We start from the raw sequence: 57,671 nt of genomic DNA on the forward strand, positions 1-57,671 counted from the left end.
CCAAAATACGGCTAAAATGGTTTTTAAATTGGTAGAATATCTTTTCTCCACAAATTCAGGGATGGTGTACAAGCCTTTTTCAATGAAAATTGGTAAGAAATATTTTCCTACAATGATTAAGGTTATTGCTGCCATCCACTCATAAGAGGCTATTGCCAAACCTGAGGCAAATCCTGAGCCTGACATTCCTATAAACTGTTCTGCTGAAATATTTGCTGCAATTAACGAAGCGCCAATGGCCCACCAAGGCAATGATTTACTTGCCAAGAAATAATCTTCTGCATTTTTTTGATGTCCTTTTTTGTCTCTAGAAACCCATAAGCCTACGCCTAAAATTAATACAGCATAGGCTATAAAAATGGCGTAATCTAAAAATTCGAAACTTGCTGTCATAGAATAATAATTAGTTTAGTTTGGTTGATAGTATACATTAAAAAAAATGCTACAAATTATTTAATATCTGTAAAACGTACTAAATATTTTTGTGTGCATTTTTTACAAAGAAAATAAAAATCAGGGTTTACAACCTAAATAAAGGATGTCAATAAGTATGCGAAAATGTTTCAATAAAAGAAATCTTCATTAAAGAGGCTATTTTTTAAATGCAATTTAATTTTTTGTACTCAATAATATATGGATCTTGTGAACCTGTTTCGTGCAACTATGAGTATTTATTGAAATGATTTTTAATCCCATAAATCTCTAACTATTTTATCATTCCATAAAAGTAAGAACCTCCTAAAATTGTGAAACAAAACCCAATTATCTTTTTTAAAAGAATTTTTAAAAATCATTTAATAAATTGCAAATACCATTGCGTTTTTCTCAATGATTTTGCTAAATGACACAATTTCTACTAGTTTATGAGACTTTTTTAAGGGGTCTTTTAATTGAAATAACCATTATTTTGTTCTTATAAATTTTAGGTGTAAAAACAAACAAGCCTAATTAAACTTTAATTATTAACTAAAATATTAAAATTATGAAAAAAGGATTACTCTTTTTAATGGTACTAATCATTTCTATTAGTACAAATGCGCAAATTACCAGTTCTGGAATTGGTTCTGATGGACTACCAGCAACTGGATCTACAGACTGGTCTAACACATTAAGTTGGGTTGGTGGGGTTATTCCTACGGATGCAGATGATGTAATTATTGCAGCTGGTCATACTGTAAGAGTAACCAATTCAGCTAGTTCGCCTGCGGTAGCTGGTAGTATTACCGTTAACCTAGGGGGTCAGCTATTTATTGATGTAGCCAGTGCTATTACTGTTTCAGGAGATTTAACAAATAATTCAAAAGCAAGTCCTATAGGAGTTCTTTTTAATGATAGCGTAGGCGCGATTCCTGGCTCTTTAATCGTAAATGGCTCTTACGTTGGAACTGATGGAGCTAGAAGGGTTCAATTCAGTATGAATCCTGATGTATCTGCTGCGAGTTTAAGATGGTTTTTAATGTCATCACCTTTAGTAGTAGATAGAATTACAAATGATTTCATGAATAGAACTCGAGTATTTCAACCAGGAAATGTTGATCCTAATCGTATTTCATTCGGTAATTATGATGACTCTCGAGTGGGTAATAAATATAATTATTATAGTACTAATGGAGGAGACAATGATGGTTTCTCTGCAGGATTAGATGCTGGAAAAGGGTATGCGATTGCAATTGAGGATGATGGGGATGCTGCTGCTAGAATACAAATGCGAGGAGAGTTAAATACTAGCGCTGTGTCTATAGCAATTTCAGACGCTGGAAATGGTTTTAACTTATTAGGGAATCCTTATGCTTCTTATTTAAGTGCTAATACAGATGGTGATGCCACCAATAATGTACTAGCTGTTAATTCAGCTATTTTAGCAGAAACTACACTTTGGTTTTACGATGGTGCAGCAGGGTCTTTTATAACACGTAATTTATCAGACACAAATTTTGATATTGCACCAATGCAAGGATTTTTTGTAAAAGCAACAACAGGTGGAGGAACTTTTAACTTTACGAAGGCAATGATGACTCATAATGTGAGCCCAATAACGTATTTTAAAAGCGCTTCAAATGCAAGATTTGAATTCGATTTAACCCTTACAAATGGAGAGGCAAGTTCAAAAGCATCTGTAAGATATATTGAGGGCACAACTACAGGTTGGGACAATGGATATGATAGTTCAACTTTTGGAGGCTATGCAGCTGGTAATTTAGAAATAGCAACACAATTGGTATCAAACAATACTGGTAAAAAATTAGCAATTCAATCGTTACCAAATTCAAATTATGAAGGCACTGTTATTCCTTTAAGTATTAGTGCAGTAGCAAACAAAGAGTTTACCATTACAGCGGATGTTAAAAATATTCCAGAAAATATTAAATTGTATTTAGAAGATAGAGTAGCTAAAACCTTTACACGTTTAGACGAGGAAAATGCAACTTTTAACTTCACACCAAGTGTAAGTTTAAGTGGCGAAGGTCGTTTTTATATTCACACAACTGCAGCTTCAGTTTTAAATATTGATTCAGAAACATTAACAAATGTATCAATCTTTAGTACCAATAAAAACACATTAAAAATAATTGGTTTACAAAACGGAAATACTTCTGTTAAGATTTTCAATATTTTAGGGAAACAAGTGGTGTCAACGTCATTTAAAAGCAATGGTTCAAAAGAAATTTTATTACCTAATTTAAATAGTGGAGTTTACATTGTAAAACTTGAAAATGAAGCAGGATCATTGAATAAGAAAATAATTTTAGAATAACCCAATTAACCAAAACGATAAGAGTCATGAAAAACAATATAAACAACACTCCAGAAGATATTACAAGAAAAGAAGCTTTAAAAAAGATAGGTAATTATAGTAAATATGCTGCTTTAACAGCAATTGGAACTTATTTGATTTTAAATCCTAAAAAAGCACAAGCTGCTTCACCTGAAGCTCCAGGAACAGGATTTTAATACAAATAATTAGTAAGGTGATACTAAAACTTTAGAACACTATTATTTAATAATTTAATAAAAAATGAGCTCAATTTAACTATTGGGCTCTTTTTTTTAAAATGGAATTTAAACATTTCGTTAGTTTAAATTAAAACTTCGTTACTTTTTTAAATAGCGTTGTTGTACTGTTTTTATTTGAATAAATTATTCAAATTATTAAAGAACAATGAAACAATAAAAAATTCATTTCCTCTATTACAAAAAAAATAAAAAATCACTCTAAAAAAAATAAGCTAAAATGATAATCCCCAAACACAATTTATTATTCTTTATCGTAATATTTTGCACACATTCGTTGTTTTCCCAGTTAGATGCAGTACCCATAAGATATTTTGGGGCTTGGGATAGAGGTGATGCTATTAATGATTATTCAGACCCCAAATATGACTATATTTTAGGCACAGAATTATCTGCACAATGGAATGAAATTCAACCCAATGCTCCAGGAGAATTTGATTTTAGTATGTTTCAAGATGGCATAGACAAGGCATTGCAATTTAATAAAATGATTAAAATAAGTATTGGAGTTGGTCCAGCAGCACCCTCTTGGATTTATGACAATGGTGTGCCACTTGTAGAAATAGACGTGTTTGACCCAATTAGACATGCAGGATTCGTAAACAATCCCTATTATTTAAATGAGCAATACATCGCATATTATTATGAACTTATCAAACAGTTTTCACTTTTTTTAAGAAATCAACCTCAAGAAAAATTTGATAGAATAGGTTTTGTACAAGTTAAAACAGGAACTACAGGAGATGAAGAACCTTATAAAGGCATTCCCAGAATTCCTGCATACGAAATCGACAACAATGATTGGATTGAATTTCGTCAAAATGCATTTATTGAATTTAAAAAACATTTTAATGATGTTCCAGACCGTAAAATTATTTTAAATTTTAATAGTATCGATGTAGATAAACAAGAATTACTAAATACTTGGGTTTTTACTCAAATCGATCCAAATGTTGGCTTTAGTATTAAAGGTGGTCCGTACAACAGAGGGCACCATTTAGAAGGTGAACCAGATTATAAAGCTCAATGGTATAAATATTTAGTAGACCCTAAAGAAATTTCTCTATTCTCGGCTTCGGAAATGGATCAATCTTGGCAGAAACCAGTATTTGCAATTAATACAGAACTGGGTTTCTATTGGTCCATACTTGGAGGACTTAATACTGGTGTTTCCTCTACCAATGTTACTAAAAGTGCCATTGATTATATCTATGACCACGACGAAATTAGAGTTATCTATAAAATGTACAACAAGTTTGCGCAACAAGTATATCCTAAAAAAGCAAGTGCTGTATTGTCTATTTTTCACGAAGGTTTAGATGCTTCTGACACAGCTAAATTCCCAGAAGAGACGTATGGACAAGCAGCCAGGGGAAATATAGCTAGATATAAAGCCATAGCAGAAGCTTATCTTGAAAAAGGAGCAAAAGTGGATGATACTTTAGCTTTAAATAATGGTCAAGTATATCAGCGTTTGCATCAAACTGGTTATAATGACGTAGGTTGGAATATTCAATCTGGCAATTACGAACGGTTTTTATATCAAATAAATCCAGAAGAAACATCAATAGGATTGTTTCGTGTTCGTGGTACAATTAACACAAATTCTTCAAAATACGATCGTTTTGCACGTTCATTTGAACATTCAGTGGATAGAAAAAAAGACACGATGTATTTTAAGTTTCATGACGATGTTTTTATAGAAACTTTACCAAAAAAATTAACATTTAAAGTTACTTGGTTAGATAGTATTGCAGGGTCTACTTGGGCTTTACAATATAAAGATATCACGGGACTGCAAAAACAACTTCAAAAAACAAGTATTGGCGATTGGCAGTGGAAAAGTGAAGAATTTGTGATCGAAGATTTAATGACAGGAGGTGTTGGGACCAATGGTGCAGATTTTATGTTGGTAAATACCGACGATTTGAATGATATTTTTCACGGAATAGAAATTGATATTGAAAGACAAGCTGTTGCTGCTAACCCTCAAATAAAATCGGCTTTAGATGGAGATTGGCATTTACCAGCAACTTGGATAGGTAATTTAGTGCCAACAACCACAGATGATATAATTATTGATCATGCAGTGAGAATTGACCGTAATTACAGTTTTGCAGCAAAAAATGTTACGATATCTGCAACAGGAAATTTAACAATACAGCCTCGAACTTTGTTAACTGTTGATGGAAACTTAGTAAATAATAATAGTATTACTTTTAATGCTAGTGGTAATAACCAAGAAATGGGCGCTATTAAAATTTTAGGCGCAGGAACGTTTACAGGAAACGATGTCACTGCAAATATTAGACCCATGGCTTTATCAACAGTCGCAGACAATTGGTTTTTAATTTCATCACCTTTAAAAGGCGCCTCAATTACTGATTTTATTGCGAATAGTCAAGTTATAAGAAAAAACGCAGCATTACAAAATTCCATAGGTTTTTACAATGACGCAAATGCACCTGGATCTAAATACACCTATTACACGGATGCTGATGCATTAGCAGCAGGAGATTTTATTGAAGGTAAAGGATATAGTGCTTTAATTGACCTTCCAGTTCCTGCAACAAATCACAGATTTAGATTTACGGGTCAAATAAATACAGATAATGTTTCAATTCCAATTTCTGATGCAGGTAATGGTTTTAATTTGGTAGGTAATCCTTATACTGCATTTTTATATGCAAATACAGATGGGAATGCTACCAACAATATTTTAACGGCAAACAGCTCAGTTTTAGAAGAAAATACACTTTGGTTTTATGACGCTGAATTCTCAAGTTTTGTAACAAAAAATTTAGGAGATACAGGTTTTGATATTGCACCAGCACAAGGCTTTTTTGTGAGAGCAAAAATTGGTGGAGGAACATCACAAAACTTTAATTTTACGGAAGCCATGCAATCTGATAAATTTAATGATGGTATTTTTTATAAAAGTGCTTCAAATAATCGATTTGAATTTGATTTAACCATTACAAATGGAGAAAAAAGTTCAAAAACTTCGGTAAGATATATTGATGGAACCACTACCAATTTTGACAATGGTTTTGATAGTTCGATTTTTGGCGCTTTTTCAGCAATTGATTTAAAAATAGCAACACAATTAGTAACAAACAATACAGGTAAAAATTTAGCAATTCAATCCTTGCCAACTACTAATTATGAAGGTACTGTTATTCCGTTAAATATAACTTCAGTGGCAAACAAAGAATTTACCATTAAAGCCAACGTTAAAAATTTACCAGAAAATATTTATGTGTATTTAGAAGATAGAGTTGCAAAAACAGTTACACGTTTAGACCAAGCAAATGCCTCTTTTAAAATGATACCTAGTGTAAATTTAAGTGGATCAGGTCGTTTTTATATCCATACAACTGCATCATCAGTTTTAAATATTGATTCAGAAACATTAACCAACGTATCTATTTTTAAAACTAGCAACAATACTTTAAAAATTATTGGTTTGCAAAATGGAGATACTTCAGTTAAGATTTTCAATATTTTAGGAAAACAAGTTTTAGCTACTTCATTTAATAGTTTGGATACTAATGAGATTAAAATCCCAAATTTAAGTAAAGGGGTATATTTTATCCAATTAACTAATAATGCTGGTAAACTAAATAAAAAAATTATTTTAGAGTAAATCATTTTTTTTGAAAGGCAAAAACACCAATTAAAACCATCAAAAAATACTTTTTTGATGGTTTTATTTTTTTAAATAATAAAAACTTAATACTCAATGATTTTGTATTGACACAATTTCGCCTAATGAATGACATTCATTACATAGATCATTAAATCCGTTTTTGTTTTAATTTGTATGAAATAAAACTATCCAATTTTCAATTCATATATGCAAGAAATAATGAATTATATAAAATACCGTTTTTTTATTCTCATACTAGTTTTGTCCATAAAATCGGTACATTCTCAAATTGAAGCAGTTCCTATAAATTATTATGGAACTTGGGACAGAGGAGAATCTATTAACGATTATTCTGACCCCAAATATGACTATATTTTAGGAATGGAAGTTGATGATACATGGGCAAACCTCCAGCCAAATGCTTCAATAGAACCTGATTTCAGTATTTTTCAGATAGCAATAGACAAAGCATTGCGATTTAATAAAATTGTAAAATTTAGTATTAATGTAGGGCCAGAATCGCCTATGTGGTTATACCAAAATGGAGTTCCGTTGGTTTTAGTAAACCCTAATTTACCCAAAAATAACCACTTGTCAAATGCTCCTTATTATTTAAACCAAAAATACCAAGATTACTATTTTGATTTTATTAGAAAGTTTTCACTTTTTTTAAGAAATCAACCACAAGAAAAATTTGATCGCATTGCATTTGTTCAAGTAAAAACAGGAGCTACAGGAGATGAAGAACCTTATAAAGGAGTTCCTTTTGATACAAACTACAATATTTCAGATACAGCTTGGCAAAATTTTAGGATTCTATCATTTAATAAATTTAAAGAATATTTTAATGATGTAGCAGACCGTAAAATTGTGTTAACCTTTAACAATGTAGATCCAGAGAAACAGAAGCGTGCTTATAATTGGGTAATAAATGATATAGATAGATCTATTGGTTTTGGAATTAAAGGTGGTGCTTATAATAGAGGACATCATTTGTCTGATGAAAAAACATTTAAAAAACAATGGGTTCCTTTTTTAGTAAATCCAAAAGATATAAAAATATTTTCAGCCTCAGAAATGGATCAATCTTGGACGAAAGATATTTTTAAAATTAATACAGAATTAGGTTTTTATTGGGCAATGCTTGGGGCTTTAAACACCGGATTGTCTTCATACAATGTAGCTAAAAGTGCTGTTATCTATGCATACGATCATGAAGAAATTAGAGATATTTATAAAATGTTCAACAAATTTTCTCAGCAGGTGTATCCAAAAACAGCCACTGCAGCATTAGCTGTTTTTCATGAAGGTTTAGATGCTGCAGATAAAGATAAATTCCCTGAAGATATTTATGGGAAAGCAAACCAAGGAAACGAAAGTCGTTATTTGGCAATATGTAACGATCCAATATACAAGAATAGAGGAGCAAAAATGGGCGATACATTTGCAGCTACAAAAGGACAGGTATTTCAACGGGAATCACAAGTTGCTTACAATGATGCAGGATGGGATATTGAGGATGGAAACTATGAGCGATTTTTAACACAGATTAATCCAAATGAAACATCTATCGGCTTGTTTCATGTTCGTGGAGAAATTAATACAAACTCATCCAAATACGATCGTTTTGCACGTTCTTTTGATGGTCCTGCTAAAAGCACTATGTATTTTAAGTTTGATGATGAGATGTTTATAGATGATGAACCAGAATCGTTAACTTTTAAAATTATTTGGTTAGATAAAACTGCGGGCTCAACCTGGTCTGTAAAGTATAAAAACAAACAGGGTCAAATAACCTCTGCTATTGATGTTGTTGGTACAGGATCTAACAATATAAATGGCGAATGGAAAGAAGTAAGTTTTGTAATAACTGACATGCTTGTAAATGCTAAAGGTGCTATGGGCTCTGATTTTACACTTGTAAATACAGACAATATTGATGATGTTTTTCATGGTATAGAAGTGGATATTCAAAGGAAAAAACAAGGATTAAGCGTGCATAATCATTCTTTAAAAGAATTTAATTTATTTCCAAATCCAACAAATGATATTATTTCATGGAATTCAAACTTAAAGTTTGATAAAATAAAAGTTATAAGTGTTACAGGAGCTATATTATTAGAAATAAATAACCCCAATACTAATTCCATCGATTTAAGGAATTTAAATAGTGGCATGTATTTCGTTCATTTCTTTCAAGAGAAAAATCAAAATAGTATCAAGAAAATTATAAAAATGTAACAGATATTATCTAAAATGAAAAAATTACATCTGTTTTTCATCTGGGGTATTATCTTACAAATTAATTGTCAAGAACAACCCAAAAACCAACCAAATATCATTTTAATGATGGCTGACGATTTGGGATATAACGATTTGTCTTGTTATAGAAATCAGCATAAAATAATTTCAGAAAATCCTCCAACAAGCCAAACACCTAATATTGATGATTTGGCAAAAAACGGAATGCAGTTTACCGATTTTTATAGTGGCGCAGCCGTTTGTTCTCCCTCAAGAGCAGCCCTATTAACAGGAAGAAATGCAACACGCTCAGGTATTTATAATTTTATACCTAACGAATCACCCATGCATTTAAAGTCCGAAGAAATCACCATTGCAGAAATGCTTAAGAATCATAATTACCAAACCGCTCATTTTGGAAAATGGCATTTGGCGTCAGAAAACAGGAAACATCCAGAACCTTTAGATCAAGGATTTGATAACGCTTTTTGGACCTATAGTAATGCTGAACCTTCTCATAAAAATCCCGTAAATTTCATCAAAAATAGAAATCCTCTAGGTAAATTAAACGGATATTCAAGTCATTTGGTCGTAAACGAAGCAATCAAATGGTTAGAGAAAAATAAAGCAAAATCAGCACCTTTTTTTATGAATGTTTGGTTTCACGAACCTCACTTAAAAGTAGCAGCTCCAGACAGTTTATCCATAAGACACAAATACAACAAAGACTATTATGGTTGTATCGAAAACATGGATGTTGCTGTGGGTAAATTAATGACTTATTTAAAAGCAAATGGCTTGCTAGAAAATACAATTATCATTTTTACATCAGACAATGGCTCTAAGTTTAAAGGATCAAACGATCCTTTAAGAGGTCAGAAAACCTTTCAATTTGAAGGCGGAATTCGGGTTCCGTTCATAGTACAATGGAAAGGGAATATTCCTGCTGGAAAAATCTCACAAGAAATAGGTCATTTTACAGATGTTTTACCAACCTTGGCGAGTTTAACAAAAACGCAATTACCAAAAGATATAATTATTGATGGAGAAAATATCGCTCATATTCTTCTTTCAAATTCTAAGGATAAGCAACGAAAAGAACCCCTCTTTTTTTACCGTTATTTTAATGATCCAATTTGTATGGTGCGATTAGAAGACGTCGTTTTATTAGGATATTATCAAAAACCAAAAGAAAGAGTAGCTAAATATGATGAAAGAGAAGAAGCTCTTTTTAAACCTAAAGAAGGCGAGCATAAAGGTGCACAATGGGCTTTTCAGATAGAACATATGAACGCTATAAAAAACCAAGAACTGCTATATTTTGAAATGTATAACGTAAAAAATGATGTTGGCCAGTTTACCAATATCATCAAAAATCATACAAAGTTATTTGAAAAGATGAAAAAAATAATGCTCAAAAAACGTATTGAAATGATTACAGAAGGAGGCAATTGGTTTGAAAATGAATAGCATAAAACAACGCAATAAATGATCCGTTTATTAAACCTTTTATACTCGTGTTTGTCAGACATAAATTAGAAATTAAGCTGAAGAAAATTTAAAAAGTAAAATTGTTGCTCATTTTAAAAAAAAATGAACAAACGAGCCAAATTAACATATTAAATGACACTTTTAAAATAAGCACATTCATAACTTATAGCATTTCTTTTTAAATATATAAATAAGAACATTTTCACAAATCTATTTAAGAACTCATGATTAAAAAATCAACAATAAAAGTAATAGCTTTTCTATCAATTTTTACATTAGAAACATTTTCTCAAAACAGTATTGCCGAAAATTATCCACAAATTATTGATTTGTCATTTACACCAACTAAACCAACCAGTCCAGAAAAATATAGTGCCTCCCTTTTTTCAGATGCTGGTTCATGGATTGGATTTACAAATCCAGATGCTAATAATTGGGTAAATGGGTTTTGTGGTCCTTATACTATTGACGACCGCAGCTGGATAAGCAAATCTATAGCAGAAGTTAGTGTTGAGAAAAATGGACGAGAAGTAAAATCAGAACAGTTTAAAAAGGATAGTGTTTCTTATTCCCCAGGCTTGTTATACATAAGTAGCAAATCTGAGAATATTAAAATAGAACAACAACTTACCTTTATAGATAAAAATCACACTATTTTACAATTAAATTCAGATGCTGTAAAATGGAATATTCATTCCACTATTTGGTTGACAAATGCAATTGTTAAACAGAATAAAAACAGCCTTGTTGTACAATTGGTCAATGGCGAACTAATAGTACTTAAATTTCCAAAAAGCTTCAATGTAACCGTTAATGATAAAAGCTATTCTGCAAAAAGTAAAAAGACTTCAGATAGTGAATACATACTGATTTCTTTTTATAACAATCAAAAAGAATATGATTTAAATGTAAATAAAGCGAAAACCATTCTTAAAAACCCTGCTATTGGCATCCGTAAAACAAAAGAGCGTTGGAATGATTATTTGTCAAAGGCACTGCGTAATAATATGCCTCCACTTTATAGTAAAATTGCTGTAAAAAGTGTCGTTACCCTAATTTCAAATTGGCGTGCTGCAAAAGGTGATTTGCTTCACGATGGGGTTATTCCTTCGCATGCCAATATTCGTTTTAATGGATTTTGGGCTTGGGATTCTTGGAAGCATGCAGCAGCACTTGCTCATTTTGCACCTCAATTAGCAAAAGAACAAGTAAGAGCTATGTTTGATTATCAAGCAGAAAATGGCGTAGTACCCGATTGTGTTTTTCCTAATAAAAACAGAAATAATTTCAGAAACACCAAAGCTCCTTTGGCATCGTGGGCTGTCATGGAAATTTATTATGAAACAAAAGACATAGAATTTTTAAAAGAATTATTCCCCAAATTGGTAAAATACAATCGCTGGTGGTATGATAATAGAGATCATGATAAAAACGGAATTTGTGAATACGGCTCTGCAAACGGCTTAACAAAAAATGGACGATTTGAAAGTGGTATGGACAATGCCGTTCGCTTTGATAGTATTGATATAGTGCAGAATGGACCCAATGCTTGGAGTCTAAATCAAGAATCGGTTGATTTAAATGCTTTTCTATTCCTTGAAAATAAGATTCTAAAACAAATGGCAACTATAGTAAACAGTACCTTTAACGACCCTTTTGATGCCAAGAAAATAGATGATTATTTTTATGATACTAAAAATGAGTTTTATTATGATAAAAAATTAAATGGCGATTTTATACGTGTTGAAGGGACGGAAGCTTTTATCCCTTTGTGGACAAAATTGGCAACGAAGGAAAGAGCAGAAGGCGCCATCAAAATGGTTCAAAAGCCACATAAATTTTCTACTTACATTCCGTTTCCTACAGTCAGTGCAGACCATCCAGAGTTTGGGTATGACAAATACTGGCGTGGTCCCGTTTGGATAGACCAAGTTTATTTTGGAATTGCAGGTATTCGAAAATATGGTTATACCGAAATGGCTGATAACTATACCAATCAAATCTTTACCCGATTGGAAGGTTTAGGTGATAACCAACCTATAAACGAAAACTACGATCCACATACTGGTAAACGACTTAAAGCTTCAAATTTTAGTTGGTCTGCAGCTCACTTACTTATGATGTATTGGGAGTATGGAAAATAGTATCGATTGATATTTAGATGATGTTAATATTTTGAATTTGTTGTTTTTTCAGTTACTAACAAATTTGCTTAAATTTTTAAATAAATACCTTAAATAAATGAAAAAAATAGTTTATAATTTAATATTTATTTCGGTTTTTTCAACAATGGCAATGTATGCTCAGGTTGGAAAAAAACAAGCTCAACCTAATCCTGAAACGATTCGAGAGAGAATATCCATTAACAACGATTGGCTATTCCAAAAAGATGATCCCGCTGAGGTCGCTGGTTCATTGGATTATTCGAAAATTCGTGATTGGGTATTACCTTCTAGTGCTGCTTTCTTAAAGAATCCGTCGGTCTTACCCAAACGACCAGAAGGCAATCTTGGTAATAAGGTGCCATACACCCATGTTAGCTTTGATGACTCGGCTTGGCGTAAACTAAATCTGCCTCACGATTGGGCGATTGAGGGTCCCTTCGAGCAGGAATATAGAGGGAGAACAGGCAAACTGAAATACTCCGGAGCTGTTTGGTATCGTAAGCACATTAACATACCTGCGTCAGACGCAGGTCGACATATTTATCTGGATATAGATGGCGCTATGTCTTATGCAACAGTTTGGTGTAATGGCAAGTTCGTTGGTGGTTGGCCTTACGGCTACTCGTCTTTCCGTCTCGATTTAACTCCTTATGTTAAGCTAGGTAGTGATAACGTGCTGTCCATCCGATTAGACAACCCAGATAATAATTCTCGCTGGTATCCTGGTGCAGGCATCTACCGCAACGTATGGTTGGTAAAAACCAATCCTGTACACATCGGGCAGTGGGGAACTTTTATCACAACTCCGAAAGTTTCAACCGAGGAAGCTACAGTAGCCGTGCAGGTCACAGTAGACAATAAAGGCACCAAGCCGACTCAAGCTCTCATTAAAACCCAATTACTGTTTGCAGATAAGTTGGTAAAAGAACTCCCAATACGCAAGTTGGACATACCTTCAAGCGGTTCGGCGGTGCTTGTAACAGATATCGCCGTTACTAAACCACAACTATGGGACACTACTACACCTAATCTTTATACTGCAGTTACTACAGTTGATGTAGGTGGCGTGGTGGTGGATAAATATGAAACAGTATTCGGTATTCGTTCTATTGCTTTTACGCCAGACAATGGCTTTCTATTGAACGGCAATCGTGTGCAAATCAATGGTGTTTGTAATCATCACGACCTCGGCGCTCTAGGTACGGCTTTTAACACCCGTGCCGCAGAGCGTCAGCTAGAAATCTTAAAAGAAATGGGTGTAAACGCACTGCGCACTGCCCACAATCCTCCCGCACCAGAACTTCTTGAACTTTGCGATGCCATGGGTATCTTGGTGATGAACGAGGCCTATGATAGCTGGAAAGGGTCTAAGGTTAAAAATGGATATAGCGAACTGTTTGATGACTGGCATGAACAGGACCTAAGAGCTTTATTGCGCCGTGACCGTAACAATCCTTCTGTAATTATGTGGAGTATGGGTAATGAGGTAAAGGAACTTACAGACTCAGTCGTAGGACCTGCTATAGGGGCTCGCCTAACTGCAATTGCCCATGATGAAGATCCTACTAGACCTACAACCTTAGGGTCTAATAAACCCGAGGCAAGCTATAATGGAATTCAAAAATCAGTGGATGTAATGGGGCAGAATTATCAAAGAGGAGACTATGCTGAATTCCGCATTAAAAACCCAACAATACCATTGGTGGCTAGTGAAACTACTTCGGCCGTTAGTTCGCGCGGCGAATATTTTTTTCAGACTAAGGAACAGTTTGCCGCCCAAAATGCCGCAAACAACAAAGATGGCAAACGTGGTGGTAAAAAGCCAGCCATAACCCAGTCGTTCGAAGTAGTTAGTAGCGTTAAGACTGATGGTAGAGCTAATTTTCAAATAAGTTCCTACGACCTTTATGGGCCAGCTTGGGTGATACTCCCGGATGATGAGTTCGCCACACTAGAAAAGAACCCCCACGTTGCTGGACAATTCGTTTGGACTGGCTTCGACTATATTGGTGAACCTACGCCTTATAATGCCGACTCTAGCAATCTACTCAACTTCACCGATCCTAAAGAAAGGTCTAAAATGGAAAAAGAAATGAAGGAACTAAGTAAAATCAAGGTTCCCTCGCGTAGCTCTTATTTTGGTATCGTAGACTTAGCAGGTTTCAAGAAAGACCGTTTTTATCTCTACCAAGCCCACTGGCGCCCCGATTTTCCTATGGCTCATCTGCTACCACATTGGAGTTGGCCAGAGCGTGAAGGTCAGTTGGTGCCGGTGCATCTGTACACCACAGGCGACGAGGCAGAGCTTTTTCTTAATGGTAAATCCCTAGGACGCAAAAAAAAGAAACAATACGAATACCGTCTTCGCTGGGATAATGTTACGTATACCCCAGGAGAGCTTAAAGCAGTGGCATACAAAAACGGTAAGCCATGGGCAAGCGAGATAATAAAAACAGCTGGTCCAGCGACCGCTTTGGTTTTAGAGGCAGACCGTTCTTTAATAGAGAGCGATAAAAAAGATTTGTCTTTTGTTACCGTGACCATTAGCGATAAGAATGGAATTCTCGTGCCAAGATCAAAAAATTTAGTGTCGTTCACAGTCAGTGGTCCAGGAGAAATTGTTGCGACCGACAACGGTGATGCTACTAGTCATTCCTCGTTTCAGTCACCGAACATTAAGGCATACAACGGTCTGGCTCTCGCGATTATCCGTGCCACTGGACCAGGTAAAATCATTGTGACCGCTAAGGCAGAAGGTCTGGTAGATGCAAAAGTAGAAATCATAGGTCAATAAGTATAGAGCAAAAAAAATAAACGATAATGAAGCGAATTTAAAATTTAATAGGATAGCGAATCAACTATAGCAATTAGCCAAGGAGAAAACAATTTTGCCTTTAAATTTAAATAGTGACATATTAAAATTTGCTTCTGATATAGCAACAATTACAAAAGGCAAGCTTAAGGAGTAAAGAATCTTGTAAATTAAATAAATTGTGAAATGAATATAAAAGCCAATTTTTTTTTAAGTGTATTTTTATTAAATATACTGTGCCTATGTAGTGATGCTTATGCACAGGTTAAGAAACGACCAAATATCATTTTAATTATGGCTGATGATATTGGTTATGAGACCACTAATATAAATGGTGGTGTTGATTATCAAACTCCTCAGTTAGATAATATGGCAAAAAACGGAATCCGGTTTACCAATTGTTTTAGTCAGCCTTTGTGTACCCCATCACGTGTAAAAATAATGACAGGCAGATACAATTCCGATAATTATGTAGATTTTGAATATTTGCCATATGAAGAAACCACCTTTGGGAATATTCTAAAAAATGCAGGTTATAAAACTATGATTGCTGGTAAGTGGCAACTAAATGGTCAGCAAATTGGTGCAGAAACTGCCAATGATATTACAACACCTTCACATTTTGGTTTTGATGAATATTGTTTATGGCAACTAGTAGGAAAGGGAAGCCGTTATGCAAAACCTGAAATCACTCAAAATGGACAAAAGTTAAAAACAACTATCGATGATTATGGGCCAGATATATTTAGTAGTTATATACTAAACTTTATAGATAAAAATAAAGACGAACCGTTTTTTGTTTATTATCCAATGGTGTTAACTCATAGCCCTTTTACACCTACGCCTAAATCTAAAGCATGGGCTGACCACAAAATGAGGCTTAAAGAGGGTAAAAATAAAAAGGAAGCTTTTCAAGATATGGTATCGTATACAGATGATATTGTAGGGAGAATTCGCCAAAAATTAAAAGACTTAAAAATTGATGATAACACCATTGTAATTTGGACAGGAGACAATGGAACTGCAAAATCGATAACATCTTCCTTTGAAGGTGAAAATTATAAGGGAGGAAAAGGAAGTTTAAAAAATAATGGTACACACGTAAGTTTAATTTGCGAATTTCCTAATGGAGGCATGAAAAATGTAGTATCTGATAATTTGATAGAATTTAGCGATTTTGTTCCAACCTTATGTGATTTTGCAATGCAACCAATTCCTCAAAACGTAGTTGGAAAAAGTTTTGCAGGTTTTTTGAGTAAAGATTACAAAGCAACACCAAGAGAAAATATTTTTGTACACTATTATGCGCGTATCAATCAAGTAGAATCATCTTATGGAACTTTTACACGTAATAAGAATTATAAATATTATTGGGATGGAAGATTTTATGATATGGTGAAAGATAAATGGGAAAATAAACCACTAAATCTAAAAAAATTAAATACTCAAGAGTTGATAAATTATAATGAATTAAAAGCAGCATTAGACTCCAAAAAGATTTGGGACTTTTCTAAAGTAGAGGCATTAAATAAAACCGATGGTAAAAAATCCTCTAATTCATCAAAAAAGAAAAAGGATGAATAATTGGAATTATTTGCTTTTTTATTGATTGACAAGAAAATGAATTTATTTTTTTAATTGAAACAAATTAGCATAATTAATGAGACTTTTTCAATCATTAAAAATCAAATTATAGCAGTTAATTTGATGCTATATTGGAAGTATTAGTATTGCTATTAGACAGCTTTTATTACTTGAATATAAATTTTAATATTTGGTAAAAATAATGAATAAGAAGCTAATTTTTTTAGAAGTTAAACCTTTTTATTTTTTAAATGTCTTACCATCATAACAATTAAATAAATATTAATAATGAAAAAAATAATTTTCGTAGCTTTATTTGTAGCTGCAAGTTTAAGTGGATTTGCTCAAGATTCTAAAAAAGGTGGAGTAGATAAAATGTTGCAAAAAATGACAACAGAATTGTCTTTAACAGCTGATCAACAAGAAAAATTAAAACCAATTCTCGAGGAGCAAATGGTTCTTAAAAAAGACTCTAAAGAGAATCCGGACAACGCATATGCTAACAAGGAAAAGTTAAAAGAGATTACAAAAAAAATTAAAAGTATTTTAACTCCTGTACAATTAGAATTGCAAAAATCAACATTGAAAAAATTTAAAGAAGAAGGCAATAAAAAAAATAACGAATAATAAGAATCTTAATTGTAAAAAAAACTTCTGGTTATCCAGAAGTTTTTTTATTTGTACAGCATCTTATAATTAAAAATTTTAGCTAATTTCAAATTGAAACAAATTAACACTATGAATGGAACTTTTTCCATGGGTGTTTCTACTATTAAGTTTATAAATTTGAAAATATTAACTTTTTAAAATTCAAGTATGAATAAGTATTTTATTATTATGTTTTCATCATTATTACTAGTTGTTTCATCAATAAACGCACAAGAAAATAAATCTAAAGAGCCAGATATTACTGCTGAGCTTGAGAAAATGACAACAGATTTAGATTTAACAAAAAACGAAATAGCGAGTGTTAAAATATTTTTAGAAAAGCAACTTGCAGAAAGAAAACAGTTTAGGAAAGATAACGACAAAAATAGCGATGATTTTAAAGCAAAAATGAAAGAATTGCAGCTAAAACAAAGCGATGAATTGAAGGCTATTTTAGGTGACGAAAAATTTGATAAATATCAACAAATAAAAAATGAAGAAAGAAAAAACAAAAACAAATCTGAGTAGTTTTTTCTTGTTTTCATAAAAATTAGTGGGTAAATATGATAAACATTTATTCACTTTTTTTTTATAAATATTTTTTAACCTTCATTAATTGGAAGCTTTTTTTTACCATACAGATAATTGAAAAGTTTTAACATGTGAGACAAATTAGCATTATAAATGAAATTATTAATTAAGCTCATTTTATTAGTAATTTGTTTTCTTTGAATTTATTATTACAACAATCAAACACAAAAATTTATCTATACATTATGATAAAAGAAAGAATGAATTCAGTTACAGTATCATTAGTTTTTATGTTGCTAGTTTCTGTAAATATGGTTGCTTTTCAACAACCTCAAAATAAAAATTTAAAAAGCAATAATAAGAGCTTGATAAACAAAAATCAAGCAAAAATTTACGCGGCACCTAAGGGAATAGATTCAAGTAGCGATTTTAGTGTAACTGTAAATGGTAAAGAAGCCTTTGTTTTCTTTGTAGCGGAAAATAAATTCAGAAAAAATTACTTGCCTGGAGCAGACATTACGCCTTTAGAAAAAGGTGAAAAACAAAAAAAAGCAGCCCGAGAATCCTGGGTTTCTTATGAGGCAAATGAAAAAGTAATTATAAAAATTTCTCAGTTTGCAGATAGTCTCCCACTAAAAAACATATTACTTATTGACCAAAAAGGCAATTCAACAGAACATAAAATTGATAATAAATCAATTTTGTTTGAAGCATCCGTTGGGAATAAATATGTATTAATACTTAATAATGATTTTTCACGACGCTTAACCATTTTCGCTGAATTACCCGAACAAGACACACCAGATATAAATGGTGCTGATACCTTTTTGATTCAGTCAAGTACCTTAAGAGAAGAGTATGAAAATACGTCAAAAAAAACACTCTATTTTTCGCCAGGATTGCATGAAATGGGTGATGGTTTTCCATTAAAGCCAGGAGTTCAAATTTATTTAGCTCCTGGTGCGTATGTTAGAGGATTTTTTACCTGTCCACCAAATGAAAATACAGTTGGTGCTTCAGACATAAAAATTTTTGGTAGGGGAATTCTTTCGGGTGAAAATAACCAAATAACAGAGGGACCAAACAATAACTTTCTACCTCGCCCAATTCGTTTTTGGAGCAATTCAATTTATTTAGGGGGTTTTAATCGAGAACCAGCGGATAATCAAATTGTAAAAGGGATTACCATTATTTACCCTTCTCAACAACCAATTATGGGTAATGGTACGAATACGCTCATAGAAAACGTTAAAGTTATTAATTTTGAAAAAGGATTTGGAGGTATTGTTGTTGGATCTCAATCAATGGTAAAAGATTGTTATGTATCAACAGATATAAAAGTATTCTCAACGTTTGGTTCAAATACAAAATTTATAGACAATATGATTGTTGGTTTTGAAGCAATGGATGCCCCTTTTTATATTGGTGATCGAATACTGGATAATCTTAAAAATATTTCTGTAGAAAACTTAACCGTTATTGGCGATTTTAAAAGTCTACTTTCAATAAATCAAGCTCATTTTGGGAATCTAAGTAATTTTAATTTTAAAAATATCAAAGCCATTTACAGTGGAAAAAAATCAAAAGCATCAATTTTAAATTTGGGTGTTGCTTTTTCTCCTTATAGAAGAGGAGAATATCAGGGTAGTATTAGTGAAATATCTGTTAGTGATATTCAAATTACCACCTTAAATACAATTTCATCTTTTTCCATTAATGCATTTGGTTTTAGCGAGAAAGCTGCAGTTCGTAATGTGAACCTAAAAGGTGTTTCGGTTAATGGTGAACCTGCAAAAATCCTCAAACAAATTGAACAGTATGCATTCAATATTACAATTGATGGTAAAACTATTTTAGAAGGTAAATTGCCAATAGCAGAAGATCCTAAACGAGATTTTCCTCAAGTTACTGCTGTTGCTAATCCAGCAAATACGTATCCTAGAAAAGATGAAGATGGTGACCAATTTGGGAGGCTTATTGCCCATCAAATTGCTTACCCTACAGAAAAGCAAAAAGCAGACCCAAAATACCCAAAAACATTATCAGCGGCATTAGGTAATGTTGCTACAGGAGCAAGTTTAAAAGGCATAAAAACTATTATTACACCTAAAGGTGATTTTTTACAGACCTATGCCGAGGTAAATGATACTCGTATGTATGCATTGCATTCTCCTGATTATGAGGTAAGCGTATCCCAAAAAAGTAGTGGTACACAGCTATTAAAAGTACCAGTTTATGAAAACATAGGGACCTTGATGAGTTCTGGAAACCGTTTGGTAAATCCACCTCCAATGCTAACGGAGCATTTTGCCAACTTCACACATCGTGGAGAGGTTGAAGTGACTGTAAAAATGAAAGAAAGAGCACCTGATGTTAAAGATGCATTGATTATGCCATCTCAATTAAACATCAAGCCAATATACTCACAAGACAGACGAAGTTTTACTTTTACATTGCCTTCACCACAATATTTGGCAATTATTGTGAATGGCGATTGGATTCGTCCACTATTTGTTTTTGGAAATCCTCCAGAAGATGCTGTGCCTGATCCAACAGATCCTGCTGTTTTAACCATATATACAAACGATGATTTTAAGACATTAGAAAACCGTAAGAAACTTGCAAAATATAGGGTGATTAATTTTGCGCCTGGGTATCATGATATTGGTTTTTTCTTTCCTGTTTTTAGCGATCAAACAATTTACATACCAGGAGATGCTTATGTGGCAGGAACAATTCTTGGTGTAGACCGTGATAAAGTTGCAAAAATAGATTATGGCACAAAATTAATTACTCATAACAAAGAGATCTTTAATTATCAAGCATTTAAACAAGGGTATCAGAAAAAAGAAGACTACGTTTATGTGGAGGCATCAAATAAAGGAAAAAGTACCATGCTTGGCGCTATAAAGAATTTCACCATTCGTGGTCGTGGAATACTTTCAGGTGAGCAGATGGACTGGTTCAAAGGACAAGAGGATGTCCCTGGCTATATTATTCAAGTTGATAGAAGTGGAAAAAATGGAATACTAGAGGGCTTAACTTTTACAGGCAGGCATTTTCATTCTGCAAATTTCTTTGGCTCTCCTGCCCTTTTGAAAAATGTAAAAACTTTATATGGGTTTCATGGCAATACTGATGCTTCTCAGTGGGGTATGGTTCGTAGAAACTTATTCAGTATTCAACAAGATGATGGTACTTATATTAAAACTGGTTTAGATATTGATGGCTGGTTTGCTTGGCAGCAAAATAATGCCAACGTTTTTTGTTTTACACGAGCTATGCCAAAGGATGGAGGAACATTAGGTCATTCACTTATTAGAAATGTAACCGTTATTGATGGACGTTATGGGCAATATGGTGTAAGTAATTTAGCTTCTGAGCAATACAACCCAATGCGGGGTGGGTTTTGGCTTGGCATAAATCATGATAAAAACTTCAATAATTTTGGATATATGGCAGACATTGTAATGCAAAACATTACTTTTGAAACCATTGTTAATCCCTTATTTCAGTTCGCGCCAATGACAGGGTCACGTTTCAGTAAAATGATTGGTGTACAAGATATTACCTTCGATAATATTCAAGTACCTATGGGGCAAAACTGGAAGAGTATTTTTGGTGTTCGCCCAGAAACTCCAGATGATTTTATGCGTGGGATTGTAATTAAGGATTTGATTATCGGTGGAAAAAAGGTTTTAAATCTCGAAGATTTTGCAAGAACAAGAAGTAATGGACACAATTTAGACGTAAAAATCAAATAACTTTTTTATTGAAAAGATCAATTAATTGAAATTTAAAAATCATACAACGTAATTTTCAAGTTATTTAGTGAGCAAATATTTAATATTTGCTCACTTTTTTTTTATCTATCGAAAGGAACTATTTTTTTTGAGAAGTGAGACATTTTAGCCAAATAGTTGAAACTTTTCATACTTATAAAAATTTTATTTAAGTTATAAATTTGAATTATAAATTAAATATAGTTTATAACCACAATATAAATAAAATGAAAAAAATAAAATCGAATATAGCTTTCCTTAGTTTAATTTTTATATTATTTCTTCCCTTTGGGAGTTCAGCACAACCTCCTCAATGGGTGCTTGATAAGTATGAACCTCACAATTATCTTTATACTTATAAATCAGAAGCTAAAGAACTCGCTTATAGATTAATGCGTCCCATTAATTTTGAAGAAAGCAAAAAATATCCTGTTATTATTACTTTACACGGTGGTACAGCATTTAGAACGCCAAATCAAACTGCTAGGTATAATATTTATAGCTTACAAGAGTATAATGAACAATTAGCGGATGATGCCATTAGAACAGAATATCCTACTTATGTTATTGCACCACAAGGAAAATCAGATCAATTTTGGATCAGAGAAGATTTGGCTGGACTTCAAGAAATCATAGCAACTTTACCATCGGTAGATTTAAATAGGATTTATATTTTGGGATCTTCTGCTGGGGGTAATGGAGTGCACGATTTTATAAGTACTGATCCCGAATATTTTGCAGCTGCAATTTCAGCTGCTTCAAATCCCGATGTTATTAATCCTGACAAAAGAGCCAATCTTATCAACTTTAATCTTTGGCACATGGTTGGGGAAGGTGATGTAGATCGAAATAGGTATTCTGGAAGTGTTGCTTTTTTTAATGATATGAAATCAAGAAACGCAAAAATGAAATTTACCACATTTTGGAAAATTGGTCATAGTATAGGTGGTTCAATTATTGGAAGTGAGCAAATCTATAGTACCTATAGAAACGGTTTTAAAACGGAACTTGCTGGAACCAATTCAGATCCTGAGGGGGACACTTTAAAATGGATGTTTTCCAAAAGCAATGAACAGAGTTTAGGTCTTAATAATAATTTACTTGAGATAAACATTTACCCAAATCCAACAAATTCAATAATTAACTGGAGCAACTCATTAAGTTTAGATCAAGTAATTGTATCTAATTTAATTGGAAAAATTCTTTTAAGAGTAAATAAACCAACACAAAATAGTATTGATTTAACTTCTTTTTCAAATGGTATTTACATGGTAAAAATGATAAAAGGGGATCGTCTAACAGTGAAAAAGATTATAAAAAAATAATTTTAAAAGATAGTGTCTTTTTTTAAAATCCATTTCCCTTTTTGAAATGGATTTTTTTATTCTAAGGCCTTCAGTTTTTATTTAAAAAGTATTTTTCTTATTTACCAATACATTTTTGTCACCAAGTTTATATTAACTTGTCTTATGAAACATTTTTTAGATGTTTGTTTCTTTCCTTAAAATTTGTAAAAACTCTTTCTTATAAACGATAAATAAAAAATAAGTACTGATCTTATTCATTATTATCAAAAAAACTCATTTTGAAACAAAACCGCCTTATAAATGACACTTTTTCAGTTACCCAAATCGAAATATTTTGGGTTATTTTACAGAAAGTTAAATCAATTTAAATTTATATATCATGAAAAGAATAATTACTTTATTATTGGTAGCAATACCTTTTTTTACATTCGCACAAGGTCCTTGGGAATTTAACACCGCATCTGATACAGAGGGCTGGGTAGGTGCTACTACACAAGTAAATGGGAATGATGGCGGAAGCACAGTTGTCTCACAATCTGGAACCTCCTTAATATTAACAACCACCAATGGTAATCCAGGAAAAAATCCTAATATCAATAATCCATCAGCGGGTATTAGTTTAGCATCCAATAATCGCCTTGAGATTAATTTAAAAAATAACAGTGGCGCTACTTGGATAAGATTTCACGTTTCTATAGATGGTGGCGCACTTAATAATGGCATTGTTCCTGGTATTGCAATTACGGCTTCTGATGCTAGCTTTCAAACTTATGTGGTTGATCTCAGTAAAGTTGCTTCTACCTCAACAATTACTCAAATTTATTTAGAATTTAAAAAGGATAATACTCCCAATAATACTAATGGAGCTAATTACAACCCATCAGCTGACGAAACTATTGAGATTGATTATATTAAACCATTTAGCTTTGTTGCACCAACAAAAAACTCATTTACTTTTGATGCTGATGTAGATGGTTTTACTACTTTATTAAGAGCTACAGCGGTTCAAACAACAGAATCAACAAGAGGTACTTTGCAAATGACAGCAGTTAGTGCTAATACGGGTGATTCTAAAGTTGCCTTGAATTCTAATACGTTTAAGGTTGATGGTACAACAAACAAATATGCACACATCACTTTAAAAAACAGTTCTACAAATACTAGGTTTGTTTTATCTGCTGGCGGTTCAAGTTATGTACCGTTTCAAACTTATACAATAAATGATGCTGATTATACTACCTATGATTTTGATTTGAGCACTGCTACAGGTAATTTACAACCAGAGTTAGCTTTTGGAGTTCAAACTACTTGGACAGGGACTAGTACCTATGCCATCGATGATATCGTTATTTTTCAGAATTCTAACTACAAAAATTTAACTGGTGTAAATACTGCAGACAATCCAAAAAATGATCCTACGAATTGGATAATAGACGGTGCTGAAGGTGCGCTTTTAGATATTACAAACTCAATTTATATTGATTCAATTGTTTTTGATACAGATCCAGGTGCTATTGTACTTAGTACAACTTCGGTTAAAAACGATTTTTATTTTACTGTGTATCCAAATCCAGCAAAAGACTTTATAGTAATTGATTCTCCTAAAGGAATTAATAAAGTTTCTGTATACACTGTATTAGGAAAACTAATTAAAACCGAACAAGTAACATCAATAAAACACAATCTTGATACATCTTCATTTGCAACAGGAGTGTATTTAGTAAGAGTAGAAAATATAAACGGAGTAGCTACTAAAAGAATTATAAAAAACTAGTACAAGTAAACAAAAAATTAAGTGCCTCTATTTTTAATGAACATATAAAATTGAGGCACTTTAATTAAAAAAAAAGAAATACAAAAATCGGTAAAATTAAAATGACATCAATGATTAGAATTAAAGCAGTAACCTTAGTGTTATTCACAATGTTTTGGTTAGGAATGAAGGCACAGCAGCCTACTGTAAAATTTCAAAATAATAGTGCTGAATATGCTATTTCTTGGGAAAATAAGGTGGCACAAATAAACAACTTAACTCCAGAAATAAAAATAAACGGAAAGTGGGTTTCTGCTAAAAACTTCAAAAGTATCAAATGGGAAGAAAAACAAGGAACTCGTTTAAGTGAAGAAAATAATTATAATGGAGAGGTAACCTATGTATTTTTAATTTGCGAAGGCCATCCCACAATTTCCAATTTTACAATTCAATTTGAAATCGTAAAAGGTCGTCCTTATTTAGTGATGAATTCAACTTTAGAAGCATCTAAAGGATTTAAACTTGGTGGCATACGATTATTTAATTCATCAAAAGAAAATATAGTTTTACCTGGGCAAAGCAAAGATTGGGTGATTTTTAATGAAAATGCTGCTGCGCCTCATGTAGGAGCAATCATGTACCCGTATCAATTAAGTACAAAAAAAATAAACCAAGGCTCATTTTCAAAAGCCGATACAGGAGTTTGGTTAAGTATGTTAATCAATGATTCTAAAAATCAAGCATTTACATTTGCAAGTATTGCTGGCGAATTGTGGCCAAATAACTTTAAGTGGGAGTTGCCTGTAAAAGATGACTTCAATAAATTAAAATTATCTGCTAGAAGTGGTGCAATTTATGAAAAAGAAGAAATTTATGTTCCAGAAGGAAAACAAATCATTACAGATGCTTTTTTAGTAGGATTTTGGGATAATCAAAGACCAACTCAAACTTTATTAGAAACGGGTGTAATTATGGGACAAAATGTACGTAAAGGAAAACCGATGCGTATGCCTGAACCAGGCTGGAGCTCTTGGCATTCGTATGCTAGAGATATATCTGAAGAAAAAATTAAAAGTGCCACAGATTTCATTGCTGAAAACTTAAAAGAATATGGATGGAACATGGTGCAGATTGATGGTGGATGGTGGACACAACCAGGAGAATACACAGTAAATAAAGACTTCCCAAATGGTATGCGTAAAGTATCTAATTATGCAGCTGAAAAAAATGTAAATTATGGACTACATATTAGTCCTTTAAGAATAAATCCAGAAGATAAAGTACTAAAGCAAAATCCCGATTGGATTTTAAAATCATACTCAAAAAAAACCATTGATATTAATGATGATGAGATGGTAACAACTATTGGTGCAGAATATGTAGATACAAGTCACCCAAGTGTTGCGCCATTTTTAACAGGGAGATATCAACAAATGGTAGAGGGGTACAATCCTTCATTTATGAAATGGGACCATCATTATGGTGCCCTGGAAGAAGGAAAACGTGTAGATTCTACAATGACTTTTTTACAATCTCATAATAAAACAATACGTGCAATTAGAAGTGCTTTACCAGATGATTTAATTGTAACAAGAAGTATGGGGTATTTATTTGGCGCTTTAGAAAGTTATGATGCAGTTCGTATTGGAAACGATATCAATCACCCAGGAATAAAATCAGAACAAGAACCTTATGCAAATTTAACATACGGAAAAACATTAGGAACTATAGAAGATGATTTAGTTGGGAAAGGTTTAATAAGATTTGCTCGTCAAGTTGCGCAAAACTACTATGTACATAAAAATATTGCTATTTGCGATCCAGATGCATTTTTTGTAAATCCGTTGTATACAGTTGATGAAGCAAAAGCTCACATGACACTGCAAGCAATAATGGGTGGACTTTTCTTTGTGGGTGATCGATTAGAAACCTTGCCAGAAGACCGTTTAGAATTGTTGAAAAACAGAGAAATAATGGCGGTTAATAAATTAGGTGTGCATGCAATGCCACTAGATTTATTTTCAGGGGTTGATATTCCTACAGTTTGGAAATTAGAAACAGAAGATCGTTTGATTATTACAATTTTTAACTGGTTGGATACTGAAGTAACTAAAACCTACAACTATAAATCTGATTTTGAACTTGATAGTAAAGGTTATAAGTTAACAGATTTGTGGACAAAAGGATTAGTGCCTACTCGTAAAGATGGTATCACACTTAAACAAGCTCCGCATTCAGTTAAAATTATGGAGTTCAAAAAATAAGATAAATTCAAGCAATTTTAGATGATTTTTTTACCCCTAAAATTGCTTAGTTTATTGTTCTATAATTTAACAACGGAGTAATTTATTTGTCTGTAAGAAAAGGAATTTCAAGCACTTCAAAATTTAAATATTTTTATTTAAATTAATTTTTTAGCTCATAATTATTAAAAATACATCTAAAAACTACGTGTATGAAGATTTTAAAAACAATACTTTTTTATCTCTCTTTTTTTAGTTTTTTTTCAGTTTTGTCTCAAAATAAAGAGGTAATAAATCAAAAAAACAAACCAAATATTTTATTGATTTTATCTGACGATCATAGTTATCCTCATTTAGGAAGTTATGGTGATGCAAATGTTTTAAAATATCAAATTACACCTAATTTAGATGCTTTTGCAAAAGAAGGAATGCGTTTTGATAGAGCGTATACTTCTGCTCCACAATGCGCCCCATCAAGAATTTCTATGTTTACAGGTTCTAGTCCAGTAAGTATTGATGTGTCTAGATTTGGTGAACCAGCAAGAAAAGAAGTAGACTTTTTTACAGACATTTTAAAAGCAAATGGATATTGGGTTGGTTTGGATGGCAGAAATCATCATTTAGATGGTGCTTTAGAAGGCAAAAATAACAGGATAGATGAAATTCTAAAAATGGGAGGAATGAAAAATCTAGACGAACGTTTTGATCATGTAGCTAAAAACAACACAAAAAAAGACAACCTTTTTAAAGTTCCACAAAGGATACATTCAATTTTAGACGAGGTTCCTCAAAACAAACCCTTTTTCCTTTATTTCGGATTCAATCAACCTCATAGAATGTTCGATGACGATTTTGAAGAAATAAATCCCAACGATTTGGTTTTACCACCCGATTTTCCAGACTTACCAGAAATTAGAAAAGATTATGCTCGCTATCTTTCAGAAGTACGAGATATGGACAAAGGTTTTGGTTTAATTATGGAAGTATTGAAAAAAAGAGGGATTGATAAAAACACCATCGTTATTTTTATGGGCGATAATGGTGAAGCTCTTTTAAGAGGAAAAGGAACGCTTGCAGGAAGAGGAATCCACGTACCATTGCTAGTTCGTTGGCCCAATCAAATAAAAGAAAACACAGTTACATCAGCCTTAGTAAGTGGTGAAGATATTGCACCTACAATACTAGATATCGTTGGTTTAAAGTTCACGAAAGATATTACAGGAATCAGTTTCTTAAATACTCTAAAAGATTATGAAAGCGAAACTCGTAGTTATGTGTTTGCAGAAAGAGGTTTTCATGCGGGTCCATTAACCAGAACAGACGGATTAGACTTATCAAGATCTGTAACCTCAAAAAAATTCCACTTTGTGTATAATGCCCTACCTAAACAAGAGTTTGCACAAGTGGATATGGTAAAAACGTTTGCTTGGGAAGATTTAGTGAACTCCTACAAATCGAATAAACTAAAAGAATTGCATAACAGATTATATTTTTACAATGAACGACCTGTTTTTGAATTATATGATTTAGAAAATGATCCCTATGAGTTAGTTAATTTATATGGAGACAAAAAATACAAAGAAATAGAAGAAACTCTGAGAAACGAAATGGAAAAAAAAATGCTTCTAGATCATGATTTTCTTCCTCTCCCCTCTGATGTAATTCAATACAATAAGAAAAAAAACAAAGGAGATGAATAAGTATTGTAAGTATGCTTGTTTATGTTTGGGAGTGATTTTATATACTTTAAAATCACACTCACAATCCTTGCCAATATCAAGTTATGGCACATGGGATAGAGGAGGTAAAATTACCGATTTTTCAGATCCAAAAGTTGATTTTGTGAAGGGTATTGAGGCGACAGCAAAATGGGAAGATATTGAACTTGTGAAGGGGACTTTTGATTTTTCTTCTTTTCAGACATCAATAGACAAAGCCTATGATAACAATGTATTAATTCGATTTAGTGTAGAGGTAGGACCAGATTCACCACTTTGGATGTATGATGACGATACAAATCCCAACAACAATCCATATCCTCAAATCCAAAAAGTGACAACAAGTGGAGGAAATGATAAAGACGGATGGCCTTTTTATCCAGAATATCTAAGCCAAACGTATCAAGATTACTTATGGATATTTTTAAATCAATTTTCCGATTTTCTAAGAAGTCAACCTCAAGAAAAATTTAATTTAATCGCATTTGTTCAGGTCAAAACCGGTTGTACTGGGGACGAAGTTCCTTATAAAGGAAATGTTGATAATCCTATTTATGATATATCGGATAAAAAATGGTTCGACTTTCGATTAAAAATGTTTCAGAAATACAAAGAGTTTTTCAATGATGTAAATGATAGGAAAATTGTATTGTCATTTAATGATATAGACCCAGGAGACCCCAATGAAGAATACGCTTGGACTTGGATTACAACTCAAATTGACCCTGCAATTGGTTTTGGAATAAAAGGAGGTGCATTTAATAGAGGCCATCATTTATCAGCGGAAAAAAATTATAAGGAATCTCTTTACAAGTATTTAGTGAATCCTAAATTGCCAATAAAAACATTTTCTGCATCCGAAATGGATGGCACTACACAGAGTGAGTATTTTCAAATCTGTGAAGATATGAGTTATTATTGGGCAGCGCTTGGAGGTATCAATGTAGGCTTATCAACCACTAATTTAAACCGTGTTGCCATGGATTATGCGATAAACAGTCCAATTGGTACAGAAACCTTTAGAATGTTCACCAGATATGCACAACAGGTGTATCCTGAAACTGCTACCACTGCTTTTTCTATATTTCATGATGGCTTAAATTCTGCGGATAAAGTTCGATTTCCTGAGAGTAAATTCGGAAAAAGTACTATGGACAATCAAGATCGTTATGTAGCAATATGTAATGACCCAATATATAAAAACAGAGGTGCACGAATGGATGACGTATTTGCTGCTACTAAAGGGCAAGTGTATCAACGTGCTAGTCAAACAGGATTAAACGACGCTGGTTGGAATATAGCTGAGGGAAATATAGAACGTTTTTTTACGCAAATTAATCCGAATGAAACATCCATTGGATTATTTAGAGTTCGCGGAGAAATTACCTCAACATCCTCAAAATACGATCGTTTTGCACGTTCCTTTGAAAATGCAAATGGCAAAAATACCATGTATTTTAAGTTTGATGAGGAGGTATTTTTAAATTCAACCCCAAAATCATTACACTTCAAAATTATTTGGTTAGACAAAACTGCGGGTTCAAAATGGTCATTTCGATATAAATCCCCAACAGGTTTAAAAGATGCTATTCAAGTTACAGGGATTGGAGATAATACTTGGAAAGAGGTAAATTTCACCATTACAGATGCAGTAGTTGATCGTTCTGGAGTATTTGGTTCCGATTTTATCCTTGTAAATACAGATACTATTGATGACATTTTTAATGGTATTGAAGTAGGTATTGAAAGAGCAAGTTTGTCAGTAAGCTCAAATGATGCTATTCCAATTGATTTTGTTTCTTTTTTTAATCAAAATGAATTCAATGTTACTATGAACTTTAATACAAATTCAAAAGCCAATATTAAACTATATACGATTAACGGAAGTCTTATAATTTCAGAAGATATCGAATTAAAAACAGGAAATACTATTTTTTCTAAAACCTTGGCAGTAGCTTCAGGAATTTATATTGCAGTAGTAACAACAGAGGGTAAAACAGGATCACAAAAACTAATAAAAAATTAAAGATCTTTTCGATCTTAAGAAAGAACAAATCATTAAAAATCTTAAAAATGAAAATTCAATCAATAAAGTATGTTTTTTTTGGAATGGCATTATTTTTTGCCCCAAAAGCAGTAAAAGCTCAAAAAGTAGCCGTACCAATTAGTGCTTATGGCGTTTGGGATCGTGGAGGAGGAATTGACGACTATTCAGACCCCAAAGCAGATTTTGTAATGGGTATTGAAGTTTCTGCAAAATGGTCTGATGTTCAGCCAAAAGGGGCAAATAAGTTTGATTTTTCAATATTTCAAAAGGTTTTAGACCAAGCAGCCAAATACAAGAAAATTGTAAAAATGAGTATTGATGTAGGTCCCTACTCTCCTCTTTGGATTTATGAAAATGGCGTTCCACTAGTAAAAGTAACAAGTGATAAGCCTGAAAAACATGCCGAAAAATTTGTAAACTATCCTTTTTATATCAATGAGGCTCATAAAACATATTATTTTGAGTTGATTAAACAATTTTCGTTGTTTTTAAGAAATCAACCTCAAAACAAATTTGATTGTATTGCTTTTGTTCAAGTAAAAACAGGGGCTACTGGTGATGAATCACCTTATAAAGGAAAACCTGATAATGCGGATTATAAAATCACAAATGAGCAATGGGAAAATTTTCGTATTGAATCATTTACGCAATTCAAAAAATATTTTAATGACGTACCTGACCATCAGATTGTTTTGATTTTTAACGGTGTAGATGAGAAAAAACAACCCGAAGTAAGAGATTGGGTAATGAATACTATTGATCCTAGTATTGGTTTTGGGATTAAAGGAGGTGCATATAACAGAGGACATCATCTATCTGATGAAAAATCATTTAAAAAACAATGGACGCCCTATTTAGTGAATCCAAAAGGGATGAAATTGTTCTCGGCATCAGAAATGGACGCTTCTTGGGGTAAGCCTATTTTTAATATTAACAAAGAAATTGGTTTTTATTGGGCTGCGTTGAGTGGAATGAATACAGGGATTTCTTCTACCAACATGCAAAAAAATGCGGTAAAATATGGATATGAGCATAAAGAGATTAGTGATATTTTTAGAATGACTAATAAATATTACCAACAAGTATATCCTAAAACAGCAACAGCTGCAGTTTCTATATTTCATGAAGGTTTAAATTCAGCGGATACCAAAAAATTCCCTGAGGATAAATATGGAAAAGCAAATAGAGGTAACCTAGAACGCTATACAAACATTTGTAAAGCATATGAAGCTAGAGGTGCTAAAATGGATGATTTAAAAAATGTAACGGAAGGTCAAGTAAATCAGCGTGCCTGGCAAAAAGGATATAATGATGCTGGTTGGGATATTGAAGATGGAAATTACGAACGATTTTTAATGCAAATCAATCCTGATGAAACCTCTATTGGATTGTTTAGAGTTCGTGGTAAAATTGATAAAAAATCATCTAAATACGATCGTTTTGCGCGTTCATTTGAAAATGCGACTGATAAAAATACCATGTATTTTAAATTTGATGATGAGATGTTTGCTGATTCAAAACCTAAAAGTTTAAAATTTAACATTACTTGGCTCGATAAAAATGCAGGCTCAACTTGGGCATTAAAATACCACAATGGAAAATTATTAAAAACAGCTATTGAGGTAAAAGGAAAAGGTGACAACCAATGGAAAACTGTTGTTATTGATATAGCTGATATGGAATTAAATCACAAAGGAGAGATGGGCTCAGATTTTATCTTGGTCAATACAGATAAAGTAGATGATATTTTTAATGGAATTGAAGTGGATATAAAAAGATAAAATGAAGTTTTTAAAAATATACGGTTGTTTAATTTGTTGTGGCATTTTACTAACTTCTTGCAGTAATAGTAAGAAAAGTAGTGAGTTAATAAACTTCTTAAAATCCGAAGATTTTCAAAAAACGGTGAATGGCCAACCTGTTGATTTATATTTTCTGAAAAATAAAACGATGCAAGTAGCAATCACCAATTATGGGGGAAGAATTGTAAGCATTTTAACACCTGATAAAAATGGTGAATTAGCAGATATTGTTGTTGGTTTTAAAAGTATTGATGACTATTTGAATGCTAAGGCACCTTTTCACGGCGCTTTAATAGGGCGTGTGGCAAATCGAATTGCAGAAGGTAAGTTTTCTATAAATGAAAGGGAATACAACTTACCAATTAACAACGGAGCCAATCATTTACATGGAGGTCCAAAAGGATTTCACAATCAAGTTTGGGAGGTAAAAAAAGCAAACGATGCGGAACTAGTATTACACTATGTATCTGTGGATGGCGAAATGGGCTATCCAGGCAATTTGAGTGTCGAGGTAACCTATGCGTTAAATGCTAAAAATGAATTGTCAATTTTTTACAAAGCAGAAACAGATCAAAGTACACCTTTTAACCCAACAAATCATGCTTTTTTTAATTTAGCCGGTTCAGGTAGTGAAAACATATACAATCATGAGCTTTTAATTAACGCGAATTTATTTACAGCGTTAGATTCAGTAAATCTTCCTGCAAAAAAAATGAGCGTAAAAAACACACCATTTGATTTTACTTCACTTAAAAAAATAGGAAAAGATATTGATTCAAATGAAACAAATCAACAACTAAAAAGAGGAAATGGTTATGACCATAATTTTATTCTAAATAAAAGAAAAACGAATGAATTAAACTTGGCAGCTACTGTAATCGAGTCAACAAGCGAAAGAAAAATGGAGGTGTTAACCACAGCCCCTTGCGTTCAGTTTTTTACTGGAAATTTTTTTAATGGTTCAGATATTGATAAAAATGGGAAACCTATAAATTACAGAGCATCTTTTGCTCTAGAAACGCAACAGTACCCAAATGCTCCTAATTTGAAGGATGTGCTCTCAATAATTATAAACCCAGGTAAAACATACAATTCAAAAACAATGTACAGATTTTCAGTGTTGAACCAACATTATTAAGGAATGAAAACAAACAAAAGGAACACGATTATTTGTATTGGGAACGAAATCAAAGTCAAGCAATTAGAAAAGCCGATATGAAAACAACTATCTTTATAACAAGGCATACTTGAGAAAATCTATTGAAATTTACAACCTTTTAATCAATCCAAATGAAACAAATAATCTAGCAGATTCTCACATTGAATTAAAGAAAGATAATTATAAAAAATAGTATAAGAAAGAAATTTAATTATTTAAAAACAAACAAATGAAGTTAGTAAAATCAGCAATTACCTTAATAATATTAATCATATTTAGTAGCTGTGCTCAAAAGAAAACGGAAGCATTTAAAAAACAACCCAATATTGTAATCATTTATTTGGATGATTTAGGGTATGGAGACCTAAGTTCTTATGGAGCTACTGAACTTAGCACTCCAAATATTGATGCTTTAGCAAATGGAGGAGTACGTTTTACAAACGGATATGCAACATCTGCAACCTGCACACCAAGTAGATATGGTTTGCTAACGGGTGTGTATCCTTGGCGAAATAAAGACGCCAAAATATTGCCAGGAACTGCGCCTTTATTAATCGGGACAGATCAAATGACCATTGCAACAATGCTAAAAAAAGAGGGTTATCAAACAGGAGCCGTTGGCAAATGGCACTTGGGTTTAGGAACAGGAATTGTTGATTGGAATAAAGAAGTAACACCAGGGCCAAATCAGGTGGGTTTTGAGTATTCGTATATTATGGCTGCAACACAAGACCGAGTGCCAACTGTGTATATTGACAATGGTTTTGTGGATGGATTGGATCCAAATGATCCTATTGAAGTTAATTACGATCAAAACTTTGAAGGTCAACCAACAGGAAAAGACAATCCTGAATTATTGCGAATGAAATGGCATCATGGTCATAATAGTTCCATAGTAAATGGCATTCCAAGAATTGGTTATATGAAAGGTGGTGAATCTGCAAAATGGACAGATGAAGATATGGCAGATCATTTTCTGAAGAAAGCACAAACCTATGTAAAAAATCATAAAGAAAAACCGTTCTTTTTGTATTACGCAATGCAACAGCCTCACGTTCCAAGAACTCCACACAAACGATTTATAGGTGCAACCAAGTTAGGCCCAAGAGGTGATGTAATTGCAGAGGCAGATTGGGCTATTGGACAATTTATGAAAACATTAAAAGAAGAAGGAATTTTAGAAAATACACTTGTAATATTCACCAGTGATAACGGCCCAGTTTTAAATGATGGTTATTATGATGATGCTATTGAAAAATTAGGAAATCACAAACCAAGTGGTCCTCTGCGTGGTGGAAAATACAGCTTATTTGAAGCAGGAGTTCGTGTACCATTTATTACCTATTGGAAAGGAAAAATTAAAGCAACAACTTCGGATGCTTTGGTGTGTCAATTAGATTTATTAAATTCTATTGCTGCACTTGTTGGAAGTAAAGATTCTGCTAAAGATAGTCAAAACTTGTTGGCAACTTTTATGGGAGAAACCAAATCAGGTAGAGAGGAGTTGGTAATTGAAGCTACTACAAGAACCGCTTTCAGAAAAGGAGATTGGTTACTGATTCCTCCATACAAAGGAAATGCAATTTTATCAGAAGTAAATATAGAAATAGGAAATTCGGATGTTTTTCAGTTGTATAATTTGAAAGATGATGTAGGGCAACAAAATAATTTAGCAGCGTCAAAACCAATATTGTTGCAAGAATTGATAAAATCCTTTGAAGCTATTAGAGGATTGGATTATAAAAATGTAGAAAAAGTAGAACTAAAATAAAAACAACTATTTATGAAGTCAAACATTAAAATTAAAAGCATCCTAAGTATTGGTACTTTATGTATCCTATTTTCGTGCAGTGCTCAAATAAAAAAAGAGGTTGAAACGAAAGCTAAAATAGCAAAACAACCCAACATCATATATATTTTAGCCGATGATTTGGGGTATGCAGATCTTTCTGTTTATGGCCAACAAAAAATAAATACACCCAATATTGATCAATTAGCAAAAAATGGGATGTTATTTACGCAACATTATGCTGGGTCAGCTGTGTGTGCTCCATCAAGATCGTCTTTAATGAGTGGTCAGCATACAGGGAAAACGTCTATTAGAAATAATTCTAAAGCACCTAATGTTGATGAAGGTCAACCACCAATGAGTGCAGAAACAATTACAGTTGCAGAAATACTTAAAAGTAAAGGCTATGCAACAGGCGCTTTTGGAAAATGGGGTTTAGGATATGTTGGCTCAGAAGGTGATCCAAACAACCAGGGATTTGATGAGTTTTTTGGCTATAATTGTCAAACTTATGCACATCGTTTTTATCCAACTCATTTATGGCAGAATAGAGAAAAGTTCATTTTAAAAGGGAATGATTGGAAAAATAAAGTAACCTATTCTGCAGATGTAATCCATGAAAAAGCACTGGGTTTTTTAGAAAAAAATAAAAACAATCCGTTTTTCTTATATTATCCATCAACATTACCGCATGCAGAATTAGTTGTGCCAGAAGATAAACTTTTTAAACAACAAAAAGAAAAATTTGGTAAAGAGGTTCCTTATGTAGGGAAAAAAAATGACAAAGGATTAGATTATGATGATAACCTTGTAATTAAAGAATATGCTACCCAAAAAAATCCTCATGCAGCTTATGCAGCAATGGTTTTACGATTGGATAGACATGTTGGAGAAATTATGGCTAAAGTGAAAGAATTAGGGCTAGAAGAAAATACGATTATTGTTTTTTCTAGTGATAATGGACCTCATGCTGAAGGCGGTGGAGATCCAGAATTTTTTAATAGTAATGGCATTTTTAAAGGAATTAAAAGAGATTTATATGAAGGTGGAATTCGTGAGCCAATGATTGTTCAATGGCCATCAGTTGTAAAAGCGGGTTCTACAACAAATCATGTTTCTGCTTTTTGGGATGTTCTAGCAACGGTTGCTGATATTGTGAATGTTCATGCACCAAAAGAAAGTCAAGGTATTTCATTTTTACCAACCTTATTGGGAAAACCACAAAAAGAGCACGAATATTTGTATTGGGAGTTTCATGAAAAAAAGGGAAGGCAAGCTGTTAGAACAGGAGATTGGAAAGGAGTACGTTTAGAAATGACAAACAATCCAAATGCACCCATTGAATTGTATGATTTAAGTATTGACCCTGGAGAAAAAAACAATATTGCAGCGAAATATCCTGAAATTGTAAAAAAGATTGATCGATACATGAAAGAAGCGCATCAAGAAAGTGACAGATACAAATTTGAATTTGAAATAAAAAAATAAGTTAGTTCAGTTCCCCCAAATTTTTTATTTAGTTAATTCGGTTTCTTTTCGTTGTTTCTCTTAGCATTTGATAGAAATAATAGAAAATAGAAACCGAATTTTTTTTTAAATATAGCTGTTTTACGTATAAAACTATTAGTATTTACTTTTAATAAATTTTAATATAATTGCGTAAGCTAAAAAAACATAAAGGTTATTCTCCCTTTTTGTTTTGAGATTTGTACTCTGTTGGAGAAATTTTATAGTAGGATTTAAACCACTTAGAAAAATATTGCGGATTAGAATGCCCAACAGCATAACCAATTTCTGAAATATTAAAATCTGATTCTTTTAAAAGATGCGTTGCTTTTTTTAATCGTACAGAATCAATAAATTGTTTCCCTGTTGTACCTGTTAAGATTTTAATTTTTCTAAAAAAGGTTGAACGACTCATGGCAAATGCATCAGCAATATTGTTAATGTTTAAGTTGTCTTCTTCAATATGTTCATTCACATATTTTAAAAGCTCATCAATAAATTCTTTATCTTTTGAATTGGTTGTAATATCAGTTGAATCAGTATATTCATTGGTTAAAAATAAATTTTTAAGTTTATTTCTAGACTCAATAATATTTTTAATTGTTAAACTTAAGAGTTTAATATTAAAAGGTTTAGGTATAAAATAATCAGCACCAGATTCAACACCATGCAACTGACTTTCCATATCGCCCATTGCAGTTAGTAAAATTATTGGAATGTGAGAGGTGTTGATATCATTTTTAAGGGTTTCACACAATTCAATTCCGTCTATTTCAGGCATTACAATATCACTAATTATTATATCAGGTTGCAACTCGTTGGCTATTTTAATACCACTTGCACCATTTTCAGCAGTAAATACATTATAGTTATCAGAAAAGAAACTGCTGATGCTAAGGAGCAATTCTGTATTATCATCAACATAAAGAATTGTTGGTTTAGATGAGTTTGAGGTTTTTTTATCATCATCTAGAGTAGTATTCTCTGCTGTTTCTTCTTCATCAAATTCAGTAGTATTTAAAACGCTTGGTAAATTGGTTTCCCATAATGCTCTATCCACTTTTTCTTCGGCAGAATATACGTTTTCATCTAAAGGTAAATTTAGCGTAAAAACGGAGCCTTTATCTAATTCACTTGCCACTGTAATATTACCTTTATGCAACTCAACCAACGATTTAGTGAGCGATAAACCAATACCAAACCCACTTACATACCTGTCAATATTACTACCCTTATTATAAAAACGATTAAATATTTTGGGTACGTGTTTTTTATCAATTCCAATTCCAGTATCAATGACTTTAACTTCTAAAAACTGATTGTTTTTTGAGGGTTGTATTTGAATATCAATGGTGCCACCTTCGTTCGTATATTTAATTGCATTTGAAATTAAGTTATAAATGATTTTTTCGAGTGCATTTTTATCAAACCAAAGGTATAATTCATCTGTATGTGTTGAAATTGAAAGTTTGATTCCTTTCTTTTTGGACAAACCATTAAAAGCAATTTTAGCACTTTTAAAAAACTGAATTACTTCGTCATATTGTACTTTTAAATTATAGTTTCCTGTTTCCATTTTACGTATGGCTAACAACTCGTTGGTGAGTTCTAAAATTCGGTGTACATTTTTGTCAATTGTTTTTGCTTCTTTTTCTTGTTGATGGTTTAATTTAAAATTTGAAAGAAGTTTTTCTATAGAACATAAAATAAGCGTTAAAGGCGTTCTAATTTCATGAGAAATGTTAATGAAGAACTCTATTTTAGATTCATTAACTTTCTCCATTTGCTCATGATATTGATTTTTTAAAAGTTCTTTATTTTTTCGTTGAAGGCGTTTTTTTGTAATTGTAGAAATTACATAGATAAATGAAAAAATAACAATCAAATAAATAAGGTAGGCAGGAAAAGTCATCCAAAAAGAAGGCTGAATTTTTAAATTTATAGAGCTACTTTTAGAAATCCAAGCGCCATCTTCATCAGATGTTTTTACTTCAAAAAGATAATTTCCTTTTGGTAAATTTGAGTACTCTGCAGTGTATTTATCTGTTTCAGTAGTGTTCCATTTTGTATCAAAACCTTTTAGTCGGTATAAATATTTTTGTTTTTTAGGATTGATGAAATTGGGTGAAATAAAATTAAACTTTATATTATTTTCAATATGAGATAAGGTAAGACTTCCTATAGAATCTTTAATAAGTCGTCTGTTATTTACATTTAAACCATTTATAATGATGTCTTTGATATCTACAGGCTCTGTAACTCCTTCATAAACAATGTAATCAGAAGAAAACGCGGTAATTCCTTTAACACCACCAAAATAAAAAACACCACTAGCATCTACATATGAAGCGTGTTCAGAAAATTCAAAGCCTTGAATACCATCATTAATGTCATAATTAATGATCTCATAGGTTTGTTTATTAAACTTTATCAAACCTCTGTTGGTACCTATCCATAAATTTTGTTGTGTGTCACTTTTTACAGATTGAATTAAATTACTTGGAAAACCATTATTTGTAGTAAATTTTTTTATTTCGGAAATGTCACCTTTAGGTAATAATTTAATATTAATAAGACCATCTCTAGACCCGATCCAAAGTTGATTTGTTACATCAATTAAAATATCACAGATGTATTCAAATGTTTCAGTTGAACTAAATGAGCTATTTATGGCATAAAACTCTTTGATCGAAAAATCGTTATTTAAAACAGCTTTAATAAGTCCACTTGATTGACTCCCAATCCAAAGAATATTATGAATATCATCATATTTAACAACACGAATTGTTTTTAAAGCATTCACTTTAATGGGAATCTCGTCATTATAATTAATGACATTCGTAATTTTAAAATCGTTAGTAAGAGTAAAACTTATAAAACTTTCTCTTGTTCCAATCCAATAATTATTCTTTGCGTGAGCGATTGAAAAAACAACATCTTGCATTTCATTATCAATAATTAATTTTTGGGTTTCAAAGTTGTTTTTATCAAAAGTTACCAAATACATTCCATCAGAAGTTCCTACCAATAAATGCGAATCATCAATTTCAGAGATTGCAAAAATAGATTTATTAGTAAGTAACGATTTTACGACCTTTTGATTTGTAATGTCATATATATAAAGACCTTCAAATAACGTACCTATCCAAAGTCGGCCAAATATGTCTTTTGAAATTGAACGTGTATTGTTAATAATAGAAGAATTGGAAGGCTCTTTAATTTGATAGTTTTTAAATTTTAAACCCGAATTGTTTTGATAAAAAACACCATTTCCTAAAGATCCAATCCATAAAGTATGATCACGTGATTTGTAAATACTTTTAATTTTTTTGCTATATAAATCAATAGAATTTATTTTAATATTTGAAAAATCCTCTTTCTCGAGTTTATTTTTCTCTATAAGAATAGCACCATCACTTCTTGAGGTAACAACAAGATTGTTGTCTTGGTCTTGTATTATATTTGTAATTCTTGAGAAGTTTACTGTAGTATTATTTTTAGGATATACTTTATTGATGGTATAATTTCCTTTTTGTTCTTTTAAGTGGTATAAACCATTGTTATCTGTCCCTACCCATAAATTGCGAAAATTATCCTCAAAAAAAGAGGTAATTACAATATTCTTTGAATCTTCAATTCTAATTTCATCAATAATGATTAATTGGTTATTTATAATTTTTGAAACGAAAACCATGTTATTAGTTGTTAGCCAATAACTATCATTATTATCTTTTTTAAAAATTTTTAAAGACTGAGAACTAAATGATGTTTTAATTTTATAAAGATCTATGTTTTTACAAATAGATTTTGCAATTTTTTCGGTAAAAAGCTTTTTCCCAGGATCAATAACCCAAAGACCTTGTGAGCTTGTTAGCATCACTTTTCCATCAATAAGTTTCATGGATTCTATACTATGACTGTAAATACTATTTTTAGAGTCGTATTTACTCATGTTAAAAAATTCCTCTGTAATTGGGTTAAAAACCGAAATACCTTGTGGAGTTCCCACCCAAATATTACCAGAGTTGTCTTGAATAATTAAATTTATAGTATTGCTACAAAGATCTTTAAAAGAATTTCCACCATAAAACGACTGAATAGTTATGCCGTTAAAGCGGTTAAGACCATAATGAGTTCCAAACCACATATAGCCATCTTTGTCCTGAAATATAGCAGTAACTCCATTTTGAGATAGTCCTTGCTTATTGTCAATATTCTTAACATTGATAATTTCTTCTTGTCCGTAAAAGAGAGAAGAAGAAATAAGTAAAAATAAAGCAACTAAAATTCGAATCATTAAATGGTTGTTATTGAAGTTTTAAAAAAAAAATTAGATTTTACAGAAAGCCATAATAAAATACGAATATATTATATTATAGCTTTTACTCAATATAATAATTTAATAAGAAAATTATTAATTCAAAGTTTCTGCAATGTTTACAATTTCTGAATTTTTAGTATAAGATTTATTGTGTAAAGATTTTCGCAATACATCAAAATCTCCGCCTTCAATCTTTAGGATAATTGAGCTTCGTTTTTGTAAGTTGATATTTAGTTTTCCTTTAGTAAAGGTATATTCTTTTTGTGAATCAGGGTTTAATATTTTTGATTTGCCAAATCCATCAAGTAAAAATTGTTGTTGTTTATCATCCCAATTAAATAATGCCAAATATACACCATCAATATTTTCAGCAAGCATAATATTAAAATTATCATCTTTTGTCATTGCATGATCCCACAAATCAAGAGGAATAAAACGTCTTGCTGTGTTGTATTTAAAGGCGTTTGTAATTAACTTTTTTCGCTCATCCCTTAAAGTAATTAAATTATCACTACTAATTTTTATACCTCCAAAAAGTGATATATAATTACTCCACATTTCGGCTTCGTTTAAAGTGGTAGTGCCTCCAAATTTTGTTTTTCCCCAAGCACGCTCTGGCTCTTCATCTTTACTATTTCTTACAACTAAATAGTCAGCATCATTTTGAACAACAGTATGGTTTAAATAAAAATTACCAGCGTTTTGAAAAGAGGTTGCTTTGTAATAATCAAAAGTTGGACTAATATCTTGGCCCGTTCTTAAACCATCTACAATACCGAGTGTGGGCCCAAAAATTGAAGAACAAGCAAGGAAGAAATCTTCATCAATACCTTCACGCATGGCTTTCAATCCAGCACGAGTTCTCTCAACACTGGTCATATTATTATTGAAAGATAAGATTTTGGTAACTGGCTTTGTGTTAATTTTATTGTTGACACCATGCTCTTCAAGAATACTCTCTAAAAGCCCATAACGCATAAAATCAATTTTAAAATAGCTGAAACCCCATTCTGTACGGATGGTTTTTAAAACGTTTTTCATATAAGCACAAACAGCAGGGTTGGAGTAATCAAAATAAATATATTCCATAAAAGTATCTCCTTTGTCTATGGAATAGCAGATTACTTCACCATCTTGATCTTTCAAAAACCAATCAGGATTTGATTTATATAGATCTGATTTTATGTCAGCTCTAAAACCATCCAAATGAATGCCTGCCCTATATCCTTTTGATTTTGCATACTCTGCGATCGCTTTCATACCACCTTGTAAATTATCGCGAACACTTAAATAATCACCTCTATTTGTCCACCAACCACCATCTATTTGAATGATATTTGCGTCTTTCGCATCTAAAGTAAGTTGATCAATATTTTTAATAACATCTTTTGTGTCAAATACTCGTCCATAATAATCCCATGTAGACCATCCTTTTAATTGCAAAGGCTCTTTGGGTTCTATGTCATGTTCTTTTGCAATTTCTTCCCCATATTTGAACAATAAATCTTGCCAAGAGCTATTAGAATCTAAAAGTATTTTTTCAAATTCAATGGTTTCTCCTGGTTTTAAGGGTTTTCCCTCACCATTTGCTTTTACGATAATTCCTTTTTTAAGGTCGTAAAAAAGATAGGGTAAGAAAGTATTCCATGTTAGGATTCCTGTGAATGAATATTGATTTTTTCCAAGTTCCAACATTTGGTAAGTATCACTCTTACTAAGCTGATCTGTTACAATTGTTTGACTGATAGGAGTTCTTCCCATGCAAGTTCCTCCAAAGATAAGTTTGGTATTATTTGAAACTCCTTTAGGAGGGCTAATAACAACACTTACAGAGTCAAGATAATCTGTATTATCACCCTTATTAGTGAATGAAATTTGCAAATATTTTTGCCCATTATAGTCATTCGTAATTTCTACTTTTGAAGAAATATTGTTTTTTTTTGTGAACAAAGTAACATCAATTTGTTCTTCTTTTTTGCTGGTGCAGTTTTGAAGGATGAACAATAATAATGACAGTAAAATTAAATTTCTTAAAAAATGCGACATGCTTTTAAACTTTTATCAAATTTCGGGAGTAAATTATTTTTTTATAGGTTGATAAAGTTTCAATAATTATGCTGTTTTGTTTCAATTGAAATCAAAACACAAGAATTAATAAATAACACATACCAAAACAATATTTCAAAACAAAAACATTTTTAGTTTATAAGAAATGATGTGTGTAAATTGAAACATAATAATAACTTGCTTATTTTATGGTTTTTTAGAGAACATTGTAAACAAATTCAAAACAGGCTTTATAAAAAAATAGAGGATTTTAATTTTTTTAGGCATTAAATTAAGTGTTGACACATTTTAGCAGGGTATTTGAAACTTATTCAACATCTATAATATAAACTAAACTGTAAATTTGTTTGGATAAACATTATTTAAGAACACTATTGAGGCTATTTTCTTAAAAGTATCATAAGTACTATGCGGTAAATGGATAATAAATGTTTAAAAAATCATGTCAAATGAATGTTTGTTTTCACAATTCTTAATAATACATTAAAAAATTAAAACGATTAAATATGCTTAAAAAACCTTTTGTTATTTTTTATCTTTTCATTTGGATAACTTCTTGTACTGCCCAAAAAACAGTTTATAATAATCCACCTTTGGTTTTAACAGAGAATGAATTATCTGATGGATTAGGATCTTTCAAAACTGATGATTTACCTAGTGTAACACCAAAAATTGGACTTTCATTAATTGATGATGCAACACCTATTATGGCTAAAATGTTTAAGATAGCATTAAACGATATTGAGCAAAATATAGTGAAAAACGAAGTAGGAACCTATTTTGCTGCTGGAAGACGCTACACAGATAAAGTGTATACTAGAGATATTGCATTTGCGGGTATTTTAGCACTGAATACAATTTTTCCAGAAGAAATGAAAAAATCTTTGATGATAACAAGAGAAGTTAGAGGTAAATTAGGTCATAAAGTTTCTGCAGAACATGTTATACCAGAAATTAATGTGCCTTGGGAAGTAATTTCTGATCATGAACCTGACGTAATGGCTCAATACAAAACAAATAGTTACACACGAAGAACAGATGATGTGGTTTGGATTTGGGCTGTTGATGATCTTTTCGAAAAAAATCCTGATATAGCAGATTGGAAATGGTTTTATACAACAGGGAAAGAAAATTTTGAAAGATTTTATGATCCTTGGTTTGACCCAAAGGATGGTTTATTTAGAGCACAACCTACCTTTCAAGATATTGCATCAAATGGAGGGTATCCTAAAGGGATGACAATTGCAGATTGTGTACTTTTAAAGGGAACATCCACAAATTGCATGTATTACAAAGCAATGCTTGCTATGGCAAATGCTGCAAAAAAGAACAACCTAAATGATGAGGCAAAAAATTGGTTGGTAAGAGCCGAAAAATTAAAAAAGGCAATTTTAAAAGAATTGGTTTTGCCTGATGGAACACTTACTTATTTCAAAGATCGTTATGGAAAAGTAATAAACAATCAACATAATTTAGGGACTGCATTTGCGGTACTTTTTGATATTGTTGAAGGTAAAGCTGCAAAAAAAGCGATTGATAATTATCCAATGACTGAATTTGGAACTCCATTAATTCACCCTTTTTTAGAAGGGGGTAAAGGAGATCATAATGCAGCTTCATGGCCTTTTTGTGACACCTTTTTTCTTCAAGCAAAAGAAAAAGCAGATAAAAAAGACCATACAGGTTATAACGCTGCTGTTCTTGCAAGAACTATGGGAACAAAATTATCAGAAAAACGCAATAAAGATTGGGGTGGTTTTGGCTCCTTTCATGAAAAAGTGGTACTTCCAAGTGGCCTTATTTCAGGCTCAGGACAGCAACTTTGGACATCAGCTGCATTCATAAATATCTGTTTAAGAGCAAATTTGGTAAATCTAAAAACTATCAATTAATATGAGAATTTCTAATAATTCAATTTCTGTTTTTATTTTATCATTTTTATTTTTTTCTTGTGGTACATCGCAAATTAATTCTCAAAAAAAATCAGAAAAACCAAATATTATTCTAATTCTGGTGGATGATATGGGGTATTCTGATATTGGTTCTTACGGAGGTGAAATCAATACACCTAATTTAGATAAATTAGCAAATCAAGGAGTTCGTTTTACACAAATGCACAACACTTCAAAATGTTTTCCCTCAAGAGCTACGCTACTCACAGGAGTATACGCCCAACAAAGCAACATGGGTGAGAATCCATCAAGTTTTCAAAATGCTATTTCTTTAGGTGATTTGCTAAAAACAGCAGGATATAGAACCTTACAATCAGGAAAAAATCATAGCAAAACATCATTATATGATTTTGGCTTTGATCGTGTTTACGAATTTTTTGGAGGAGCCACGAATCACTTTAATCCAGGTAAACAGCGCAAAGGAGAGCCACAACCAATTTTTAAAGGTGGTCCTGATACTTGGAATATTGATGATAAAGCATACAAACCTTATAATACTGATAAAGACTTTTACTCAACAGACTATTTTACAAAATACGCGATTTCTTATCTCGATGAATACAAAAAAGATACAAAACCTTTTTTCCTTTACCTTGCTTATACAGCACCTCATGATCCATTAATGGCATGGCCTGAAGATATTGCAAAATATAGAGGAAAATATGCTGTTGGCTATAAAGCAATTCGCGAAGCCAGATATAAAAAAATGGTTGAATTAGGTATGGTTGATGCTTCAATGAAATTATCTAAAGAAACTTTTAAAGATTGGGATTCTTTATCTGCTGAAGAAAAGGACAAAGAAGATTTAAGAATGGCAATTTATGCTGCTATGATTGATCGTATAGATCAAAATATTGGAAAATTATTAGATAAACTGAAGGAAACTGGAAAGCTTGAAAATACTTTGATTTTATTTGCTTCTGACAATGGTGCAAACTCAGTAGATGCCGAGCAAAATTATAAAAAAAGCAATGATAAATTAGGAGGCCAATTAGGTTCAGTATCTTATTGGGGGTCAACAGGAGAAGATTGGGCAAATGTGAGCAATACACCTTACCGATTTTTTAAAAATTTTAGTTATGAAGGAGGTATTTGTACACCATTTATCGCTTTTTGGCCTGGAGCTATAAAAAATGAGGGTGCTATTAACAATCAACCATTACATTTTGTGGATGTTATGGCTACTTTTCAAGATATTACAGCAGCAAAATATCCTACTAATTTTAGAAATCAATCAATCGTTCCAATGCAAGGTGAAAGTTTTCTTCCAGCCTTGCTTGGAAAGCAAATGGCTGAGCGCCAAAAACCAATTTTTTGGCAATGGGCAAAAGGGAAAGCAATACGTTTAGGTGATTGGAAAGCTGTGGCTAATAAAGACGTTTGGTCTTTGTATAATATGAAGGCAGACAGAAATGAAACCAATGATCTAAAAGGTAAAAAACCTGAAAAATTGAACGAATTAGTTAAATTATATGATGATTGGGCTACAATAAATGTTCAACCACCCAAAAAAAATAATAAATAAATTTTTTTTATTGAAAGTAAAAGATACAAAACTTTTTTTAAAAACTGTTACTCAAATTTAAGGATACATTCAATATTAAATCGATTTAAATAAACCAACAATACAATCATAACTACTAAAAACTAACAATCAATTAAAACTATGAAATTAACTAAAAAGAGATCAGTTCTCCTCCTAATTTTTCTGGGGATTATTCATTATAGCTTTTCACAAACAATTACTGTTTCTGGAACTGTTACTGATGCAAAAAAAAATCCTTTACCTGGAGTTGAAATTATTATTGCAAGTAAGAATATTGGAAAAATTACAGATTTAGAAGGGAAATACTCCATTTCCACTGAAAAAGGAGATAAACTAAGTTTTTTTTATTTAGGAATGGAAACAAAAGTTGTTACCATTACTGATCAAACCACTTTAGATATTATATTACTTGAATCTTTTGAAAATTTAGATGAAATTGTAATTATTGGTTATCAAACTGTAAAAAGATCAGATGTAACAGGTAGTGTATCAACCATTAAAGGGTCAGATATTGTTAAGCAACCCACACCAAATCTTGCTTCAGCACTTGTTGGTAAAGCCTCTGGTGTGTATGTTCGTACAACTGGCTCTGAACCAGGTGGAACTTCATCTATAAAAATTAGAGGATTAAATTCTATAAACGGTACAGGTGAGCCTTTGTATGTTATTGACGGTATTTATAGTGATGATATCGATTTTTTAAACCCTTCAGATGTTGAGTCAATCGAAATATTAAAAGATGCTGCAGAAACGGCAATTTATGGCTCAAGAGGAGCAAATGGTGTAGTACTAATTACTACTAAAAGTGCAAAAATAGGAAAAACTAATATTTCATATTCTCATTTTTTCTCGTATAAAAATGCGACAAGAGATTTAGATGTAGTAAACGCCAGAGAATACGCAACACTGTTTTATGAAATGAAGGCAAATACAGCAAATTTAACTATTCCTAATATACTTCCAAACGAAGAGATTCCCGGGTTTCCAGAAAACGATCCTGATAGTTGGGGCGAAGGTACCAATTGGTTAGATGAAACAAGTCAATTTTGGTCTTTAGTAAACCACGATTTTAAATTAAATTACGGAAAAGAAGGTTCTGCTATTGGTTTTGGGGTTAATTACGTAAGAGATGATGGCGCTTTTCAAGGTCAAAAGTACCAAAGAATGAATATTAATTTGAATGCCCAATTTGATGTTACTAAAGCAATTGAATTTGGATTTAAAATCAATGGAAATCGATCTGAGTTTGATCAATTAAGAGATGGGCAAAGAGCAATTGCATCCATATATGGAACAGCTCCAGTTATACCAGTATATAATGAAGATGGTAGTTATAACTTTAGCAATGTAATTGGAGAACCAAATCAATTTGAAAATCCTTTAGCGCGTTTGCTTAATTCTTTTGATGAAAATAATATAGACCGAGTATTAAGCAATTTTTTTGTGAATATTAATTTGGCTAAAAAATTGAAATTAGCGGTAAGTTTAAAATACAATTATACTGGACTTGATAGAAAAAATTATTTACCTTCAACAACATTAGAAGGCTCGCTTACCAACGGAAAAGCAAATGTTTTAAGCATTAAGACTGCAGATTTATTAAATAACTATATTTTAACCTACTCTTTAAATAAAGGTAAACACAATATAAACTTTCTTGGAGGGATGGAAATTGGAAAAAGGGTAAGAAACACATTAGATTCTGGCAATGTGACTGAATTTAATACTGATATTTATGGCCCTTTTAATTTAGGAGCTGGTGCTTTTGTTGAAGGATATGGCTCTGCAAAAATTCAAGAAACTTTATTAGGTTTTTTAGGAAGAATCAATTACAAGTTTAATGACAAGTATTATTTAACATTAACAGGGCGTTATGATGGATCTTCAAAATTTGGAGCCAACAATAAATGGGCTTTATTTCCTGGTGTTGCTGTTGCTTGGGATATGTCAAAAGAAAAATTCTTAGCAGATAGTAAGGTAATTAGTAATTGGAAATGGAGATTAAGTGCAGGGCAATCAGGTAGTTCTAGTATTTTACCATACCAATCACTAGGTTCTATTTACAATCTTGGATTAGCAGCATCAACTCCTACTTATGTTTTTGGAAATAATGAAGTTCAAGCAGAAGCACCTCAAAGTTTTGACAATCCTGATTTAAAATGGGAAGTTGCTACACAATATAATTTTGGCTTTGATATGAGTTTATGGAAAGGGCGTGTCAATATTAATGCAGATGTGTATTACAAGCTTATTGAAGACTTATTGGTAAGAAATTTTGTATTACCAGGAGTTTCTGGCTTTGAACAAACTACCGTAAATGCTGGAGACATGACAAATACAGGTGTTGATTTAAGTATTGGAGCAACCATTATTAAAAAAGAAGATTTTACATTTGCAACGAACCTTGTTTTCTCGCACTATAAAAATAAAATAACAAGATGGATTAGCGAAGCTCAATTAATTCGTGAACCGAAATACACAGGGTTTGTTGGTCAAGGCTATGCTTACGGAATTTTTTGGGAAGTCCCTCAATTAGGTATTTTTCCAGATCAAGCATCTATTGATAATTACACTTACACTGATCCTGTAACTGGTGATGTTTCTCTTCTTCAACCAAGTTCCTTACCAGGAGATATAAAGTATTTAGATACGAATGGAGATGGAAAAATTAATGCTGATGATCGAACTGAAATTGGCTCTCCTCATCCTGATTTTACATTAGGGGTAGGTATTGATTTAACCTATAAAAGATGGACATTTAATGCGTTTATAAATGCAGTAATAGGGAAGGATATTTACAATGGATCAAATGAAGAGTTATTAGATACAGAACAATTTAATACGAATAATTGGAATCAATCTTTTGGAGTAGCGTCAACAGTTTCTAGAAGAATGTTGAATAGATGGACGCCAGATAATACCATTACAGATATTCCAAGATTAGGATCTAGAGGCTTTGATGGGGTTTCTGCAAATTTAAGTAATGTAGAAAATGGCGATTATATCCGATTAGAAAATATTTCGTTATCTTATGATATTCCTATAGATAAAATTCCTTTCATCACTAGATTGTCTGTATTTGCAAGTGCTCAAAACGCTATTTTAATTACTAGATATAAAGGAACAGATCCTGAAAACAATCAACCAGATGCGGGTGGGTGGGCTACAAATCAAAGTCCAAATATAATGGCTCTTGATGATTTTGCCTATCCAAGACCAGCAATCTACACTTTTGGATTTAACGTTAATTTTTAAAAAATATAAATATGAAAAAATTAGTATTAATTATTTTAGTATTCGGACTTAATTCTTGTTCAGACTACTTAGACGAAGAATTGTTTAGCACTTCACAAACTTCCAATTTTTATCAAAATGAATCCCAAGGAATATCCGCATTAAATGGCGCTTATGCAGCTTTACGCGATTCGTATTTTTTTTATAGAAATGATTATACATTTATGCAAATGTTAGAGGGACCAACAGGAACGGCTAAAGTTGGGGCAGCTTATCTTTCCATGAATTATGCTGATAGAGATTTAAGAAGTATTAATAACTTATGGAGTAGAATGTGGGTTTGTGTAAATAGATCAAGTACATTAATCAAATTATTAAATGTTGAAAATATCAACGATGCCTCATCAAAACGAATTTTGGCGGAAGCTAAATTTGTAAGAGCACTTTGTTATTTTAATCTCGTTCGTATGTGGGGTCAAGTTCCAATAATGAATGGTGTAACATCACTTGATGAAGCCTTTCCAAATAAATCAACTGAAAGTGAAGTTTATAATTTTATTATCGAAGACTTAAAGGCTGCTATTGCAGATTTGCCAAAATGGAATGAATATTCATCCCTAAGTTTTGCATCACAGGGTGCAACGTTGTTAAATAATTATCAAAGTTATGAGCCAGGTAGAGCCACTCAGGGAGCAGCTCAAGGTTTATTAGCAAAAGTATATTTAACAATAGGGTCTTCTATGAAATCAAATGCTAATTTGTTTGAAAATGCCTTTGATATGAATGAAATGTTCACAAATGCAAGAGATATGTGCGCTGCTGTTTATGCTGGTAACCATGGCTATGGATTAATTAATAATTATTTTGACGTTTTTCAAGAACAAAATGAAAACGGTATTGAAGATATTTTTTCTATTGGGTTTAAAGCAGCAACTGATGTAAAAGTGGGTAATTCTTTGGCGGCAACTACAGGAATTAGAAATGCTGGAATTTTGTCTGATGAAAGACAAAATATTACTGTTGATCCAACATTTTTAACTGAATTTGATATTACTGATAAACGCAGAGAGGCAACATTTGTGCTTCAATATTATGATAAAAACGCAAAATTACTCACGTATCCAACTGGCGGAATTAAAGTGTTAACTTTTAAAAAATATTGGAGTGATTATCAATTATCGCCAGATAATATTCCAATGGTGAGAACTACTTATCAATATCAAACCAATCCTGCAGTTGGAGGACATTTTGGTGATAATATTCCAGTTTTAAGATATTCAGATGTTTTGTTAATGTATGCAGAAGCTTTACATGCATTAGGACAAGAAGGAGAAGCTAGAGAAAGACTTGCAGATGTTAGAGAACGGGCTGGTTTAGGAAGAATACTTCCTACTGGAGATTTTATGAGTCTTTTAATTTCTGAAAGAAGACTTGAGTTATGTTACGAAATGCACCTTTGGTTTGATTATCAACGATTAAATATTGTTGGAAATTATAGAACAGATTTGTCAGCTGAAAAATATAAATACTTTCCAATTCCAGCAAGTGATTTAATGATGTATCCTGGTTTAAGACCACAAAATCCAGGTTGGTAAAAAAAATATGTATCTACCCTAATTTTTAAATGTATGTAGTTGAGATATTAAAATACTTAAGAAAATAACAAAAATGAGCTCATAAAGGTTAATAGACAATGAAACAGTAAATATACCAGCAATTTTTGCTGGTATATTTTTTTATAAAAAAGAGTACTTTAAATCTGATTCTCTACAAGGAAATAAGTAAGTCTAAGGGTTGTAACATAATTCGCTTTTTTATTAAAAACTTTCCTTAAACTCAGGGTTAAAAAAGATTAATTTATAGTTTAAGAGCTATCTTTTTTACTTCAAAATTTGTGATCAAAGATTAGATAAAATTTGAAAAGCCTTAGTTAAAAGTGAAATATATAATTTTTAAGAATCAATTACTTTGCATTGTAATTTGATTAAAATGGTACTTGTCAAATCTTGAAATAAGGTTATTTGTCAATTCTTAAAATTTATGTCTTCAAACTAAAGTGAACTGATTTAGACAAAAACTAAGAGAGTGTTTTTAAGTTTCCTTCAATTTTACTTATAAACTAAATACTTTTTTCCGATAGAATCAACATTAATTTGAAGAAATACAGCGTTGAATTAAAAGATGGATAGCGAGGAATTACGACGTTTCAGGAAGTATTACGACGTTCAACGACGTTTTATTATTTATTACGGGTTTTTCAGAGTTTTTAAAAAAATTTCAGAAAGAATAATTCAAAATAAATAAATTCGAAAAATTATTTTTAAAAATAAAAAGAGGAAGCTACAATAGCTCCCTCTTTCTTTGGTGTTAATCTATAATATTCAGAAATTTTACAAGCCCATCTCTTTGATGTCTCCAATCATTACTTTACTTAACCTTAAGATTGCAGTAGCTCCTGCAACAATAATTAAGGCACCTATGGTTGTGTAAATAATATTACCAATAGGTAGTTCTGAGGATTCTTTTTTATCAGTTGTCATTTTCTTCTGGTTTTATATTGATGGTTTTTTGTTGGTTGTTTCCTACAATTGCTGCGGAGATTACTATGGCTAGTAAAATTACCCCTCCAACAAATATGTATTTTAGCAATGGGTTGTTAACTGGCTGTATTGTGTTGTAGTTTTTTTCTATAAAACTTGGCAACTCATCTATGGGTGTTGGTGAATTCATCTCTTATAAATTTTTATCATTTTAATATTATTAGTTACATATGTATAGTAGTAGTAATTATATAAATAAAAGTTTTCATTACCTCCTTTCTCTTTTTTACCAATAATATAGGCAAAATTGAAACCATCAGCTTTTAATGCATCTAAATAACAAGTTGCACAATTCTCAAGTTTTTGAGTTTGATAATACTTTTCCAAAATAATGTCATTAGTTCTTAATATCTTTTCAACTTCTTTGCGATTTTGATGTTTTACCTTTCTTGTTTTATGGTTATATCCAAAATCAGCGTGTTGCTTGTTTAAATATATTTGGTCTCTTCTTTGAGGTTGAAAAACATTTCCACAGCCACAATCACATACTTTGGGTGCAATGGGGCTTGGTAGTGGTGCATTTTCAGCTAGATTTAATATTTTGATTTTTTCTTTAATTTCTGATTTCATATTTTTTTATTTTTTAGTTATTTCTTTTAAATTATAATTATGTATTTATGTGGCATATTTTACGCAAACATAATACATTATTTCGTATTTAAAAAATTTATCCTATCTTAGCGCTTTAAATTCATACCTATGAGAGAATCAGATTATATAGAATTAGGAAACTTTGTTTATGATGATCAAGAAATTAGCCCAGCGCAACTTGGCGTAACTTCAAGACAAATTAATTACTGGATAGATAAGGCTTTAGTGCCCTTTGTTGAAAAGCAACAACCTAAAGAGGTTGTTTTAAACAAGATGGACGCCCTGATTGCAGGAAAGAATGACACCAAAACGAAATGGATTCGGTTGAATCTATCACAAGCTGTTTGGGTTTGCATTGTTAAGGATTTACTATCCTTTGGAGTTTCTGTTGAGCAATTAGCAAAACTTGCTAAGTCTGTTTGGCAAAAGCCGAGGGAAGACAAATATGCTGATACTGTTTTCAAATTTCATATTAATGATAAAATGAGCAAGTTATCGGAAGAAACAATTAATTCATTAAAAATATTTTTAGCAGATGATCTCTTTATGGACCATCATTACAGAACTATCATAAATCCCTTTACAGATATGATCAAGTCTGCTATTAACAGAGAAACACTTCCCCATTCTATGTTGTATGTACCTCAGACGAATGATTATGAATTTATTACTGGTGGTACTGAATTAACTTTAGGTTTAAGCAGCGTTTATCTTCAAAACCCTATGATTTGTTTACCTCTTGCTCCTATCATAGCTAAGGTACTTGCTGTTGATTTTGGCAATGAAAAAAAAGACTTGACCTATCTTAGTGATATTGAAAAGCAGATCAGAGATATTGTTATCTTTAAAAGACCCAAAGTGATTGAAATTGCTTTTCAAGATCAGCATATAAAACCTATTACAATTACTGAGCAACATAAAAGCCAGGAGGAACTAGCTAGATACATTTTAGAAAACAAAATAGCCAAAGGTTCTAAGCTTTTGATTGAAATCCGTTCTCAGGATAATTATAAATTAACTTTAATTAAGTAAACATGATAAATTTTGTAGCACTCATGCGGTCCCTGAAAACACAGCCCGATATTATCCTATATCGATATGGGCCGGGAATCTCAAATTTTCAATTCTGCAAAGGAAATTTTAAATCAGCAAAGCAAACAGCCTTATACTGATCATGAAATCATCGAAATAATCAATTTTTTAGAAATATTTTCTGAAGTAATATGTCATAATTTAACCAATTAACCTAACTACTATGAAAAACGTCATTCTATATGTGAGGGTATCTACCGATGAGCAGGCCGATAAAGGCTATTCTCTTCGGGACCAAGAAGCTAAACTTCTGCAATACTGTAAAGATCTAAACTATCGTGTTATTGATATCTATAGAGAGGATTATTCTGCAAAGACTTTTAAAAGACCTGAATTTAAAAAGCTTCTTGCCTATTGCAAAAGCAATAAAAAACAAGTTGATGAACTTTTACTTGTAAAATGGGATAGGTTTTCAAGAAACACAGCTGAATCTTATCAAATGATTGGGATATTTAATGGGCTTGGAATTAAAATTAATGCCATTACTCAACCTCTGGATATGACCATTCCTGAACAGCTGCTTATGATGGCTGTTTACTTAGCGATTCCTGAGGTTGAAAACCAGAGACGTTCTCAAAATGTTATTGCTGGTATGAGACGTGCTTTTAAAGAGGGTAGATATGTGGGGCCTCCTCCCAAAGGGTATGTCATAGGAAGAGATAGTGCTAAAAAACCAATCTTAACACCTTCAAAAGAGGCGCCTTTAATACAACAAGGTTTTGAACTCATTGCAAAAGGTATTTATACCCAAAAGGAAGTCCTTACCAAACTCAATAGTAAGGGTTTGAAAAGTTCTAAATCCATGTTTTCTATTATTCTTAGAAATCCTATTTATTATGGGGCTGTATTTATAAAAGCCTACAAAGATGAACCGAAAACTATTGTGGATGGTATTCATGAACCTATTATCTCTAAAAAGCTTTTTGACCAGGTTCAGAATGTGCTTGATGCCAAAAAGAAAAAGCATCATGTGACTCATAGTAGAATTAATCCCAAATTTCCATTGAAGGGGTTCTTGCTTTGTCCTGAGTGCAAAAGACCTCTGACTGCCAGTGTATGCAAAGGCCGGTCTGAACATTATGCCTATTATCACTGTATTAGTCCTTGCAAGGGAAGATATCGTATAGAAGAGGCTGAAACTTTCTTTATTTCTTTTTTAAAAAGCATCACACTTAATAAGCCTGTTCTTGAACTTTTACAAATCATAATTAAGGAACAACTACAAAAGCAGCTGCTGACTTCTAAACTGGGTCCTAAGCATTACGAGAAAGTCAAACTAATAAGTGATAAGCTTATTAAAATTCAGGATCTTTTTATTGATGGTCAAATGGATAAAACGGAGTACTCACAGGCTAAAAAAAGATATCAGGATATACTGGATGAACTTCTACTTTTAGAACAGACTCAAAATAAACAGAAAGATATTTTTGAAACTTATAAAAAAGGTTTGTCCAAGTTACAAAACTTTGACAAACAATACGTTAATGGAGACATACATAATAAAAGACTCCTTACCGGTTTGATGTTTCCAAATAAATTCGGTTTTCAAAATAAAAAAGTTCAAACCGCTGATATCAATCCGCTACTTTTAAAAATATCCACTATTAATAAGGGTTTTGGAGGAAATAAAAAACGGGACAATCTTAATATTAAGAATTTGTCCCGTTCAGTGATCGCGCCAGGATTCGAACCTGGGACCTACTCATTAGAAGTGAGTTGCTCTATCCAACTGAGCTACGCGACCTAAGTCTTTAAAAAAATCAAGTTTGTTTTAAAAAACAACCTTATGATGTCGGGGTGGCAGGATTCGAACCTGCGACCTCCTGCTCCCAAAGCAGGCGCGATAACCGGGCTACGCTACACCCCGAGAGCAATTTAGCGGAGAGACAGGGACTCGAACCCTGGCGACCCAAAGGTCGACAGATTAGCAATCTGCTGCATTACCACTCTGCCACCTCTCCTTACATTTAAAATCCGAAAATTTTAAAAATAAAAATTGCGAGTGCAAATGTACTATTCCAAATACAAATTACCAAGATTTTTTAGTCTTTTTATTTTCTTTTTTTATTCAGGATAATCTATTCGTAAATGGTAAATATTCATCAATTTTTTCTTGATTACTTTTTTGATAATTTTAATTTCTCGGAAAGTAATATCAGAATTTAAATATTGATTATCAGCCATTTGTTTTTCAATAATTTTATCTATCAAATCACTAATTGATTGCGCTGTTGGGTTTTTAATACTTTTTGAGGCTGCTTCTGATGAATCACACATCATTAAAATAGCAGTTTCTTTAGAAAATGGAATAGGCCCTTGATACTGATAATATTTCATATCTACTTTTGAATCAGGGTTTAATTCTTGTTCCTTCTTATAAAAATAATAGGTTGTTGTGGTTCCATGATGCGTTCTTATAAAATCGATAACTCGATCTGGAAGATTGTGTTTTTTTGCTAATTCTATTCCTTTTATAACATGGTCTAGAATGATTTTCGCACTATCTCTTGGAGATAAATCACTGTGCGGATTTACTCCTGTAGTTTGATTTTCAACAAAATACAAAGGATTATACATTTTTCCAATATCATGATACAAAGCTCCTGTTCTTACCAACATTGAATTTGCACCAATTTCGTTTGCTGCTGCTTCTGCCAAATTTGCAACTTGCATCGAATGTTGAAATGTTCCTGGCGCTTTTTCATTTAATTCTCTTAATAATTTTGTATTCGTATTTGAAAGCTCTAATAATGTAACATCAGAAACCAATCCAAAGACTTTTTCATACAAATAAATTAGAATTATTGATAGAAAAGATAATAAACCGTTGGCAGCAAAAAGTATGAAATAATCAAAATTCAATTGTGATGCATTGCCCTCTTTTATTACTGAAAAAGCAAAATAGGTGAGCATGTAAATAAATGTAATTTGTGCAACAGAAATAAATAAATTGGCTCTTTTATACAATTCAGAAACAGTAAGTATGGTTACAATTCCTGCAATGATATGCAAGTAAATAAACTCAAAAC

General features: G+C 32.0%; 32 protein-coding genes, 3 tRNA genes and 1 pseudogene (2 of these 36 running past the window's edge). 26 read left to right on the top strand and 10 right to left on the bottom strand.

What is annotated here, in order from left to right; all coding sequences use genetic code 11:
* A protein-coding gene (locus IU405_RS12710) for a sodium/sugar symporter (protein ID WP_197438988.1) crosses the window boundary here: on the bottom strand, positions 1-393 show its start. 1,260 nt of this gene lie to the left of the window's left edge; only the first 393 of its 1,653 coding nucleotides appear in the window; it begins with the start codon at positions 391-393; the stop codon falls past the left edge of the window.
* A 589-nt stretch (positions 394-982) separates the two neighbouring features.
* Here IU405_RS12710 and IU405_RS12715 point away from each other — a divergent pair.
* The 20 genes from IU405_RS12715 to IU405_RS12810 all read left to right on the top strand — a co-directional run bounded on the left by IU405_RS12715 (position 983) and on the right by IU405_RS12810 (position 37,221).
* Positions 983-2,755: a T9SS type A sorting domain-containing protein gene (locus tag IU405_RS12715; RefSeq protein ID WP_197438989.1), complete on the top strand. Its 1,773-nt coding sequence runs from the start codon at positions 983-985 to the stop codon at positions 2,753-2,755.
* Between the two features lie 26 nt (positions 2,756-2,781).
* Complete coding sequence (locus IU405_RS12720; RefSeq protein WP_197438990.1) at positions 2,782-2,952, top strand: hypothetical protein; 171 nt, start codon at positions 2,782-2,784, stop codon at positions 2,950-2,952.
* A 280-nt stretch (positions 2,953-3,232) separates the two neighbouring features.
* Positions 3,233-6,658, top strand: a complete 3,426-nt coding sequence (locus IU405_RS12725) for a T9SS type A sorting domain-containing protein (protein ID WP_197438991.1) — start codon at positions 3,233-3,235, stop codon at positions 6,656-6,658.
* Positions 6,659-6,880: 222 nt separating this feature from the next.
* On the top strand, positions 6,881-8,902 hold the full coding sequence (locus IU405_RS12730; protein WP_197438992.1) for a T9SS type A sorting domain-containing protein: 2,022 nt from the start codon (positions 6,881-6,883) through the stop codon (positions 8,900-8,902).
* Positions 8,903-8,917: 15 nt separating this feature from the next.
* A complete protein-coding gene (locus IU405_RS12735; RefSeq protein WP_197438993.1) occupies positions 8,918-10,372 on the top strand; it encodes a sulfatase-like hydrolase/transferase in 1,455 nt (484 codons plus the stop codon).
* A 245-nt stretch (positions 10,373-10,617) separates the two neighbouring features.
* Positions 10,618-12,537 (top strand): MGH1-like glycoside hydrolase domain-containing protein, encoded by a 1,920-nt coding sequence (locus tag IU405_RS12740; protein ID WP_197438994.1) that lies wholly within the window; start codon positions 10,618-10,620, stop codon positions 12,535-12,537.
* Positions 12,538-12,634: 97 nt separating this feature from the next.
* Entirely contained in the window at positions 12,635-15,352 is a 2,718-nt protein-coding gene (gene galB, locus IU405_RS12745; RefSeq protein ID WP_197438995.1) for a beta-galactosidase GalB, read from the top strand.
* 204 nt (positions 15,353-15,556) lie between these two features.
* Positions 15,557-16,954, top strand: a complete 1,398-nt coding sequence (locus tag IU405_RS12750) for a sulfatase-like hydrolase/transferase (protein WP_197438996.1) — start codon at positions 15,557-15,559, stop codon at positions 16,952-16,954.
* A gap of 288 nt (positions 16,955-17,242) precedes the next feature.
* A complete protein-coding gene (locus tag IU405_RS12755) occupies positions 17,243-17,581 on the top strand; it encodes a hypothetical protein (RefSeq protein WP_197438997.1) in 339 nt (112 codons plus the stop codon).
* 189 nt (positions 17,582-17,770) lie between these two features.
* Entirely contained in the window at positions 17,771-18,130 is a 360-nt protein-coding gene (locus IU405_RS12760; RefSeq protein WP_197438998.1) for a hypothetical protein, read from the top strand.
* Between the two features lie 248 nt (positions 18,131-18,378).
* Positions 18,379-21,897 carry a hypothetical protein gene (locus IU405_RS12765; RefSeq protein WP_197438999.1) on the top strand — a complete coding sequence of 1,173 codons (3,519 nt, stop codon included), beginning with the start codon at positions 18,379-18,381 and terminating at the stop codon, positions 21,895-21,897.
* Between the two features lie 245 nt (positions 21,898-22,142).
* Complete coding sequence (locus IU405_RS12770) at positions 22,143-23,240, top strand: T9SS type A sorting domain-containing protein (protein WP_197439000.1); 1,098 nt, start codon at positions 22,143-22,145, stop codon at positions 23,238-23,240.
* Positions 23,241-23,601: 361 nt separating this feature from the next.
* Entirely contained in the window at positions 23,602-24,996 is a 1,395-nt protein-coding gene (locus IU405_RS12775) for a T9SS type A sorting domain-containing protein (protein ID WP_197439001.1), read from the top strand.
* A 110-nt stretch (positions 24,997-25,106) separates the two neighbouring features.
* Positions 25,107-27,239: an alpha-galactosidase gene (locus IU405_RS12780; RefSeq protein WP_197439002.1), complete on the top strand. Its 2,133-nt coding sequence runs from the start codon at positions 25,107-25,109 to the stop codon at positions 27,237-27,239.
* Between the two features lie 191 nt (positions 27,240-27,430).
* Entirely contained in the window at positions 27,431-28,918 is a 1,488-nt protein-coding gene (locus IU405_RS12785) for a sulfatase (RefSeq protein ID WP_197439003.1), read from the top strand.
* Complete coding sequence (locus IU405_RS12790) at positions 28,911-30,962, top strand: T9SS type A sorting domain-containing protein (protein WP_197439004.1); 2,052 nt, start codon at positions 28,911-28,913, stop codon at positions 30,960-30,962. Before IU405_RS12785 ends, IU405_RS12790 begins: the two co-directional genes overlap by 8 nt.
* 47 nt (positions 30,963-31,009) lie before the next feature.
* On the top strand, positions 31,010-32,764 hold the full coding sequence (locus tag IU405_RS12795) for a T9SS C-terminal target domain-containing protein (protein ID WP_197439005.1): 1,755 nt from the start codon (positions 31,010-31,012) through the stop codon (positions 32,762-32,764).
* Position 32,765: 1 nt separating this feature from the next.
* Positions 32,766-33,923, top strand: a complete 1,158-nt coding sequence (locus IU405_RS12800) for an aldose epimerase family protein (protein ID WP_197439006.1) — start codon at positions 32,766-32,768, stop codon at positions 33,921-33,923.
* A gap of 250 nt (positions 33,924-34,173) precedes the next feature.
* Complete coding sequence (locus IU405_RS12805; RefSeq protein ID WP_197439007.1) at positions 34,174-35,715, top strand: sulfatase family protein; 1,542 nt, start codon at positions 34,174-34,176, stop codon at positions 35,713-35,715.
* Positions 35,716-35,727: 12 nt separating this feature from the next.
* Complete coding sequence (locus IU405_RS12810) at positions 35,728-37,221, top strand: arylsulfatase (RefSeq protein ID WP_197439008.1); 1,494 nt, start codon at positions 35,728-35,730, stop codon at positions 37,219-37,221.
* A gap of 193 nt (positions 37,222-37,414) precedes the next feature.
* Here the strand turns inward: IU405_RS12810 and IU405_RS12815 are convergent, their stop codons facing one another.
* Both IU405_RS12815 and IU405_RS12820 read right to left on the bottom strand, forming a co-directional pair.
* Positions 37,415-41,536 (bottom strand): two-component regulator propeller domain-containing protein, encoded by a 4,122-nt coding sequence (locus IU405_RS12815; protein ID WP_197439009.1) that lies wholly within the window; start codon positions 41,534-41,536, stop codon positions 37,415-37,417.
* A gap of 117 nt (positions 41,537-41,653) precedes the next feature.
* Positions 41,654-43,606, bottom strand: coding sequence for a glycoside hydrolase family 36 protein (locus IU405_RS12820; RefSeq protein ID WP_197439010.1), 1,953 nt, complete (start codon positions 43,604-43,606; stop codon positions 41,654-41,656).
* A gap of 527 nt (positions 43,607-44,133) precedes the next feature.
* On the opposite strand from IU405_RS12820, the gene IU405_RS12825 reads away from it, so the two are divergent.
* The 4 genes from IU405_RS12825 (at position 44,134) to IU405_RS12840 (ending at position 51,954) form a co-directional block, all read left to right on the top strand.
* The gene (locus tag IU405_RS12825; RefSeq protein WP_197439011.1) at positions 44,134-45,519 is read left to right on the top strand and encodes a hypothetical protein; all 1,386 of its coding nucleotides are present in this window, start codon (positions 44,134-44,136) and stop codon (positions 45,517-45,519) included.
* A gap of 1 nt (position 45,520) precedes the next feature.
* The gene (locus tag IU405_RS12830) at positions 45,521-47,104 is read left to right on the top strand and encodes an arylsulfatase (RefSeq protein WP_197439012.1); all 1,584 of its coding nucleotides are present in this window, start codon (positions 45,521-45,523) and stop codon (positions 47,102-47,104) included.
* Between the two features lie 141 nt (positions 47,105-47,245).
* Positions 47,246-50,380 (top strand): SusC/RagA family TonB-linked outer membrane protein, encoded by a 3,135-nt coding sequence (locus IU405_RS12835; RefSeq protein WP_197439013.1) that lies wholly within the window; start codon positions 47,246-47,248, stop codon positions 50,378-50,380.
* An 11-nt stretch (positions 50,381-50,391) separates the two neighbouring features.
* Complete coding sequence (locus tag IU405_RS12840; protein ID WP_197439014.1) at positions 50,392-51,954, top strand: RagB/SusD family nutrient uptake outer membrane protein; 1,563 nt, start codon at positions 50,392-50,394, stop codon at positions 51,952-51,954.
* Between the two features lie 795 nt (positions 51,955-52,749).
* Here the strand turns inward: IU405_RS12840 and IU405_RS12845 are convergent.
* Genes IU405_RS12845 through IU405_RS12855 form a run of 3 tightly spaced genes read right to left on the bottom strand, consistent with a single transcriptional unit; the run spans position 52,750 to position 53,529 of the window.
* The gene (locus IU405_RS12845) at positions 52,750-52,899 is read right to left on the bottom strand and encodes a hypothetical protein (RefSeq protein WP_197439015.1); all 150 of its coding nucleotides are present in this window, start codon (positions 52,897-52,899) and stop codon (positions 52,750-52,752) included.
* Complete coding sequence (locus tag IU405_RS12850) at positions 52,889-53,089, bottom strand: hypothetical protein (protein ID WP_197439016.1); 201 nt, start codon at positions 53,087-53,089, stop codon at positions 52,889-52,891. Before IU405_RS12850 ends, IU405_RS12845 begins: the two co-directional genes overlap by 11 nt.
* Complete coding sequence (locus IU405_RS12855) at positions 53,086-53,529, bottom strand: hypothetical protein (protein ID WP_197439017.1); 444 nt, start codon at positions 53,527-53,529, stop codon at positions 53,086-53,088. The genes IU405_RS12850 and IU405_RS12855 overlap by 4 nt, the downstream gene beginning before the upstream one ends.
* 129 nt (positions 53,530-53,658) lie before the next feature.
* On the opposite strand from IU405_RS12855, the gene IU405_RS12860 reads away from it, so the two are divergent.
* Entirely contained in the window at positions 53,659-54,582 is a 924-nt protein-coding gene (locus IU405_RS12860) for a hypothetical protein (RefSeq protein WP_197439018.1), read from the top strand.
* A gap of 223 nt (positions 54,583-54,805) precedes the next feature.
* Positions 54,806-55,579, top strand: a pseudogene (locus tag IU405_RS15945) (recombinase family protein); the annotation flags it as partial.
* Positions 55,580-56,312: 733 nt separating this feature from the next.
* On the opposite strand, the gene IU405_RS12870 reads toward IU405_RS15945, so the two are convergent.
* From IU405_RS12870 to IU405_RS12885, 4 genes are all read right to left on the bottom strand, one after another.
* Positions 56,313-56,386 (bottom strand) — tRNA-Arg (locus IU405_RS12870).
* Between the two features lie 48 nt (positions 56,387-56,434).
* A tRNA-Pro gene (locus IU405_RS12875) sits at positions 56,435-56,509 on the bottom strand.
* Between the two features lie 12 nt (positions 56,510-56,521).
* Positions 56,522-56,603: transfer RNA gene (locus IU405_RS12880), tRNA-Ser, on the bottom strand.
* A 103-nt stretch (positions 56,604-56,706) separates the two neighbouring features.
* Positions 56,707-57,671, bottom strand: the 3' portion of a protein-coding gene (locus IU405_RS12885; RefSeq protein ID WP_197439019.1) for an HD family phosphohydrolase. The gene runs 1,099 nt beyond the window's last position; 965 of the gene's 2,064 nt are visible here — the last part of the coding sequence; its start codon lies off the right edge, out of view; it ends in the stop codon at positions 56,707-56,709.

The organism is Polaribacter sp. BAL334 (assembly GCF_015767435.1).
Classification (GTDB): domain Bacteria; phylum Bacteroidota; class Bacteroidia; order Flavobacteriales; family Flavobacteriaceae; genus Polaribacter.

Bases quoted from the DNA above. Each gene is read 5' to 3' on its own strand.
- IU405_RS12715 (WP_197438989.1), top strand. From the start codon at position 983: ATGAAAAAAGGATTACTCTTTTTAATGGTACTAATCATTTCTATTAGT.
- IU405_RS12720 (WP_197438990.1), top strand. From the start codon at position 2,782: ATGAAAAACAATATAAACAACACTCCAGAAGATATTACAAGAAAAGAA.
- IU405_RS12725 (WP_197438991.1), top strand. From the start codon at position 3,233: ATGATAATCCCCAAACACAATTTATTATTCTTTATCGTAATATTTTGC.
- IU405_RS12730 (WP_197438992.1), top strand. From the start codon at position 6,881: ATGAATTATATAAAATACCGTTTTTTTATTCTCATACTAGTTTTGTCC.
- IU405_RS12735 (WP_197438993.1), top strand. From the start codon at position 8,918: ATGAAAAAATTACATCTGTTTTTCATCTGGGGTATTATCTTACAAATT.
- IU405_RS12740 (WP_197438994.1), top strand. From the start codon at position 10,618: ATGATTAAAAAATCAACAATAAAAGTAATAGCTTTTCTATCAATTTTT.
- galB (WP_197438995.1), top strand. From the start codon at position 12,635: ATGAAAAAAATAGTTTATAATTTAATATTTATTTCGGTTTTTTCAACA.
- IU405_RS12750 (WP_197438996.1), top strand. From the start codon at position 15,557: ATGAATATAAAAGCCAATTTTTTTTTAAGTGTATTTTTATTAAATATA.
- IU405_RS12755 (WP_197438997.1), top strand. From the start codon at position 17,243: ATGAAAAAAATAATTTTCGTAGCTTTATTTGTAGCTGCAAGTTTAAGT.
- IU405_RS12760 (WP_197438998.1), top strand. From the start codon at position 17,771: ATGAATAAGTATTTTATTATTATGTTTTCATCATTATTACTAGTTGTT.
- IU405_RS12765 (WP_197438999.1), top strand. From the start codon at position 18,379: ATGATAAAAGAAAGAATGAATTCAGTTACAGTATCATTAGTTTTTATG.
- IU405_RS12770 (WP_197439000.1), top strand. From the start codon at position 22,143: ATGAAAAAAATAAAATCGAATATAGCTTTCCTTAGTTTAATTTTTATA.
- IU405_RS12775 (WP_197439001.1), top strand. From the start codon at position 23,602: ATGAAAAGAATAATTACTTTATTATTGGTAGCAATACCTTTTTTTACA.
- IU405_RS12780 (WP_197439002.1), top strand. From the start codon at position 25,107: ATGATTAGAATTAAAGCAGTAACCTTAGTGTTATTCACAATGTTTTGG.
- IU405_RS12785 (WP_197439003.1), top strand. From the start codon at position 27,431: ATGAAGATTTTAAAAACAATACTTTTTTATCTCTCTTTTTTTAGTTTT.
- IU405_RS12790 (WP_197439004.1), top strand. From the start codon at position 28,911: ATGAATAAGTATTGTAAGTATGCTTGTTTATGTTTGGGAGTGATTTTA.
- IU405_RS12795 (WP_197439005.1), top strand. From the start codon at position 31,010: ATGAAAATTCAATCAATAAAGTATGTTTTTTTTGGAATGGCATTATTT.
- IU405_RS12800 (WP_197439006.1), top strand. From the start codon at position 32,766: ATGAAGTTTTTAAAAATATACGGTTGTTTAATTTGTTGTGGCATTTTA.
- IU405_RS12805 (WP_197439007.1), top strand. From the start codon at position 34,174: ATGAAGTTAGTAAAATCAGCAATTACCTTAATAATATTAATCATATTT.
- IU405_RS12810 (WP_197439008.1), top strand. From the start codon at position 35,728: ATGAAGTCAAACATTAAAATTAAAAGCATCCTAAGTATTGGTACTTTA.
- IU405_RS12815 (WP_197439009.1), bottom strand. From the start codon at position 41,536: ATGATTCGAATTTTAGTTGCTTTATTTTTACTTATTTCTTCTTCTCTC.
- IU405_RS12820 (WP_197439010.1), bottom strand. From the start codon at position 43,606: ATGTCGCATTTTTTAAGAAATTTAATTTTACTGTCATTATTATTGTTC.
- IU405_RS12825 (WP_197439011.1), top strand. From the start codon at position 44,134: ATGCTTAAAAAACCTTTTGTTATTTTTTATCTTTTCATTTGGATAACT.
- IU405_RS12830 (WP_197439012.1), top strand. From the start codon at position 45,521: ATGAGAATTTCTAATAATTCAATTTCTGTTTTTATTTTATCATTTTTA.
- IU405_RS12835 (WP_197439013.1), top strand. From the start codon at position 47,246: ATGAAATTAACTAAAAAGAGATCAGTTCTCCTCCTAATTTTTCTGGGG.
- IU405_RS12840 (WP_197439014.1), top strand. From the start codon at position 50,392: ATGAAAAAATTAGTATTAATTATTTTAGTATTCGGACTTAATTCTTGT.
- IU405_RS12845 (WP_197439015.1), bottom strand. From the start codon at position 52,899: ATGACAACTGATAAAAAAGAATCCTCAGAACTACCTATTGGTAATATT.
- IU405_RS12850 (WP_197439016.1), bottom strand. From the start codon at position 53,089: ATGAATTCACCAACACCCATAGATGAGTTGCCAAGTTTTATAGAAAAA.
- IU405_RS12855 (WP_197439017.1), bottom strand. From the start codon at position 53,529: ATGAAATCAGAAATTAAAGAAAAAATCAAAATATTAAATCTAGCTGAA.
- IU405_RS12860 (WP_197439018.1), top strand. From the start codon at position 53,659: ATGAGAGAATCAGATTATATAGAATTAGGAAACTTTGTTTATGATGAT.